The sequence below is a fragment of the Salmonella sp. 741265073_HBA genome (genome assembly GCF_046569105.1).
GTDB lineage: Bacteria > Pseudomonadota > Gammaproteobacteria > Enterobacterales > Enterobacteriaceae > Salmonella > Salmonella enterica.
In genome coordinates this window covers 112492-170162 of the sequence record NZ_JBKFRY010000006.1, presented here as the reverse complement: position 1 = coordinate 170162, position 57671 = coordinate 112492, and the positions used below count along the sequence as shown (strand labels likewise).

52 protein-coding genes, 1 tRNA gene and 4 pseudogenes (2 of these 57 only partly in view) are annotated in these 57671 nt (G+C 51.4%); 22 read left to right on the top strand and 35 right to left on the bottom strand.

Going from position 1 to position 57671, the window contains the following annotated elements; all coding sequences use genetic code 11:
* The 5 genes from eptA to melR all read right to left on the bottom strand — a co-directional run.
* Window positions 1-1261 carry the 5' portion of a phosphoethanolamine transferase EptA gene (eptA, locus tag ACLD3P_RS11070; protein ID WP_001630070.1) on the bottom strand. Its footprint begins 383 nt before the window's first position, so only the first 1261 of its 1644 coding nucleotides appear in the window; its start codon is at window positions 1259-1261; its stop codon lies off the left edge, out of view.
* Window positions 1262-1394: 133 nt separating this feature from the next.
* A complete protein-coding gene (gene adiC / locus ACLD3P_RS11065) occupies window positions 1395-2732 on the bottom strand; it encodes an arginine/agmatine antiporter (RefSeq protein WP_000093130.1) in 1338 nt (445 codons plus the stop codon).
* Between the two features lie 139 nt (window positions 2733-2871).
* The gene (locus tag ACLD3P_RS11060) at window positions 2872-3633 is read right to left on the bottom strand and encodes an AraC family transcriptional regulator (protein ID WP_001217074.1); all 762 of its coding nucleotides are present in this window, start codon (window positions 3631-3633) and stop codon (window positions 2872-2874) included.
* A 297-nt stretch (window positions 3634-3930) separates the two neighbouring features.
* Entirely contained in the window at window positions 3931-6198 is a 2268-nt protein-coding gene (gene adiA, locus ACLD3P_RS11055) for an arginine decarboxylase (RefSeq protein WP_001542850.1), read from the bottom strand.
* Window positions 6199-6430: 232 nt separating this feature from the next.
* Window positions 6431-7363, bottom strand: a complete 933-nt coding sequence (gene melR, locus ACLD3P_RS11050; RefSeq protein WP_000106992.1) for a transcriptional regulator MelR — start codon at window positions 7361-7363, stop codon at window positions 6431-6433.
* Between the two features lie 268 nt (window positions 7364-7631).
* Here melR and melA point away from each other — a divergent pair, with 268 nt between their 5' ends.
* The gene (gene melA, locus ACLD3P_RS11045) at window positions 7632-8987 is read left to right on the top strand and encodes an alpha-galactosidase (RefSeq protein ID WP_001728428.1); all 1356 of its coding nucleotides are present in this window, start codon (window positions 7632-7634) and stop codon (window positions 8985-8987) included.
* Window positions 8988-9070: 83 nt separating this feature from the next.
* Window positions 9071-10501 carry a melibiose:sodium transporter MelB gene (gene melB / locus ACLD3P_RS11040; RefSeq protein ID WP_000028070.1) on the top strand — a complete coding sequence of 477 codons (1431 nt, stop codon included), beginning with the start codon at window positions 9071-9073 and terminating at the stop codon, window positions 10499-10501.
* Window positions 10502-10598: 97 nt separating this feature from the next.
* Here the strand turns inward: melB and fumA are convergent, their stop codons facing one another.
* The 5 genes from fumA to ACLD3P_RS11015 all read right to left on the bottom strand — a co-directional run bounded on the left by fumA (window position 10599) and on the right by ACLD3P_RS11015 (window position 16758).
* A complete protein-coding gene (gene fumA / locus ACLD3P_RS11035) occupies window positions 10599-12245 on the bottom strand; it encodes a class I fumarate hydratase FumA (protein WP_023232996.1) in 1647 nt (548 codons plus the stop codon).
* 95 nt (window positions 12246-12340) lie between these two features.
* Window positions 12341-13681 (bottom strand): anaerobic C4-dicarboxylate transporter DcuB, encoded by a 1341-nt coding sequence (gene dcuB, locus ACLD3P_RS11030; RefSeq protein WP_000899149.1) that lies wholly within the window; start codon window positions 13679-13681, stop codon window positions 12341-12343.
* A 146-nt stretch (window positions 13682-13827) separates the two neighbouring features.
* The gene (locus ACLD3P_RS11025) at window positions 13828-14094 is read right to left on the bottom strand and encodes a hypothetical protein (RefSeq protein ID WP_024133463.1); all 267 of its coding nucleotides are present in this window, start codon (window positions 14092-14094) and stop codon (window positions 13828-13830) included.
* Between the two features lie 316 nt (window positions 14095-14410).
* Complete coding sequence (gene dcuR / locus ACLD3P_RS11020; protein ID WP_000611307.1) at window positions 14411-15130, bottom strand: two-component system response regulator DcuR; 720 nt, start codon at window positions 15128-15130, stop codon at window positions 14411-14413.
* Window positions 15127-16758: a sensor histidine kinase gene (locus ACLD3P_RS11015; RefSeq protein WP_000682894.1), complete on the bottom strand. Its 1632-nt coding sequence runs from the start codon at window positions 16756-16758 to the stop codon at window positions 15127-15129. Before ACLD3P_RS11015 ends, dcuR begins: the two co-directional genes overlap by 4 nt.
* A gap of 355 nt (window positions 16759-17113) precedes the next feature.
* On the opposite strand from ACLD3P_RS11015, the gene ACLD3P_RS11010 reads away from it, so the two are divergent.
* The 4 genes from ACLD3P_RS11010 to ACLD3P_RS10995 all read left to right on the top strand — a co-directional run bounded on the left by ACLD3P_RS11010 (window position 17114) and on the right by ACLD3P_RS10995 (window position 21618).
* The gene (locus ACLD3P_RS11010; RefSeq protein WP_411006659.1) at window positions 17114-19543 is read left to right on the top strand and encodes a DMSO/selenate family reductase complex A subunit; all 2430 of its coding nucleotides are present in this window, start codon (window positions 17114-17116) and stop codon (window positions 19541-19543) included.
* A 13-nt stretch (window positions 19544-19556) separates the two neighbouring features.
* Window positions 19557-20183, top strand: a complete 627-nt coding sequence (locus ACLD3P_RS11005) for a DMSO/selenate family reductase complex B subunit (RefSeq protein WP_000816143.1) — start codon at window positions 19557-19559, stop codon at window positions 20181-20183.
* A complete protein-coding gene (locus tag ACLD3P_RS11000) occupies window positions 20176-20949 on the top strand; it encodes a dimethyl sulfoxide reductase anchor subunit family protein (RefSeq protein WP_000544921.1) in 774 nt (257 codons plus the stop codon). The genes ACLD3P_RS11005 and ACLD3P_RS11000 overlap by 8 nt, the downstream gene beginning before the upstream one ends.
* A gap of 75 nt (window positions 20950-21024) precedes the next feature.
* Complete coding sequence (locus tag ACLD3P_RS10995) at window positions 21025-21618, top strand: molecular chaperone (RefSeq protein ID WP_001542855.1); 594 nt, start codon at window positions 21025-21027, stop codon at window positions 21616-21618.
* Between the two features lie 83 nt (window positions 21619-21701).
* On the opposite strand, the gene ACLD3P_RS10990 is transcribed toward ACLD3P_RS10995, so the two are convergent.
* On the bottom strand, window positions 21702-23102 hold the full coding sequence (locus ACLD3P_RS10990; RefSeq protein WP_183052385.1) for a DUF1996 domain-containing protein: 1401 nt from the start codon (window positions 23100-23102) through the stop codon (window positions 21702-21704).
* A gap of 303 nt (window positions 23103-23405) precedes the next feature.
* On the opposite strand from ACLD3P_RS10990, the gene ACLD3P_RS10985 reads away from it, so the two are divergent.
* Window positions 23406-24311 (top strand): SdiA-regulated domain-containing protein, encoded by a 906-nt coding sequence (locus ACLD3P_RS10985; protein WP_076727846.1) that lies wholly within the window; start codon window positions 23406-23408, stop codon window positions 24309-24311.
* Window positions 24312-24605: 294 nt separating this feature from the next.
* Here the strand turns inward: ACLD3P_RS10985 and ACLD3P_RS10980 are convergent.
* Window positions 24606-24740: pseudogene (locus tag ACLD3P_RS10980) on the bottom strand (hypothetical protein); the annotation flags it as partial.
* Window positions 24741-24850: 110 nt separating this feature from the next.
* Window positions 24851-24950 (bottom strand): annotated as a pseudogene (locus tag ACLD3P_RS10975) (hypothetical protein); the annotation flags it as partial.
* 19 nt (window positions 24951-24969) lie between these two features.
* Between ACLD3P_RS10975 and ACLD3P_RS10970 the strand changes: the two are divergent.
* The gene (locus ACLD3P_RS10970) at window positions 24970-25152 is read left to right on the top strand and encodes an ATP-binding cassette domain-containing protein (protein ID WP_001527266.1); all 183 of its coding nucleotides are present in this window, start codon (window positions 24970-24972) and stop codon (window positions 25150-25152) included.
* Here ACLD3P_RS10970 and rtsB read toward each other — a convergent pair.
* The 3 genes and pseudogenes from rtsB to ACLD3P_RS10955 form a co-directional block, all read right to left on the bottom strand.
* Window positions 25145-25432: a transcriptional regulator RtsB gene (rtsB, locus tag ACLD3P_RS10965; protein ID WP_001269916.1), complete on the bottom strand. Its 288-nt coding sequence runs from the start codon at window positions 25430-25432 to the stop codon at window positions 25145-25147. The two genes, ACLD3P_RS10970 and rtsB, sit on opposite strands and share 8 nt — an antisense overlap.
* The gene (locus ACLD3P_RS10960; RefSeq protein WP_131046687.1) at window positions 25429-26304 is read right to left on the bottom strand and encodes an AraC family transcriptional regulator; all 876 of its coding nucleotides are present in this window, start codon (window positions 26302-26304) and stop codon (window positions 25429-25431) included. Before ACLD3P_RS10960 ends, rtsB begins: the two co-directional genes overlap by 4 nt.
* Window positions 26305-26567: 263 nt before the next feature.
* Window positions 26568-26790: pseudogene (locus ACLD3P_RS10955) on the bottom strand (hypothetical protein).
* 317 nt (window positions 26791-27107) lie between these two features.
* Here ACLD3P_RS10955 and ACLD3P_RS10950 point away from each other — a divergent pair.
* Window positions 27108-27401 carry a DUF1778 domain-containing protein gene (locus tag ACLD3P_RS10950; protein ID WP_001110453.1) on the top strand — a complete coding sequence of 98 codons (294 nt, stop codon included), beginning with the start codon at window positions 27108-27110 and terminating at the stop codon, window positions 27399-27401.
* Window positions 27398-27889 (top strand): GNAT family N-acetyltransferase, encoded by a 492-nt coding sequence (locus tag ACLD3P_RS10945; protein WP_000625912.1) that lies wholly within the window; start codon window positions 27398-27400, stop codon window positions 27887-27889. The genes ACLD3P_RS10950 and ACLD3P_RS10945 overlap by 4 nt, the downstream gene beginning before the upstream one ends.
* Window positions 27890-28136: 247 nt before the next feature.
* Here the strand turns inward: ACLD3P_RS10945 and ACLD3P_RS10940 are convergent, their stop codons facing one another.
* The gene (locus ACLD3P_RS10940; RefSeq protein WP_131046686.1) at window positions 28137-28889 is read right to left on the bottom strand and encodes a non-specific acid phosphatase; all 753 of its coding nucleotides are present in this window, start codon (window positions 28887-28889) and stop codon (window positions 28137-28139) included.
* A 551-nt stretch (window positions 28890-29440) separates the two neighbouring features.
* Here ACLD3P_RS10940 and ACLD3P_RS10935 point away from each other — a divergent pair.
* Window positions 29441-29518, top strand: a pseudogene (locus tag ACLD3P_RS10935) (helix-turn-helix domain-containing protein); the annotation flags it as partial.
* 79 nt (window positions 29519-29597) lie between these two features.
* On the opposite strand, the gene ACLD3P_RS10930 reads toward ACLD3P_RS10935, so the two are convergent.
* The 6 genes from ACLD3P_RS10930 to aspA all read right to left on the bottom strand — a co-directional run bounded on the left by ACLD3P_RS10930 (window position 29598) and on the right by aspA (window position 35401).
* Window positions 29598-29673, bottom strand: a tRNA-Phe gene (locus ACLD3P_RS10930).
* 116 nt (window positions 29674-29789) lie between these two features.
* Window positions 29790-30365, bottom strand: a complete 576-nt coding sequence (locus ACLD3P_RS10925) for a transcriptional regulator (RefSeq protein WP_001188509.1) — start codon at window positions 30363-30365, stop codon at window positions 29790-29792.
* A 36-nt stretch (window positions 30366-30401) separates the two neighbouring features.
* Complete coding sequence (locus ACLD3P_RS10920; protein ID WP_411006523.1) at window positions 30402-32105, bottom strand: protein-disulfide reductase DsbD; 1704 nt, start codon at window positions 32103-32105, stop codon at window positions 30402-30404.
* Complete coding sequence (cutA, locus tag ACLD3P_RS10915) at window positions 32081-32428, bottom strand: divalent cation tolerance protein CutA (RefSeq protein WP_000887832.1); 348 nt, start codon at window positions 32426-32428, stop codon at window positions 32081-32083. The genes ACLD3P_RS10920 and cutA overlap by 25 nt, the downstream gene beginning before the upstream one ends.
* 120 nt (window positions 32429-32548) lie before the next feature.
* Entirely contained in the window at window positions 32549-33850 is a 1302-nt protein-coding gene (dcuA, locus tag ACLD3P_RS10910; protein WP_000637595.1) for an anaerobic C4-dicarboxylate transporter DcuA, read from the bottom strand.
* Between the two features lie 114 nt (window positions 33851-33964).
* Window positions 33965-35401, bottom strand: coding sequence for an aspartate ammonia-lyase (aspA, locus tag ACLD3P_RS10905; protein WP_000069440.1), 1437 nt, complete (start codon window positions 35399-35401; stop codon window positions 33965-33967).
* Window positions 35402-35740: 339 nt separating this feature from the next.
* On the opposite strand from aspA, the gene ACLD3P_RS10900 reads away from it, so the two are divergent.
* Window positions 35741-36217 (top strand): FxsA family protein, encoded by a 477-nt coding sequence (locus ACLD3P_RS10900; RefSeq protein ID WP_001267291.1) that lies wholly within the window; start codon window positions 35741-35743, stop codon window positions 36215-36217.
* Between the two features lie 58 nt (window positions 36218-36275).
* On the opposite strand, the gene yjeH is transcribed toward ACLD3P_RS10900, so the two are convergent.
* Entirely contained in the window at window positions 36276-37517 is a 1242-nt protein-coding gene (gene yjeH / locus ACLD3P_RS10895; protein ID WP_411006522.1) for an L-methionine/branched-chain amino acid transporter, read from the bottom strand.
* 275 nt (window positions 37518-37792) lie between these two features.
* Here yjeH and ACLD3P_RS10890 point away from each other — a divergent pair, with 275 nt between their 5' ends.
* The 3 genes from ACLD3P_RS10890 to ACLD3P_RS10880 all read left to right on the top strand — a co-directional run bounded on the left by ACLD3P_RS10890 (window position 37793) and on the right by ACLD3P_RS10880 (window position 40373).
* Window positions 37793-38086 carry a co-chaperone GroES gene (locus ACLD3P_RS10890; RefSeq protein ID WP_000027827.1) on the top strand — a complete coding sequence of 98 codons (294 nt, stop codon included), beginning with the start codon at window positions 37793-37795 and terminating at the stop codon, window positions 38084-38086.
* Between the two features lie 43 nt (window positions 38087-38129).
* Window positions 38130-39776: a chaperonin GroEL gene (gene groL / locus ACLD3P_RS10885; protein WP_000729126.1), complete on the top strand. Its 1647-nt coding sequence runs from the start codon at window positions 38130-38132 to the stop codon at window positions 39774-39776.
* 243 nt (window positions 39777-40019) lie between these two features.
* Complete coding sequence (locus tag ACLD3P_RS10880; protein ID WP_000558210.1) at window positions 40020-40373, top strand: DUF4156 domain-containing protein; 354 nt, start codon at window positions 40020-40022, stop codon at window positions 40371-40373.
* A gap of 47 nt (window positions 40374-40420) precedes the next feature.
* On the opposite strand, the gene ACLD3P_RS10875 is transcribed toward ACLD3P_RS10880, so the two are convergent.
* On the bottom strand, window positions 40421-41278 hold the full coding sequence (locus ACLD3P_RS10875) for a YjeJ family protein (RefSeq protein ID WP_001229227.1): 858 nt from the start codon (window positions 41276-41278) through the stop codon (window positions 40421-40423).
* Between the two features lie 281 nt (window positions 41279-41559).
* Complete coding sequence (gene epmB / locus ACLD3P_RS10870; RefSeq protein WP_024797371.1) at window positions 41560-42588, bottom strand: EF-P beta-lysylation protein EpmB; 1029 nt, start codon at window positions 42586-42588, stop codon at window positions 41560-41562.
* A 40-nt stretch (window positions 42589-42628) separates the two neighbouring features.
* Here epmB and efp point away from each other — a divergent pair, with 40 nt between their 5' ends.
* The 3 genes from efp to ecnB all read left to right on the top strand — a co-directional run bounded on the left by efp (window position 42629) and on the right by ecnB (window position 43644).
* Window positions 42629-43195, top strand: coding sequence for an elongation factor P (efp, locus tag ACLD3P_RS10865; protein ID WP_000257282.1), 567 nt, complete (start codon window positions 42629-42631; stop codon window positions 43193-43195).
* A gap of 60 nt (window positions 43196-43255) precedes the next feature.
* Window positions 43256-43390: an entericidin A/B family lipoprotein gene (locus tag ACLD3P_RS10860; protein ID WP_000977687.1), complete on the top strand. Its 135-nt coding sequence runs from the start codon at window positions 43256-43258 to the stop codon at window positions 43388-43390.
* Between the two features lie 107 nt (window positions 43391-43497).
* Complete coding sequence (gene ecnB / locus ACLD3P_RS10855) at window positions 43498-43644, top strand: lipoprotein toxin entericidin B (protein WP_000239598.1); 147 nt, start codon at window positions 43498-43500, stop codon at window positions 43642-43644.
* A 30-nt stretch (window positions 43645-43674) separates the two neighbouring features.
* Here the strand turns inward: ecnB and ACLD3P_RS10850 are convergent, their stop codons facing one another.
* Window positions 43675-44262, bottom strand: coding sequence for a helix-turn-helix transcriptional regulator (locus ACLD3P_RS10850; RefSeq protein ID WP_000912959.1), 588 nt, complete (start codon window positions 44260-44262; stop codon window positions 43675-43677).
* A gap of 256 nt (window positions 44263-44518) precedes the next feature.
* Here ACLD3P_RS10850 and sugE point away from each other — a divergent pair, with 256 nt between their 5' ends.
* Window positions 44519-44836 carry a quaternary ammonium compound efflux SMR transporter SugE gene (gene sugE / locus ACLD3P_RS10845; RefSeq protein ID WP_220545640.1) on the top strand — a complete coding sequence of 106 codons (318 nt, stop codon included), beginning with the start codon at window positions 44519-44521 and terminating at the stop codon, window positions 44834-44836.
* 16 nt (window positions 44837-44852) lie between these two features.
* Here the strand turns inward: sugE and ACLD3P_RS10840 are convergent, their stop codons facing one another.
* From ACLD3P_RS10840 to frdA, 5 genes are all read right to left on the bottom strand, one after another.
* Window positions 44853-45386, bottom strand: coding sequence for a lipocalin family protein (locus tag ACLD3P_RS10840; RefSeq protein ID WP_001221670.1), 534 nt, complete (start codon window positions 45384-45386; stop codon window positions 44853-44855).
* Window positions 45387-45496: 110 nt separating this feature from the next.
* Window positions 45497-45856 (bottom strand): fumarate reductase subunit FrdD, encoded by a 360-nt coding sequence (gene frdD, locus ACLD3P_RS10835; RefSeq protein ID WP_000609650.1) that lies wholly within the window; start codon window positions 45854-45856, stop codon window positions 45497-45499.
* A gap of 10 nt (window positions 45857-45866) precedes the next feature.
* Window positions 45867-46262 carry a fumarate reductase subunit FrdC gene (gene frdC, locus ACLD3P_RS10830; RefSeq protein WP_000208749.1) on the bottom strand — a complete coding sequence of 132 codons (396 nt, stop codon included), beginning with the start codon at window positions 46260-46262 and terminating at the stop codon, window positions 45867-45869.
* Window positions 46263-46272: 10 nt separating this feature from the next.
* On the bottom strand, window positions 46273-47007 hold the full coding sequence (gene frdB, locus ACLD3P_RS10825) for a fumarate reductase iron-sulfur protein (RefSeq protein WP_000829509.1): 735 nt from the start codon (window positions 47005-47007) through the stop codon (window positions 46273-46275).
* Window positions 47000-48790 (bottom strand): fumarate reductase (quinol) flavoprotein subunit, encoded by a 1791-nt coding sequence (gene frdA, locus ACLD3P_RS10820; protein ID WP_001192952.1) that lies wholly within the window; start codon window positions 48788-48790, stop codon window positions 47000-47002. The genes frdB and frdA overlap by 8 nt, the downstream gene beginning before the upstream one ends.
* A 322-nt stretch (window positions 48791-49112) precedes the next feature.
* Here frdA and epmA point away from each other — a divergent pair, with 322 nt between their 5' ends.
* The 3 genes from epmA (at window position 49113) to ACLD3P_RS10805 (ending at window position 52203) form a co-directional block, all read left to right on the top strand.
* Window positions 49113-50090 carry an elongation factor P--(R)-beta-lysine ligase gene (epmA, locus tag ACLD3P_RS10815; protein WP_000004794.1) on the top strand — a complete coding sequence of 326 codons (978 nt, stop codon included), beginning with the start codon at window positions 49113-49115 and terminating at the stop codon, window positions 50088-50090.
* 225 nt (window positions 50091-50315) lie between these two features.
* Entirely contained in the window at window positions 50316-51818 is a 1503-nt protein-coding gene (yjeM, locus tag ACLD3P_RS10810) for a glutamate/gamma-aminobutyrate family transporter YjeM (protein ID WP_000149872.1), read from the top strand.
* 64 nt (window positions 51819-51882) lie between these two features.
* A complete protein-coding gene (locus ACLD3P_RS10805; protein WP_024797372.1) occupies window positions 51883-52203 on the top strand; it encodes a hypothetical protein in 321 nt (106 codons plus the stop codon).
* A gap of 136 nt (window positions 52204-52339) precedes the next feature.
* Here the strand turns inward: ACLD3P_RS10805 and mscM are convergent, their stop codons facing one another.
* The 3 genes from mscM to rsgA form a co-directional block, all read right to left on the bottom strand.
* Window positions 52340-55666 carry a miniconductance mechanosensitive channel MscM gene (mscM, locus tag ACLD3P_RS10800; RefSeq protein WP_131046684.1) on the bottom strand — a complete coding sequence of 1109 codons (3327 nt, stop codon included), beginning with the start codon at window positions 55664-55666 and terminating at the stop codon, window positions 52340-52342.
* Window positions 55667-55684: 18 nt separating this feature from the next.
* Entirely contained in the window at window positions 55685-56653 is a 969-nt protein-coding gene (gene asd / locus ACLD3P_RS10795; protein ID WP_000934951.1) for an archaetidylserine decarboxylase, read from the bottom strand.
* 91 nt (window positions 56654-56744) lie between these two features.
* On the bottom strand, window positions 56745-57671 hold the 3' portion of the coding sequence (gene rsgA, locus ACLD3P_RS10790; protein WP_000041945.1) for a small ribosomal subunit biogenesis GTPase RsgA. The gene runs 126 nt beyond the window's last position; the window shows 927 of its 1053 coding nt (coding positions 127-1053); its start codon lies beyond the right edge, outside the window; it ends in the stop codon at window positions 56745-56747.

Here is a 57671-nt window from a genome sequence, read left to right as displayed (position 1 = left end):
AGGTGTTGATCAACTGCTGTTGGGAACAGTTCTGAATTTCGTTAGTGTCACAGGTTGGGGTAAATTTTTTAAACTGCGGTGGATAACGGTTGTAATAGGTTGGGCCGTGGCTGCCGATGGTATGTAATACAATAACGCCATCGCCTTTCAAATGGTCGATATAGTCTTCCAGACCGTGAAATAACACCTCATCGTAGCACTCGCCGTCGATACATTGTCCGGGCAGGTTTAGCTCGGTGACATTTTGATGCGGAACGCGATCGCATGCGCCTTTACAGCCGCCGTCATTATCATTCCACAGTACGTTAATCCCCGCGCGCTGGATAATATCCAGCAGCCCTTCCTGGTGATGCGCCAGCTCTTCGTCATAATGTTTGCGCGGCATATCAGAAAACATGCAGGGAACGGAGATCGCGGTCGCCGTACCGCAAGAGGTGGTATGCGGGAAGTAGATCACATCGTCTTTCGCCAGCCGCGGATTGGTGTCGCGCGGATAGCCGCCAAGAGAGAAATCATCGCCGCGCGAGGTTTCGCCAACGATAAGAATCGTCAGGTTTTTGCGATCGCCTTTCAGCATTAATGGATTGCGATGGGCATCCTCGCCAATGCGTACCAGCGGCAAATTCGCCAGCCGTTGATGCGAATACCATGACCAACTGGCGACAATACTGTTCGATGGGCTTAACGCTTTGATCAACTGTTTATTATTTCGAAATAGCGAGGCGTAATCTTTATAGAAAAAGGCGGCGACCAGAATAACTAATAAAATAGAGATCAGGACGCTGGCCAGGCGGTAAAGCCCGCTACGTAAGCGCGGCGTCGCCGGACGGATTTTGACCCAGAAGGCAATCACGGCTGCCAGAACGCCGCTTAATCCCAGCGTCAGCACCATTCTCGGCGTCATCAGCGCAAAGGTTTCTGCGGGCGTGGTATCCATCATATTGGCGATCATGGAGCGATCGATGATGATGCCGTAAGTCAAAATAAAATACTGCGCGGCAGCGCCGACCAGAATAAAAACGCAGGCCAGCAGTCGGTTTAGCCAAATAAATGAGGCCAGCGTCAGCACACTATTGACCACGCTAAACGCGACGACCGGCATGGAAATAAACACCAGCACATTGCGCAGCGAGTTTAACGGTAGGTCTTGTAGTACTTGCTTGTAGAACGCAATGTTCAGGCAGACGGCAATATAAAAGGAAAAAAGCAGAAGCCAGGCGATTTGCCCAAGAACAGGTCTTTTAAGAAAGCGCTTTAACATGTTGATGCGTCCATCGATTCGGTGACGCTAATCGTGACAAAGTAAAATTAAGTGAACCTTAAGAACTTAATGTTGGTGGTGGCCGGATAACCTGCGCTATCCGGCCTGTTGCGATAACATTAACTACACGTGGTCAATCCTGTTTAACCGGCGCATCCAGCGGATACGGGTTTTTGTGAATGCGGTTGTAGTTCAACGCATACAGCGCGGTGATCACCATCAACGTGACGAACGACCACATCACTTCTTTGGCGCCGGAACCAATGACCGCCCAGATGCAATACACAAACGCGACGAAGGTGATCAGCAGATACAGCGGGCGCGCTTTACCAAAGTGACCGTGGCCCAACAGCAACAGCGCGGCACAGGTGTAAAGATAAGGCACCAGGGTGAAGATAACCGACACGGAAGAGACCAGACCAAACTCTTTCGCGGCGTTCGGCGACATACTGCTGAACTGGAAGATAGTCATCAGCACGCCGACGATAAGCAACCCAGCCACTGGCGTACCGGCTTTATTAACCCGCGCGAAGATCGGCGGGAAGAGACCATCGTCCGCCGCCGCTTTTGCGGTTTGACCGGCAAGCAGCGTCCAGCCGCCGAGAGAGCCCAGGCAACCCGCTGCCGCACAGAAGGAAACAATAGCCCCTGCGGTATCGCCCAGCGCCATACGCGCCGCGTCACCGAAAGGCGATGCCGACACACGCAGCGCCGCGTTGGGGATCATCCCCATAATCGCCGTTGTGGAGAGTACATAGCAGACGGCGGCGATCAGTACCCCGCCGATGGTGGCGATAGGCACATTGCGTTTCGGGTTTTTGACCACCCCGGCCGCAACGGAGGCGCTTTCTACCCCGATGAATGACCACAGCGTAACGTTCAACGTGCTTTGAATTGCGCCGAAGGTATTCATGCCGCTCACGTTCCAGGCCGCCATATAGGTTTCGCCTTTAAACCAGAACCAGCCGAAGACCGCAATCCCTACGATAGGCACCAGCGCCAGTACGGTGGCGACGGCCTGTACGCGGGTAATCATTTTCGGCCCGACGATGTTCAGCAGAACAAAAATCCACAGCACCGCGACGCAGGTAAGCGTTAATACCAGCGGATCTTTCAGAATCGGGAAGAAATAGCTCAGATAGCCGACGCCGATAACGACCATCGCGATATTACCGATCCAGCATGCCAGCCAGTACAGCACGTTCGTTTGATAGCCCAAAAACGGCCCGAAGCAGCGACGTGCGTAGGCATAGGAACCGCCGGGACTGGGATCTAAGGACGACATTTTGGCATAAACCATCGACAGCGCCAGGGCGCCGATGATAGTGACCAGCCATCCGTAGATTGCAATCCCGCCAGTGGCCGCCAGGTTGGCAGGGAGTAAGAATACCCCTGAACCCATAATATTCCCCGATACCATTAAGGTGACGGGGATTAGGCCCACTTTGTGAGCATCAGCATCCGAAGACATAATTTGGACTCCTGAAAAGGTGACTTCGTTACGATAAATTACGTCGTATCATACCCCCTCAGAATGCCGCTGAATTATGTCGGAGACGGGTTATCGCCAATGCTGTTATTATCGTGTCTTATCGTTGAGTGTAGAAAAATTAGGCAGCCGATCGTTCCCGATGTTGGCTAACATAATGCAGGGGGGTCATACCATAAAACTCTTTAAACACGGAAATAAAGTACGATGTGCTGTTATACCCACACAGCTGTGAGACTTGAGAGATATTCTTCCCGTCCATTAATAATTGGTTTACGGCATAACGCATTCGGCAGGTCGTGATTATTTGGCTATAACTGGTATTCTCGTTTTTGAGCTTTTTCTTTAACAAGCTTGGACTCAGGCACAGGCAACTGGCAACGGCGCTCAGATTCCAGTCTTTATGAATATCGCTCTGAATGATGTGGTAAACGCTGTCACTGATGCGGCTGCGCAGCATGTGCATTAACAAAGAAATAAATTTTTTGTGGTCAAGAAAGCGGGATAAAACGGTGAAAAGGAGCGCACGGGTACGTTCACTCACAATTTCATCCGGTGCTTCCATCGCGCTGTAGCGGGCAGCGACCCTGAAGATATCCGGCGTCAGACAGTTGGCAGTCAATAAGGGATCGGCGTTGCGTTGCCAGACGGGAAGGTGTGAGAGATCTTTATTCAGGAATTGTAAATAGTCTTTAATATTATTGCGACTCACTTGTATTACTAGCACGCTATTTAATGATGAAATGTCAATAACGTTATTTTCACAAGCCAGAATGGCCATATGATTCGCTTTTAAACTGATTGGCTCCTTACCATTTACTCGTAACCATGTATCTTTTTCGGTTAATAACACTATGCAAGGTTCGTTGCTGCAAATCCTCATACCCGAACTCCTGGAATATGAACATAAAATACCGGATCTCGCCAAACGGGAGAGATAACGGGGACTGAGTCAATTGTGTGATGAATTGAAACTGCACTAAAATAACTTTCCTGAATAATATTACAATATTTGTACGATGAATTAGGGTGTACAAAAAGTTGTACGCGAGTGGCAACTTGTCATTTTTGTATAAAAAAAGCGCGGGATGGGGCCCGCGCAAAAAGGTATGACAGTATTATTGTTTTGCAGCAATACTCAGGGAATACATGCCATCCTCAAAAAAAAGACTCTTTGTGATTAGGCTTTCACGCACATAACGTGATATACGCCATCAATAATTTCCGTGCCTTCGGTTTCATGCTCAAAGCCAGGGAAGTGATGATCCCAGGATTGCAGTGAGCGTAAGTAACCCACCTGCGGACTATTTTCATCGCCAAAGTTTTCGCCGGAGAGCAGCATCGGGATTCCTGGCGGGTAAGGAATAACGGAGTTCGCCGCAATGCGACCCGGTAGATTTTCAATCGCCACCATTTCAATATTGTTGTTCACAATCGCGTTGTAGGCGTCGCGCGGGGTAATCTCCGCAACCGGCAGGGTGGAATAGGCGGCGTTGAGACGGGCGCCCGGGTTATTTTCACGTAGCCAGGCAAACATTTTATCGCCCAGGTCATGAATACCCATGTTCGCGTAAGTGTCAGGATAATCCTGCACCAGTTCCGGCATCACCTGCGCCAGCGGCGTATTCGCGTCGTAATGATGTTTGAAGGAGCACAGCGTGTTGATCAGCGTTCCCCATTTCCCGCGAGTTACCCCCATAGAGAACAGGAACATAATCTGGAAGTCGGTGGTGCGGGTCGGCACGATACCGTGGCGGCCAAGCCATGCTGTGACCAGCGCAGCAGGTACGCCGGATGCTTCCAGTTCGCCATCGTCGCCCATACCCGGCGCCAGGATACTGACTTTAATCGGGTCCAGCATACTCCAGTTATCCGGCAGGTCTTTAAAGCCGTGCCAGGTTTCTCCGGGGCGCATGACCCAGCAGTTCTGGTCGGTGGCCAGCAGTTTTGCCGGCGCGTCGGCGAAGTCATACGTTTTACCGGTTTGTGGATCGGTGACGACGTCTTTATTCCACGGTTTAAAGAACCAGTCGCCTTCATCGGTAAACTCTTTATAAAGACGCGCCATCGCCTGACGGAAATCAACCGCTTCGTCAATCACCTCTTGAGTCAGGGACAGGCCGCTGTTACCGTCCATCATCGATACCGCCACATCGTTGGATGCGCAGATGGCATATAACGGAGAGGTGGTGGCATGCATCATATATGCCTGGTTGAAGCGGGAGAAATTCACCGCGCCACGGCCTTCACGGACGTGAATGTAGGAAGCTTGTGAAAGCGCATTCAGTAGTTTGTGCGTGGAGTGGGTGGCAAACACGGTCGGACCGTTATGGTCGCCTGGCTCGCCGCGCATCGCGTAGTGATCGCAATAAATCGGGTTGAAGCGCGCATAGCCGTACCATGCTTCGTCGAAGTGAATGCGATCGCTGGTTTTTGCCAGCAGATCCTGCGCCTCTTTGGCGTTATAGCATACGCCGTCATAGGTACAGTTGGTCACCACGCTGTAAGACGGTTTCTGTCCGGCTTTGGTTTTGGTCAGCGGGCTGGCGCTGATTTTTTTCTGCAAGGTTTCAGGCTGCATTTCCTGCGGGTAGATTGGCCCGATAATGCCGTAACGGTTACGGCTTGGCACCATATATACCGGTTTGGCCCCAGTGAGGATCAGCCCCTGCTCGATGGATTTATGGCAGTTACGATCCAGTACAACGACATCATTATCCGTCATACAGGCCTGCATAATAGTACGGTTAGAACCGGAGGTCCCGACAACCACGGACCAGGAGCGGTCAGCACCGAATACGCGGGCGGCGTTTTTCTCGCTTTCGCCAAACGCGCCGGTATGGTCGAGGAGTGAACCGAGCGTGGTACGCTCAATCCCCATATCGCTGCGGAACAGGTTTTCGCCATAATAATCGTGATAAAAGCGACCGGCAGGCGTTTTAGTGAAACCGACGCCGCCCTGGTGTCCCGGCGCCGCCCATGAATATTCATGAATGTCGCTGTATTTCATCAACGCGTTAAACAGCGGCGGTAACAGTTGCTGGCGATACCGGGTCATGGCGGCAACAGCGCGTCCGGCGATAAAGTCAGCGGTGTCTTCCAGAATCCAGGCGAATTCATCGACAAGCTCCAGCAGGTCGCGGTCCAGCGATGCCGTCGCTTTTTCCCTGTCGCCTAACAGGAAAACGGGCACGTTTTGCTGACGCTCGTGAAGCTTACCGATCAATTGCCTGACGCTCAGGTGCTCATCCGGTTGTTCCATTTGGTAGCTAAACATCAGACAGTCAATGGCTTCGTTCGCGGACAAGATGGCATAGCCGTCATCGAAGGATGTCGATTTAATGACGGTAACATTTTGTTGGCTCAAGGCATCCGCCAGACGCTCAACCGCGTTGCCAACCCAGGTGTCCTGATGCAGAAACTCACTTTCAACAATTAATACTTTCATCATCTTTTACCCGGTTGTGGAGGCCGTGCAATTTACGCCTTGCCGACCCGCCGTATGAATGTGACGTGGGCAAGTATTACCCCGTCAAATAGGGGGTGTAAAGTGATGGAATAATGGTCAGTTATTGATATTATTGTTTAATAAACAATGGGTTAATTATTGATATCGAGCGATTTCACCTGCCGTTTATCGACAGGTGAATTATTTTTTTGGCTGATAGTGGTATCCGGCTTTAGCCGGGCATCGTCTGGCGTCGTTGCTGGCTTAGCTTGCGATATTGTTGCGGAGACATGCCGACAAATTTGCTAAAAGTACTGTAAAAACGGCTGCTGGATCGGAACCCGGCAGTCAGAGCGACATCGAGGATCGTTTTGTCAGTATCGCTCAATAAGGCACGTACGTGATTGATGCGCATCGCCGTGATGTACTGCTTCATCGTCAATTGCATAACCCGCTGGAATATCCCCATCGCGTAGTTAGCATTGAGTTTGACATGCTCCGCGACGTCGTTAATGGTGAGCGCCTGATCGTAGTTATCGGCAATAAATCCCAGCATCTGGCTTACGTAAAACTGCGCATGGCGTGAGACGCTATTCTTGTGGGTGCGTGATGTTTTATTGAGCAAAATGGGTTGCCAGCCGGAAAGGCTAAAGCGTTTAAGCATCAGGCCGATTTCATCGATCGCCAACTGGCGAATTTGCTCATTCGGGCTGCTTGTTTCCTGCTGCCAGCGCAACACTTCAAAGGTGCTAAGCTGCTGGGTCGCCAGTGATTTAACCACCATCCCGTGCGTGACGTGGTTGATAAGATCGCGATCCAGCGGCCAGGAGAGAAACAGGTGCATCGGCAAACTGAAAATCGCCATCTGGCGGCAGTTGCCGGGGCGGGTAAGCTGGTGTGGCGTACAGGCCCAAAACAGGGTGATATGTCCCTGCTTTATCTGCACGACTTCATTGTTGATTAAATACTCCACATCGCCGTCAAACGGAACATTCACTTCTACTTGCCCATGCCAGTGACTGCTGGCCATTCTGTGCGGTGGCCTCAGCTCAACGTCCAGTCGTTGATATTCGGAATAGAGCGACAGCGGGCTACGGGTTTGCTTTTCATCGCCGTTGCACATGTGCGGGTCGGGCGGGAGGAGGGATATTGCTTGCGTACTCATCGTCACTCCATTTCCTGAATTATCAGAATTATGCCCCTTTAGCCGGGAGGAAACCGGGAATCCGGACACAGAATCCGTCGATATTGTAGAGCGTAGCCTGACTTTCAGGCCGAATACTCTGCTTTTTACGCCATTTTGTCCCAAAAACTCAGATCTCCCGCGCGTCAGCATACGATCTGAGTTTTCGGGAATGCTCATCGGGGAAGACGGAGGTTTTCACCGGGAACGCGTGCCACCATGAAGGTGTTCACTACTGTTCTGGAGAGTCATGATGACGGCACCCAAAATTACCTTTATCGGCGCAGGTTCTACGATTTTCGTCAAAAATATCCTCGGCGATGTGTTTCACCGCGAGGCGCTAAAATCAGCGCATGTCGCCCTGATGGATATTGACGAAACCCGGCTGGAAGAGTCGCACATTGTGGTACGGAAACTGATGGACTCAGCGGGCGCTTCTGGCCGGATTACCTGCCATACCCACCAGAAAGCGGCGCTACAGGATGCGGATTTCGTGGTGGTCGCCTTTCAGATTGGCGGCTACGAACCCTGCACCGTGACCGATTTTGAGGTTTGTAAGCGTCATGGCCTGGAACAGACGATCGCCGATACGCTGGGGCCGGGCGGCATTATGCGCGCGCTGCGGACCATCCCGCATCTGTGGCGGATTTGCGAAGACATGACGGAAGTCTGTCCGAAGGCCACCATGCTCAATTATGTCAACCCGATGGCGATGAACACCTGGGCTATGTATGCCCGCTATCCGCATATCAAACAGGTCGGCCTGTGCCATTCGGTACAGGGAACGGCGGAAGAACTGGCGCGCGACCTGAATATCGATCCCGCCTCGCTGCGCTACCGCTGCGCCGGCATTAACCACATGGCGTTTTACCTCGAACTGGAGCGCAAAACGGCTGACGGGACTTATGTCGATCTCTATCCTGAATTGCTGGCGGCCTATGACGCCGGACAGGCGCCGAAGCCCAATATTCACGGCAATGAACGCTGCCAGAACATTGTGCGCTACGAGATGTTCAAAAAGTTGGGCTACTTCGTCACCGAGTCATCAGAGCATTTTGCCGAGTACACGCCGTGGTTTATTAAACCGGGACGCGAGGATCTGATTGCGCGCTACAAGGTGCCGCTGGATGAATATCCGAAACGCTGTGTAGAACAACTGGCGAACTGGCATAAAGAGCTGGAGGAGTATAAAACCGCCGAGCGTATTGACATCAAACCGTCCCGCGAGTACGCCAGCACCATTATGAACGCTCTGTGGACCGGCGAGCCGAGCGTGATTTACGGCAATGTGCGTAATGAGGGGCTGATTGATAACCTGCCGCAGGGAAGCTGCGTGGAAGTGGCTTGTCTGGTGGATGCCAACGGCATTCAACCGACGAAGGTGGGGACGATCCCTTCTCATCTGGCGGCGATGATGCAGACCAACATCAACGTGCAAACGCTGTTGACCGAAGCCATCCTCACGGAAAACCGCGATCGCGTGTATCACGCGGCGATGATGGACCCTCATACCGCGGCGGTGCTGGGTATCGAAGAAATCTATGCGTTGGTTGACGATCTGATCGCCGCGCATGGCGACTGGCTTCCGGCCTGGTTACGCCGTTAATCTCCAGCCGCGCTGGACGGCAGATCCGGCGTTTAACCTCTACTAACAGAAGGCGGGCGCTGGTAACAGCGACCCGGTACCCTATGAGCATCTCTCTGACAACAAAGCTGAGTTACGGGTTCGGTGCGTTTGGTAAGGATTTCGCCATCGGCATTGTGTATATGTACCTGATGTATTACTACACCGATGTGGTGGGACTCTCGGTCGGCCTCGTCGGCACCCTCTTTCTGGTCGCGCGAATCTGGGATGCGATAAACGATCCCATCATGGGCTGGATTGTCAACGCCACGCGTTCGCGGTGGGGGAAATTTAAGCCGTGGATATTGATCGGCACCTTAACCAATTCGCTGGTGCTTTTCCTGCTGTTCAGCGCCCATCTTTTTGAGGGAACCGCGCAGGTTGTATTTGTCTGCGTAACCTACATCCTGTGGGGCATGACGTATACCATTATGGATATCCCATTTTGGTCGCTGGTGCCGACCATTACGCTTGATAAGCGAGAACGCGAACAACTGGTGCCGTTTCCGCGTTTCTTCGCCAGTCTGGCTGGCTTCGTCACTGCCGGTATAACGCTGCCGTTTGTGAACTACGTTGGCGGAGCGGATCGTGGGTTCGGCTTTCAGATGTTTACGCTGGTACTGATTGCGTTTTTTATCGCCTCGACTATCGTGACATTACGCAACGTACATGAGGTGTACTCCTCCGACAACGGTGTAACGGCGGGCCGCCCACATCTGACGTTAAAAACGATCGTTGGATTGATATACAAAAACGATCAGCTCTCTTGCCTGTTGGGAATGGCGCTGGCGTATAACATTGCCTCCAATATTATCAATGGCTTTGCGATCTACTACTTCACCTATGTGATTGGCGATGCCGATCTTTTTCCCTATTACCTTTCTTACGCCGGCGCGGCGAATCTGCTGACGCTGATTGTCTTCCCCCGGCTGGTGAAAATGTTATCGCGGCGGATATTGTGGGCGGGCGCCTCCGTGATGCCCGTTCTGAGTTGCGCAGGGCTCTTCGCGATGGCGTTGGCGGATGTCCATAATGCCGCTTTAATCGTGGCGGCGGGTATTTTCCTGAATATCGGGACCGCGCTCTTTTGGGTGCTTCAGGTGATCATGGTGGCGGATACGGTCGATTATGGGGAATTTAAGCTCAATATTCGCTGCGAGAGTATCGCTTATTCCGTACAGACGATGGTCGTGAAGGGCGGCTCGGCGTTTGCGGCGTTCTTTATCGCTCTGGTGCTGGGGCTGATTGGCTACACGCCGAACGTGGCGCAGTCTGCGCAAACCCTGCAGGGGATGCAGTTTATTATGATTGTCCTGCCGGTACTGTTTTTCATGATGACGTTGGTTCTCTACTTCCGCTACTACCGTTTGAACGGCGATATGCTGCGCAAGATTCAGATCCACCTGCTGGATAAATACCGGAAAACGCCGCCATTCGTCGAACAGCCGGATAGCCCGGCGATTTCTGTGGTAGCGACCAGCGATGTAAAAGCGTGAGCATGGTCTCTCGTGCAGGCCGGATAAGCCGGATAAGCGTAGCGCCATCCGGCAATTAACCGATAACGCGGCCCGGTAGAACGCCGGGCCTGCCAGGTTATTTCGCGCAGTTAGCGCACTGTTTGCTGACAATCTGCTGGAAGAAATCGTTGCCTTTGTCATCCACCAGGATAAAGGCCGGGAAATCTTCTACTTCAATTTTCCAGATAGCTTCCATGCCGAGTTCCGGATACTCGACGCACTCCAGATGCTTAATGCTCTGTTGTGCCAGTACCGCCGCCGGGCCGCCGATACTGCCCAAATAAAAGCCGCCGTGTTTTTTACAGGCATCCGTGACCTGCTGACTACGGTTGCCTTTCGCCAGCATGATCATACTGCCGCCGTGGGATTGCAGTAGATCGACATAAGAGTCCATTCGGCCTGCGGTGGTGGGGCCTAATGAGCCAGATGGATAACCTGCCGGGGTTTTTGCCGGACCTGCGTAATAGATGGGATGGTCTTTAATATACTGCGGCAGGTCTTCGCCGGATTCAATACGCTCTTTTAGCTTCGCGTGGGCGATATCGCGACCTACGATAATGGTGCCCGTCAGCGACAGGCGAGTCGAGACCGGGTACTGCGATAGCTGGGCGAGGATCTCTTTCATCGGACGGTTGAGATCGACTTTCACCGCGTCGCCTTCGCCCGCCTGACGCAGCGCTGGCGGAATATACTGGCCCGGATTGTGTTCCAGTTTTTCGATCCAGATGCCTTCGCGGTTGATTTTCGCTTTGATGTTACGGTCTGCCGAGCAGGAGACGCCCATCCCCACCGGACAGGAAGCGCCGTGACGCGGCAGGCGAATTACGCGAATATCGTGGGCGAAATATTTCCCGCCGAACTGGGCGCCGAGGCCAAGTTTTTGCGCTTCTTCCAGCAGTTCCTGTTCCAGGTGGAGATCGCGGAATGCCTGGCCGTGCTCGTTACCTTCCGTCGGCAGCGCGTCGTAATAGTGGGTGCTGGCGAGTTTAACGGTTTTCAGCGTGCTTTCCGCCGAGGTGCCGCCAATGACAAAGGCGATATGGTATGGCGGACAGGCCGCGGTGCCCAGCGTGCGCATTTTCTCAACGAGGAAGTTTTTCAGCTTGCCTGGGGTGAGCAGCGCTTTGGTCTCCTGATAGAGATACGTTTTGTTTGCTGAACCGCCGCCTTTCGCCACGCAAAGGAACTTGTACTCGTCGCCATCGACGGCATAAAGATCGATTTGCGCTGGCAGGTTGCTGCCGGTATTGACCTCTTTGTACATATCCAGCGGTGCGTTCTGCGAGTAGCGCAGGTTATCTTCGATATAGGTATTAAACACGCCTTTGGAGAGCGCGGCTTCATCGCCGCCGCCCGTCCAGACGCGTTGGCCTTTTTTACCCACGATAATCGCCGTGCCGGTATCCTGGCAGGTCGGCAGAATGCCTTTGGCGGCGATTTCGGAGTTTCTCAGGAATTGCAACGCCACATATTTGTCGTTTTCGCTGGCTTCGGGGTCATGGAGAATGGCGGCGACTTGCTGCTGGTGTTCAGGACGGAGCATAAAAGACGCATCATGGAAGGCCTGCTGAGCCAGCAACGTTAACGCCTGCGGCTCAACGTTGAGGATAGATTCTCCGTTGAATTCACTGACGCTGACATAATCGGAGGTGAGCAGATAATACTCTGTTTTGTCCTCTCCCATCGGGAAAGGCGCCTGATAGATAAACTCTTTTTTCGACATGTGCTTCCAGCCTAATAGTAAGAAAATGTATTAAGAGCCTCATGGGCCAGACTCTAAGTCGCGCGCCGCGCATAACCGGGCGGCGCGCGCGGCCATTACAGGAATCCGTACATTGCGGCAAAGATCCAGCCAAAGACGCAGGAGACGCTCACGCCAATCAAACCCGGCAGAATGAAGCTGTGGTTAATGACGAAGCGGCCAATACGGGTTGTGCCGGAACGGTCAAACTGAATCGCCGCCAGATCGCTTGGGTAGGTCGGCAGAATATAGTAGCCATAACATGCCGGCGCAGAGGCCACGATATACGCCGGATCGACACCGATAGCCAGCGCGACGGGAACAATCGCCGCCAGCGCCGCTGCCTGGGAGTTAACAAACTTGGAGACCAGCAGCAGAACGATGGCGTAGGCCCACGGATACTCTTTGACCATTTCGCCCAGCACGCCCTGAATTTCCGACATATGCGCGCCGAACATGGTTTCCGCCATCCAGGCGATCCCGTATACCGCGACAATCGCAATCATACCGGAACGAAAAACTTCGTTTTTTGAGATAGACGCAGGATTGGTTTTGGTCAGGATGATAATGAGCGCCCCGGTCAGCAGCATGAACATCTGAATGACCAGCACCATCGACAACGGTTTGCCGCCGAAGGTTGGGCGTAAGTCGGAGTCCGCGCCCAGGAGAGCGACCACGGCAATCGCCGCCAGGAAGATCCACATCGCCAGCCAGTTGCTTTTCGGCAGTTTTTTATCCAGCAGCGTCGCGGTATCGCCGTACACGTACTGACGGTTTTCCGGTACGGAGATAAATTTCTGAAACGCTTCGTCTTTATCCAGATCTTTACCGCGGAACCAACTAAAAATACCGATTGCCAGGATACCGAGCAGGGTAGACGGGATGGTGATCGACAGCAGATCGAGGAACTCCAGATGTTTTCCGTCAAATGTCACGTTGCCCAGCATCGCTACCAGAGAAACAACGGCGACGGAAACCGGACTGGCGATGATGCCCATTTGCGCGCCGATAGAACTGGCCGCCATTGGACGTTCCGGACGGATATTATTCTTGATCGCCACGTCATAGATAATCGGCAAAATGGTGTAGACCACGTGGCCTGTCCCACACAGAATCGTCAGGGTACAGGTGACGAACGGCGCCACAATAGAGACGTATTTGGGGTTGCGGCGCAGCAGCTTTTCGGCAATCTGCAACATCACATCCAGCCCGCCTGACGCCTGTAACGTTGCCGACGCGGCGACTACCGCGATAATGACCAGCATTACGTCAACGGGCGGTTTACCTGGCTGGAGATGGAAAACAAACACCAGAATGACCAGACCAATACCGCCCAACAACCCGAGCGCGATCCCGCCCTTTCGGGCACCATAAAACAGACATATTAATATTATGAGAAGCTGTATACTAAATAACATTTTTATTTATCCTCGCGATAAACCCAGTCAATTTTGATAAATGGATCACAGCCATCTTCTGATTTGTGTGAATGAGCATCAGGAAATGGCGAATATTCAATGCGCCAGTGGCGACGATTAACGATTAAGCTTTTTACAGAGTTGCTTTAAGTAATTATTTTCTTGCGATGGTGATGTTCAGAGGGAAGCACCCTCTGGCGATGGGCAGGTGGAGTCAGCGAGAGCAGTAAATTATGATTTGTCTGTTTTAAAAACAGGCGTTTATTATTTAATTTTTGTGTCTCGCCATCAGGTAAATCACGAGATAAAGCGAACAGAATGTGACTTATGTGATCATTGTCACGCCATTTTTTTAAATTATTAGTATGGCGTGTGGAGGCGCGTATCTGCTCACCAATATACGTATTGTCCATAGGCGTAGCACAAGCTCCATTGCTACAAACATAATTTTATTTAAGTGTCAGGAAAATTCCGGACAAATCCCTTTTTTAATAAAAATACACACTCTCGGCATGGGATAATACTTAATTAACTTTTGTTAGCGTTTTGAAATTAAAAACAGCGCATAGCGCTGTAATAATAGAAAATAACGTTAACAGGCCTGGGTTGAGTATATTTGATCTGACACAATTTCCCAGGTTTGTTATTAATGTGATAGCGTTTTTATTGGCATTGTTATAATAAATGTTACCAGGATATAACGCTTCGCGTCGGCTTTATGCGGTATCCTTACTGACAATATTGTTTCAGTAAAGAGTAATGTTCCGGCTGAACGCGGTAGCGGTAAACCGGCCTGCCGGTCACGCCGTAATGAATACTGGTAAACAAGATATGGCAATTCACCAGCCAGATGAGATATTTACGGCAGGAGACGCGCGAGATATTCACTTCGTTGGCCAACTCGTCGGTAGAAAATTCCTGCTCCTGATGCGCATCAATCCACTGGCATAAGGTGCGTAGCGTTTGCTGCGTCAGCCCTTTTGGTAGCCGACGAGGCTCCTGCTCGCTGGATGAGTTACCGTGAATGAGCAGGTCAAGCTCAGACTGTTCGTAATACTGGCGTTTTTCCATCGCCGTTTTCTTACGTAGCCAGCCGGTCAGCGCTTCTTCAAAGCGCGTGGCCTGAAAAGGCTTGATCAGATAATCCACCACGCCGTAGTGAAGCGAATCTTTAATGGTAGCGGCGTCAGCGGCAGAAGAAATGACAATAACGTCGCTTTTGCAGCCTGCGCTGTGCAGGACAGGCAGCAGATCCAATCCGTTTTCCTGCTGCATGTAGATATCCAGTAGGATTAGGTCAATGTGATTTTCACTGTTGAAGATAAACTCTTTCGCTTTTTCCAGCGTCGAAGCGGTTCCACAACAATGAAAACCGGAGATTTGCGCGACATAGCGGCGATTTAACTCCGCGACCATCGCATCGTCATCGACAATTAATACATTGATCATAGGCTGGTCCTTTTTCCATCCCAGGGTAACTGTACAAAAAATTGTGTGAAGATCCCAGGCTCGGACTCCACGGAAATTACGCCGCCAAGCGCTTCAACCTGCTGTTTAACCAGCGCTAAACCGACGCCGCGTTCGGCGCCTTTCGACGAGACGCCTTTTTCAAAAATCGCCTCGATGCGCTCAGGTTCGATACCCGGACCGTCATCGCTCACTTCGCAATGCAGCCAGCCATGGCGGTAGTGTAACGAGACGCTGATTTCGCCGCCGGATTCCTGGCTCAATGCTTCCAGCGCGTTTTCAATCAAATTACCCAGCGCCGTAATCAGCACCGTAACCTGATCTTCATTGTTATTATCCGGTAACTGGCTGTCGCTGCTTATCACCAGGCTGTGCCCGAAATCAGAGGCGCGAGTAATTTTACTGAGCAAAAAGCCAGCGATAATCGGCGACTTTATTTTACCCAGCAGCAAACCGATCTCTTCCTGATAGTTATTGGCCGTCTTGATAATATACGCTTCAAGCTGCTTATAACTCTTCAGGTGCAATAATCCCAGAATCACATGTAATTTGTTCATGAATTCGTGGGATCGTTCACGGAGCGCATCCGCGTAGTTCACCATCCCGTCCAACCGCTGCATCAGTTGGCGAACTTCTGTTTTATCCCTGAAGGTGGATATCGCGCCGATAATTTCGCCGTTGCTGCGCACCGGAACGGTATTCACCAGCAGCAGGCGGCCTTTGACGATGATCTCTTCATCGCGGCGCGGCGTACCGTCACGCAACACTTCGCTAATGTCCACCACCTGCGACCAGGCATGACTCAGGGTGGATAATCTGGCGTCATCCTGCGTTTTTCGGTAATCGAGCAGCGCCTGCGCCGCATGGTTAATTAACGTGACTTCGCCGCTATCATCCACGGCGATAACGCCCTCTTTGATTGACTGCAGCATCGCCTGGCGTTGTTCAAACAGGGTTGAGATCTCATAGGGTTCGAGGCCAAACAGGATACGTTTTAGCACCTTGACCAGCGCATACGTGCCTAATAATCCCACCAGAGCGCCGAACAGAATGGACCAGATAATACTGCCGCGGCTATTGTTGATCTGCTGCGTAACGTGACTGAGTTCCAGGCCAATCGCTACCACGCCGATCTGCCGGTGGCGTTCATCATAAACCGGTGTGAAAACGCGCAGCGCTTTGGCAAGAAAGCCGCGATTAATGGCAACGTTTTCCTTTCCCTGCAGCGCGAGCAGAATATCATCGCCTTTGAACGGTTGACCGATTCGCTGCGTTTCTGGGTGCGAATAACGGATGCCCTGCATATTGGTCACCACAATAAACAAAAAGCCATTATGCTGGCTCACCGCTTCGGCGAGCGGCTGAATGCCGCTTTCCGCAGGCGGTTTTTTCAGCCCCTCGCGAATTGCCGGAGAGTCCGCCAGCGAGCGAGCCACCGCCAGCGCTTTATCTGCCAGCGCGTCGCGCGTCATGCTGCTGATTTGCGAAAAATAGATCAGATGGACCACAACGAGCACCGAAAACAGAACGGCGCTGACCATCAGAATGACGGTAGTGCCGAGTTTCATGGGGCGTTTGCGTAACGCCCGGCATGGCAGGGAGTGTTTCATAGTGGACCTGAGCGGACGAATCGTAAGGTTATTATCCCTGATGAGGCGTCTAATTCAAAGGCATAGGCGATGTTGCTCCAGTGTTGAAAAGCCCGTCTTACCTTGCAGGGGGCGCTACCTGCTCATGTCGTTAATTAATATCGCCGGATACCGTGATGGGTAATTTATTTTCATCAGAATTACATAAAATAATTTTTCATTAATTTTTATAATAACGTATGCGGTATCACATTTTATTTTTACTGACGTTCAGAATGCGTTTGATCACAATCAATCAGCGCTAATGTTTAATCTATTATGATTAGTTTTCATTACATATTATTAATAATTATGGAAGCAATGTGAGAAATAAAACATGGAAATAAAAAAATGGCTGAACACAACCATAACCCGACGTGATGCTATTGTCGCTACTGCAAAAGTAGGGGCGGCGGTGACGCTAAGCCAGGCGATTACGCTGCCTTTTGCTAACACTGCCCAGGCGCAGGATACCCCGATACCGAAGGATGCCAACGACGAAACCGTCAGGCACAGCGCCTGTCTGGTCAACTGTGGCAGCCGATGCCCGCTTAAGGTTATCGTGAAAAATGATCGCATCGTGCGCATTGAGCCGGAAGACGCGAAAGATGACGCGGTATTCGGCGAGCATCAGATTCGTCCCTGCCTGCGTGGGCGTTCCAGTCGCTGGCGCGTCTATAGCCCGGATCGCATTAAGTATCCGATGAAAAGAGTGGGAAAACGCGGTGAAGGAAAATTTAAACGTATTTCATGGGATGAGGCCACGGCCTTTATTGCAGCGGAATTAACGCGCGTTAGCGAACAATATGGCCGGGAAGCTATTTATTATAATTATCAATCCGGGGCATATTATCATACGCAGGGCAGGCCCGCCTGGATAAGATTATTAAATCTCACCGGCGGTTATTTAAATTATCACAACACCTATTCCACGGCGCAAATTGCCACCGCCACGCCTTATACCCACGGTGATTATGTCGGTAGCCATTTTACGCAGATCGCGCATTCCGATCTGGTGGTGCTATTTGGCCTGAATCTCTCAGAAACGCGGATGTCCGGCGGCGGTCAGGTTGAAGAGCTGCGCCGGGCGCTGGAAACCTCAAAAGCCCGAGTCATTATTATCGATCCACGCTATACCGATTCGGTGATTACCGAACACGCCGAATGGCTACCGATTCGCCCAACCACGGACGCTGCGTTAGTCGCCGGTATCGCGCATACGCTGATTACCGAACAGCTTCTCGACGAGGCGCTGGTAAACCGCTATTGCGTCGGCTATGACCGTAGCACTTTGCCGGACACGGCTGCGCCTAACGCCAGCTATAAAGATTATGTTCTTGGCACGGGCGATGACGGTATCGCGAAAACCCCGGAATGGGCGGCGGATATCACCGGTATTCCGGCAACGCGTATTCGCCAACTGGCGCGCGAAATCGCCTCGGCGCGCGCCTGCTATATTTGCCAGGGCTGGGGGCCGCAGCGTCATGCCAACGGCGAACAAACCGTGCGTGCTATTCAGACGCTGCCAGCGTTAACCGGCCACTTCGGGCGGCCCGGCACCAACAATGGCAACTGGCCTTATGGTACGCCGTATGGCGTGCCATTGTTGCCTGTCGGTAAGAATCCGATCACAACCTCTATTCCTTGCTATTTATGGACGGACGCCATTCAGCATCCGGAGAAAATGACCGCGACGACAATGGGCGTGAAAGGCGCGGACAGGCTAAAAACCGGGATTAAGCTGTTTTTCAACCAGGCCGGTAATACCTTGCTGAATCAGCACGGCGAAACGAACCGCACCCGTCAAATTCTCGCGGATGAATCGCTGTGTGAAACCATTATCGTGATTGAAAACCATATGACGCCCAGCGCGATGTATGCGGATCTGCTGTTGCCGGAGACCAGCTATCTTGAGGCGGAAGACCTGGTGGACAGCTCCTATGCGGCGGGATCGCATAACTATATGATTGCGATTCAGAAAACCGTTAAACCGATGTGGGAAGTGCGCAGCACGTATGACATCTGCGCGGATATCGCCGGGCATCTTGGACTGCGCGAGCAATATACCGAGGGCCGAACTCAGGCGCAGTGGGCGGAGATGCACTATCAGCAGATCCGTGAGAAACGTCCATACCTGCCGGAGTGGAGCGTGGCGAAAGAGATGGGCGTGATTGACCAGCGTATCGCGACCGAGCAGCAGAGCCTTGCGTTTGCCGATTTCCGCGCCGACGCCGAGGCTAACCCACTCTCCACGCCGTCGGGCAAAATTGAAATTTACTCCCAGGCGCTGGCGGATCTGGCGCAAACGTGGACGTTGCCAGAAGGCGAGCGAATTCCCGCATTGCCGGAATTTTGTCCGGCGAAAGAGTCGCATCTTAACAAAGCGCTGACGGCGAAGTATCCGTTGCAGTTAAGCGGCTTCCATACCAAAGGGCATACCCACTCGACCTACAGCAATGTGCTGATGCTGCATGAGGCGGTGCCGGATGAAGTCTGGATTAACCCGATTGACGCCAGCGCCCGCCAATTGAAGTCCGGCGATCGGGTGCATGTATTCAATGACCGCGGCGTGGTGGAGCTTCCCTGTAAAGTGACCCAGCGCATTTTACCCGGCGTGGCGGCGATGCCGCAGGGCGCGTGGACGCGGCTTGACGGCAACGGCGTTGATGTCGGCGGCTGTATCAATACGCTGACCAGCCACCACCCTTCGCCGCTGGCGAAAGGCAATCCGCAGCATACCAATCTGGTTGAAATTAAACGCGCTTAAGGAGTGATGTACGATGAAACAGTATGGCTTTTATGTTGACTCCTCGCGCTGTTCAGGCTGTAAAACCTGCCAGGTAAGCTGCAAGGATAATAAAGATCTGGATGTTGGTCCGAAACTGCGCCGCGTCTATGAATATGGCGGCGGAAGCTGGGTGAAAGAGGGGGAAAGCTGGCATCACGACACCTTTACCTACTACCTCTCTATTGCTTGTAACCATTGCGATGAGCCGGTATGTGTCTCCGGCTGTCCGACCGGGGCGATGCATAAACGTAAAGAGGATGGTCTGGTCGTGGTGGATGACAGCGTATGCGTCGGCTGTCGCTATTGTGAAATGCGCTGCCCCTACGGCGCGCCGCAGTTTGATACGCAGGCGAACGTGATGCGTAAATGCGACGGTTGTCTTGACCGACTGGAGAACAATCTGCGCCCTATTTGTGTGGATTCTTGCCCGCAGCGAGCGCTGGATTTCGGCCCTGTCGATGAATTACGGGCAAAATATGGCACGGAGAATCAAATCGCGCCGCTGCCTTCAGCGTCGTTCACCCATCCTAACCTCATTATTAAACCGCATCCGAAAGCGAGACCCACGGGCGATACGGAAGGCGCAATCATGAACATTCGGGAGGTGCGCCATGCATGAGTTACCGCTGGTCTTTTTTACGGTCTTTACCCAGAGCGCGGTCGGCGCGTTTATTCTGCTGCTGATTGGCGGCGCAATGGGGCTGGTCGCGCCGCGGCGCAAGGCTATTGGTCTGTTCTCGGTGATGTGCCTGTTTGGGCTGGGCGTCATTGTCGGCATCTTCCACGTCGGGCAACCGCTGCGCGCGTTGAATATGCTGCTGCGCGTCGGACATTCGCCGATGAGTAACGAGATTGTCTTGTCGGCGGCTTTTGCGGCGCTCGGCGGTCTGGGGGCGCTCGGTTTGTTGCTGAACCGGGCGACGCCGCTGTGTAACGCGTTGGTATGGTTGGCGGCGATAGTCGGGGTGGTCTTCTTATACGCCGTTCCGCAGATTTACCAACTGCCGACGGTGGCGACCTGGCGTTCATCTTACACCACGGCAATGATGATATTGACGCCGTTGATTGGCGGCGGCGCGTTGGCGGCATTGTTTGGCGTGCGCCGTCTGGGGCTACTGGTCAGCGTGTTGGCGATTTTGGTGAGCTTTTGTCTGCGCCCGGGCTATATGGCGACGCTGATGAGCGCCGATAGCGCTCTGACCGCCGCGCAGCATAGCTGGTTTACCGCCCAGGCGATATTGCTGGCGGCGGGCGTGGTCGGGGTGGTGGTCTGCGCGCGCCTGAAATCGAGCGCTGCGGTGCTGGCCATGACGGCAGTGGTGGTTATCGCGGCGGAGTTGGCGGGTAGGATTGCGTTTTACAATCTGTGGACGCTGCCAATGTAGTTTTTTGCCCGGTTTATGCCATGTAAGCCTGATAAGCGTAGCGTTATCAGGCGAAATATTTCAGGAGCTATTGCTATGCCTTCCCGTGCTGTTTTGCCGCGTATCCTCGGCGCACTGTTTTACTTCTCCCCTGAGAGGCCGGAGGTGAAAGCGTTGTTCGACTGTTTGCCAACGTTGCCTGAGCTTTACCCCTGGCGCGATCGCGGACATATTGAATCACTGTGTGCGTCATGGTCGCTACCGGATGATGATGCGCTTACATGGCAATTTTCCGTGTTGTTTGAAGGCCAGGGAAAGATGCCCGTCCCGCCCTGGGGATCGGTCTATCTGGAAAAAGATAATTTGCTGATGGGGGAAACCACCGCCGATTATCGAGCTTTTTTACAGGCGCAGGGCATGGTATTCACTGACCGTGAACGCGAGCCGGAAGATCAGTTTGGCCTGATGCTATTAGCCTGTAGCGATCTGCTGGCACGAGGCGACAACGTGGCGGCCAACCGGTTACTGGAGGCGCATCTGCTGCCCTGGGGATTCCGCTATCTGGAATTGCTGCAACGCAATACCGTTAGCGCCTTCTATGCCCGGCTTGCCATCGTAGCGACCTGTTATTTGCAGGATGTTCAGCAGCAACAGGGACTACAGCCTGAGAATAAACGGTTGTTTTTCTGAGGTATTGGTCAGGTTTTGATGGCGTGCCATAATGCTTGTGCCGCCATCGTGCCCGCTGTTGCGTCAGCGGGCACAGTTTACTATTACAGCTCCGGCGTCTTTTTGAAACCGGTCAGCATCAGCACCAGGCTCTGTTTTGAGTCCGCTGGCGTGAAATCGTAGTGATTTCCCTGACGGTCGCCGCCGATATACCAGGATATTTCCGTTTTCCCTTCCGCCAGCGCTTTGCGCACCGCTTTATCGACATCAACCATGCGATACTCATGTGAATGGTTTAGATATAACACGGCATCGGAACGGTAGTTGATCGCCGGTTTATTGTTCCAGGACACGGTACTGACGTGCCAGTCATTGCTGGTCGGGTAAAAGAAAATTTGATCGGCGCCGTTCGTTTCCGTTTTGCCGCCAAAAAGGCGAATACGGTATTTGAATAGCGAAGTGTCCATATTGGCAGGCAGGGGCGGGATCTTAAATTTCACCAGCGTGAGCGTTTCCGGGTGCCGCGTGCGTCCGCCATTGGTCCAGTCATCCTGTACGTACAAGGTATCGACGCTGGCATGAGGCTTGTCGTCTTCGCTGCTTACCCAGGTATTTTCTTCCGCTTTACTGTAGGCGTAAGGAACCGTAGTGCCGCAATCCAGTCCCTGATTCATACACAGATCTGTCATAAACTGCGCGCCATCTTCCGTCCAGCCATTCATAAAATCGGCATGGGCGGTATAAAGACTTCCCCAGCGCTCTGCCCGGGTTTCGCCATGCATTACCGGGTCCATCGACAATTCCACTTTAGACGTATCCAGCGAGGAGATCTGCGGGAGTACCCAGGCGATGTTCATATTCACCGTCGGGATTTTGACCGGATAGTCTGCGGAACATTTCCCGTGGTCGGCATAGATAGCGTTATTGTGAGTATGGGTCGGTTTCAGGTTGACGCCATCCCAACAGTTGGGGAAAGCGATCCCGATATTAAACTGGACGGCATCGCCCGCTTTACGCAGGCCGCATATTTCGCCTACCTTGTTGGTGTAACCTTTGCCGTTGGCACATAAAAAGGTGATTGCGGAACTGGGGCCAGTACCGTGATGATCGCCTGCCAGTAACTCCAGCCCGGCCGGGAATGGATGGAGCGGATATTGCGCTACATTTGTGGATTGATAATAGGTCTTTTGGTAGGCCGGATTTACGATTTCACCACCGGGTAATTTCATGGACGGCGCCCAGTAAGCGGAGCTGTCGGCTTTATTATCGCAGGTGGTATCTGGTTGCGCGCGCAACGTCTGGTAGGTAGAGACCGCGTCGGTGTGGGTGTTGCCAAAAAAGTCATGCCACATCGCCTGATTCGCTTTACCAAACATCATAATCGCGTCATCGCCCAGCGTGTGGTGATAGCCGCACACGACATGCGCCTGAGGACCGGCATGGGCCGGGAATGCGCCAGCGGCAACGAGCGTAGCCAGGCTGACGGTAATAAGGTTGAGTTTCATTTTTTTGCTGCCCGGTTGAATAGAAGTGGGAGCAGCAATAGCAGATCAGATTGCGGTGTTACATCTCATTAATTATCACTTTTTGTCATTTGCTCTGCATACAGGGGCAAATTTGCAGACGTACTATTTAAATAATTAGCCGAAACTACCCTCCTCTTGATTATGTCAATTTACAAAAAGGGTACGTTAGTGATTAAAATCGGGCTTTTTGTGATAACCCTCACTATTTCATTTTGCCTATGCTAATGGCGCTCGCCATAACCGAATAACGATTCTATCGGACATCGGCTTTATTTTTAAGAAATGCGTTACGACATCAGTCGTGACGCGATCTGCTATGGATTTTTTATGAGATTACTAAAACGCGTTATTGTGGTTGTACTCTTGGGCGTGATTTTATTTATGGTCAGGGACGATATACGCTATGTTTATCAACTGATCCTCAAATATGGTGATAAACCTTCGGCGCTAGCACTGAGTAGCTATAAAGCGGTTATTCAGCAAAAACCAGTCGCAGGAGTTAAGAGTAACCTTTCAGGTTTGACCTACTCCGCCGAAGACAGGATGCTTTTCGCCGTTATTAATAATCCCCCTGAACTGGTCTGGTTAACGACAGAAGGGCAGCTGATAGGGCGGATGCCGCTCCAGGGCATCCACGACCCGGAGTCTATTGCATGGAGTGGGGGTAACCAGTTCCAGATAGGCAGTGAGAAAGATGGCGCGGTCTATAAAACACAGGTGGATATTCAGCGCGGCACCATGCAGATAATCTCCATGGTGAAGCTTGAGGGTTATGACAAAGCAAAAAATAAAGGGCTGGAAGGTACGGCATGGGATGCGAAAAATGAGAGATTATATGCCGCAAAAGAAAGAAAACCCATTATGATCAAAGAAGTAGAGATGAGCAAAAATGGTATCACCAGAGCGTTGCCTTCTGCCATCACTGCGAGTGTGAGCGATGTCTCCGGACTTGAATACCATGCCCCAACGGATTCGCTGCTGGTGTTGTCGGACGAGTCAAAAATGATTCTGGAGGTCAGTTCCGAGTGGCGGGTGCGCGATCGATTGTTCCTGACGGCGGAGTGGTCAGGGCTCAGAGACGATATCCCCCAACCAGAAGGGATTGCCATGGATAATGAAAATAATTTGTATATTGTGAGTGAACCAAATCTGTTTTATAAATTTTCGTGTGATATACAGAATGACTAAAATCTATTTTTACTGTCACAGTATGCTAAAACAGAACAAGGTTATTAATACCATGATTTGACGATTGTTTGATTCGTTGATTCATTGTTGGGGATATTTATGTTTTACTTACCTCAGTAACGGATTACTTTGTGGTGTAGCGTAACGGTAATTGTCCTCCTCATATTTGCGGCAGCGTAGTCTGCCGCTTTTTTTTATAAATTAACTCTCTCTGTAATAATTAACAGACAATAAATATTATTCTGTTTTTTTCAGGAGGCCTCCGAAGAGACCTCGCATGGTGATGTTTAGTTATCAGGCATAATATTCTTCATCAACACTTACCGAATGCCATGTCGCCTCGCTAAGCGAAATCATTTCATCTACGCCGGAACTCTTGTTAACCGGGTTTTCCGTCGGCGATGTGCCTGTAAATGTTCCATTGGCGGTGGCGCTATTCCCGGCGGGATCGGTGGCCGTAATGATGTACTGATTCTCCCCCCCCGACAGAATAGCGGATTGCGGAACAGAAACATGCCAGTTACCGGTATCGTTATCAACACTGGCGGAGTAGAGTCGATCGTCAGCCAGCCGATAGACAGCGAAGAATTACCCCATAGCGTTTGCGGAACGAACACTGATTGAACAGCTTTCATTCACTGCTGTTCCCGGAGATTTTATGGGTATTATCGGTACATCAGGTTCAGGTAAATCTTCTTTAATCAAAGCACTATCAAATTCCAGTCATTGCTATACGGGAACAGTTAAATTAAACAACGTAGATATCACACCGATCTCTGAAGATGATATCCAGAATTGCCTTGCCTACCACTTTGGCAACATTTTAGAAAAAATTACGTAATATCGACTGATATGTAAAACTCATTCAGCATCAAATGGATTAATTCAACATCAGTAGTAATATCCATTTTTTTATAGGCTGATCTCTTTTGTGTTGAAATCGTTTTTATATTTCGATCTAATAAATTTGAGCAACTTTTAACAGATAATCCTGCTGCCACGTAATAAATGACTTTTTTCTCGCTCAATGTTAGGTCGAATTTTTTAGCGAGCAACAGAATCCCATCTCTTATATTAATATGTTTTGCTTTGTTCTTATACTGCATTGTCAGATATCTCAATTAACATATTGATGACGAGAGGAAGATAAAAACGCTAAAAATTCTGATGGTGTAGTTTTGAAGTGTTTTTTAAAAACGCATGTAAAATAAGAAGCACTATCATAACCACACATATAAGCCACTCGGGTAATATTATATTCACTATTGCGTAAAAGTTTTGTCGCTTTATTCATTCGCGCATTAAGGTAAACTTCGCTGAATGAGGTGTTCTCTTGTTTTAATTTCCTTTTTAATGTGGAACAACTCATATAGAGTGAGTCAGAAATATCCTTGAGCGCCCATTTTCGACTTATGTCGCTTATAATAATATTATAGATATTTTCGGCTAATGTATTTTGCGATAGTTCTCTAAAGAGAGCAAATGCTTCGGGTTCATAGATGAACTCTGAAAGTAGAAATCTTATTAAATATTCCTTTTTATCTTGGGATAATTTCTGGCTTTTATTTGAAGAGTGTAAGAGGTTGAATACTCTTGCTACGCCTGTTTCTATTGGCGCTAACAGATGTTTTGTCGTCGGTTTTGTTAATGGGGCCGAAAAGTCTGCATGTTCATACAGAAAAAAATTATAAGCATTTTTTATTGACGCTGAATCTAATTCAATTAAATTATAATTTAACTGTTCATGAGTCTCTTCCATAGTGATATGAATAGTTTGATCTTTAGCTAAAAATATTAACATTGGCCCTGATGCCGTAATATACTCCCCGGACGATGTCGTAATTGAAATTTTACCCGTGGTGAGCTTGATGAGTGCGGACTGCAGTAAATTTAATCCCTGAAGTGATAAGGATTTCCTCTGCCAGTTTTGCGCTGATTGTAAACATTCAATGCTCCCCACCTGGACAGGTGAGGGATTAAATACTTTTAGCATGATAATTTCCTTTTATTAAATGTGCGTGTAAATCAAAAATTATTCTGAAAAATATTTCAAAAAAACTAATATATAGCTATATAAGTATTGGCGAACTTAAGGTATCAGGTAGCGATCTTTTCATTTTCTATGGAAAATGCTATTTTATATTGCATTTCTACATATTATAGTATCGTTAAAAAACTATGTCGCGTATAAAAAAAAGATGGAAATTTACAAGAATTGGCTCATGTTATTATCAAATTATCTCTTTAAAATTTGAATTAAGTAATAATTGCCTTTAATCTTTTAGAGAATAGCTCTTTAATTTCATGGAGGTAGTTAGCATGAGGTATAAGATCTGATGTTAATTTGTGATAAGGTTTATCCTGGATGTAAATATTAACGCTCTCGGTTAGGAAAGGCATACAACGCGGTAAATATATACTGTGGCGGGTAGACGGTGTAGCGATATCCGGAAATTTGAGGGGGAGGGGAAGCATTCAATCGTATGGTTGGCTTTATAAAAAACGATGTAACACGTTATTGAGGTTCTTACTGTGCGTATCCGTTAGGTTTATGCTTTCTGGATTGTATAATGTTGCGTGTTTTGGCGCGGCAGTATTGAATCTTTTGCTGCGTCGGCCCCGAGGAGGAATCACTCACAGCGAATGCCAGCGCACAGCCTGGTCCTGAATCTCTAAATGAGTAGAAAACCTTTCGGTTCGATACTCCGGTTCTATTCCTTCTAAATTTATCGTAATGACATCTGCGTTACGCGTGTTGTATACTTAATATCCACAGAAGTACAAGAGGACAACACTATGCCAGCCGCAAACAGTATGGCGATGAAACGCGAAACCCTGAACCTGCGTATCAAACCCGCCGAGCGCGATCTTATCGATCGAGCGGCGAAAGCCAGAGGGAAAAACCGCACTGACTTTGTGCTGGAAGCTGCCCGTGCTGCTGCCGAGGAAGCGCTTATCGAACAACGCATCATTATGGCCGATCCACAGGCTTATCAGGAATTTCTCGCTCGTTTGGATCAAACACCTTCACCTAATGCCGCACTGCGTAAAACCATGCAGACCCCTGCGCCGTGGGAGCAGGAAAAATGATCTCCTCCCCTGAGCCGCTTCATGCCGGACATATTCTTACTCCGTTTTGCTGCGGTGTGGATTCTATGGATAACTGGCTGAAACAGCGGGCGATGAAAAATCAGACCACTGGTGCGTCCCGTACCTTTGTGTGTTGTGGCAGCGATTCGAGCGTACTGGCCTATTACTCGCTGGCGTCCAGCGCGGTCACGACGAATACCGCCCCCGGTCGCTTTCGTCGCAATATGCCTGACCCGATTCCGATTGTGGTATTGGGGCGTCTGGCGGTGGATAAATCGCTTCATGGGCAGGGCGTTGGTCGGGCGCTGGTACGCGACGCAGGGCTACGGGTTATTCAAGTGGCGGAGACTATCGGCATTCGCGGGATGCTGGTTCACGCCCTGTCGGATGAAGCGCGGGAATTTTACCAGCGGGTGGGGTTTGTACCGTCGCCGATGGATCCGATGATGTTGATGGTGACGTTGGGGGATTTGGTGGAGAGTGTTTAAACTCCAGAACGTATCCCTTAGCTTCTGATGGCCGGAATTCGCTGTGGACAGTCAGTGAGCCAGACCGGTTTTACCGCTTCAGCCGGACAACGACATCATGACGGTCTGGACGGACTGCAAACGGGGGAAGGGGGCGTTGAATTCATGCGAATCGGGGAAACCGAAGGCATTCTCCACGCCCGGTCGCCCCTACGCAGTTGCACTTCCTTTCATTTGCTGTGGCCAGTTTGCGGGAAGACTTTCACCTTCAGTAATTAAGTTTGGGGTAATCTTCTTTACTCAATAAATTATTTTTGTCGTTCAGCTCCTGGCGGACTTTTGCCAGTGACTTCTGAAAAGCCGGGATTGTTTGCAACCTTGCAAACTCTACTGCTCCCACATAACGGCCGGCATCAACATCGCTTTGCCAGTGAGCACCGCATATTACTCTGCTTTGCCCGAACTCCCATCCTCGTCTGGCGAGCTCCTGCGCGCGTTCCGGTCTGGCCTCGGATAATACTAATGCCAGAAGTGTACCATAAGCAGTATGCCCGGAAGGGTAAGAGCCATCTTTTCGCAAAGTATTCTCATCTTCAGGACGGCAGGTGGAATGATTAAATAAGACAAAGGGGCGGGTACGCATATAATATTTTTTTGCCGAAGCAGTAGCGTAGTAGCCGCCCATTTTCAGAAGATTCTGTAACATATTCCAGGTTTCTGGCGTATCTTTGGGATTAATTTTAGCACCCACTACTGGCGAGAATATTCTGGCTATATTTTCCACGCTTATATCTGCATCCTCAGCAGCTTGTTTCCATCGTGGGGAACCCTTTATCGCATAGCCCTTAAAATAAGCCTCCTTATCATAGCGGAAAGCCGGATCATCATTACCTGGCGGTGGTGGTAAGTAGAACTGACTGTTCACTGATTCTTCAGGAGAATGAAAGGGTTGCATTGTTGCTGCTGATGTATATTTAGCTACGATCAGTGGTAGAAAAAATAGTAAATAACGACTTTTCATAAAGACTCACTCCGGATCAGGCAATAATAAACACATGTGATTCTATAATGATTTATTGAAATGGTTATTCAACATACAGGTAAAAAAGCAGGACGCTGCACTGGCATTATCGTCTACCCATACCGGACTGACTGTAGCGGACAACAGAACAATACTGATACTTCCGGCTAACAGCATTTTGTTTAACTTTTGTCCCCGGTTATTTTTTATCTGCATGCCTGACTGACACGCATTAGGTTAAAATATTTCCGTAATAACACAGTATGAATAAGTATTTAAACTATGTGCTCTGTTACCCCGATAACTACCATCAGTCATGATGTGCTGAGTATTAATTTATGATTATGGACAAGAGTCGGAAACAGTATTTAAGAATAAAGAAACCGAAAAAGAAAAAATACTAAAATTGGCGAAGGGATTATTGTTGTCAGTGATAAAAAGTTCATAGCGGAAATATTGGATTCAATTGTCGGGGCTAGCGAGCCGTCAGATGGAGTGATACGCGTTATTACTGGTAATAATCTCCCTGTAGCTAAGTAAGCTTTTGACCCTGGCCCAAAGATGAGCGGCTGATCGCCGAAGCGCTGGGCGTTGCGCCAGAGAAAATCTGGCCTTCTCGTTATAGCTAGTCAGGCCGGAGATGGGGGCTACGGATTTCCATTCCCAGAAAAGCAAAAACCCAGCCATAGGCTGGGTTTTCTGAATAAGTGGTGCCCGGACTCGGAATCGAACCAAGGACACGGGGATTTTCAATCCCCTGCTCTACCGACTGAGCTATCCGGGCAACGGGGCGCATTAAACCGTAAAGGGGCGCGGTCGTCAACGGCTTTACACGAAAAAAGTGATAAAAGCGCGCTGACTGCCTGCTTTTCAGGCAAAATGCATAAAATCAGTACCCCGTCAGGTGAGCGCCCCACCCTGGCGGCACTGTGCAAAACGCAGAATATCTTCTGCCAACCGCTGAGCGGTATCTACATCAGCCTGACTGCGGTTGACCAGCATTCGGCTGAGACAACCTTCCAGCACCAGCTCCATCTGCCTTGCAACCATCGCCGGATCGTCAATTTCCAGCGTGGTCAGTAGCTCATGGGTAAAATCATGTGCCGCGCGTTTTTGTTGATTAGCCAGTTGGTGAATAGGATGGGTTGGGTCGGGATAAAACGTACAGGCGGCAATGAACAAGCAACCAGGATAACGGTTATTACTGACACATTCCGAGAGCGCGCTGTAGCGTGCCAGTAGCTTTTGTTCAGCAGAAAGCGTCTCATCAAGAAGAAGCTGGCGTCGCCAGATATCTACCTGCTGACTCAGATAACGTAGCGCGTCATATAAAATGGCTTCTTTATCTGGCCAGAAACGCTGTAATGTGTCGAGTGGGCGATTTACGCGCTCCGCCACCATTTCCAGCGTAGTATCGGCTATCCCTTGCGTCTCCAGTAATTTCAGGGCTTCTCCCAGAATATCTTCACGTTGCACGGTATTCTCCTCCGTCTTTGCTTTTGCAAGTGTCGCTCACGGTTGGCGATCGTGCAAATGCGCGCTAAAGGTGGCGGCGTCCATAAAGCCGGTGACTCGCGCTTGCGGCTGTTCCTGGCCTTGGGCATCAAAGAACAGAATGGTGGGCAGCCCGAGGACTTGCAGATGCTTTAACAGCGCGACATCCTGCGCATTGTTAGCGGTGACGTTAGCCTGCAAGAGCACCGTGTCGCCGAGCGCCTGCTGGACCCGCGGATCGCTGAAGGTATACTTTTCAAACTCTTTACAGGCCACGCACCAGTCGGCGTAGAAATCCAGCATAACGGGTTTGCCTTTGGCCTGCGCCAGCGCCTGATTGAGTTCGTCCACGGTAGAAATAGCCGTGAAATTGAGGTGCGCTGGAGCTTGCGCGGATGGCGATCCGAACGCCCAATCCTGTAGAGGCCGTACGCTAATGAGCGCAGCCGCCAGCAGGATAATCTGTACGATACGCATCCACGCTCGTCTGGCCTGAAGGCTGGTGATAAAGGCCCAACCAAAGAAAGCGACGCCCAGCAGCGACCACAGACGTAAACCCCAAGCCTCGCCAATAATCCGCTCCAGTAAAAAGACCGGTAACGCGAGGATCACGAAACCAAAAGCGGTTTTGACATGCGCCATCCACGGGCCGCTTTTCGGTAGCAGGCGGTTGCCAAACACGGTGACCAGCATTAGCGGCAGACCCATACCTAATGCATACAAATACAGCGTACCGCCGCCCAGCCACATGTTTCCGCTCTGAGCGATATAAAGCAGGATCGCGCTTAACGGCGCTGTAGTGCAGGGCGAGCAAATTAATCCGGCAATCGCCCCCATAACAAAAACACCGCCGGGCGAGCCGCCTTGCTGACGATTACTCATTAATGTCAGCCGGGTTTGCAGTGAGGAGGGGAGCTGTAGTGTGAACAGGCCAAACATCGACAACGCAAGCAGGGTGAACACGATGGCAAGGCCGATTAACACATAAGGGTGCTGCAGCGCCGCCTGAAACTGTAATCCCGCCGCGGCGACGACCAGACCCAGTGCGGTATAGGTCAGCGCCATCCCTTGAACATAGATAAAGGCCAGCAGCAGTGCGCGCCCCGTCGACAAACGTTGACTTCCCCCCAGGACAATACCGGAAATCAGCGGATACATGGGTAAAACGCAGGGCGTAAAGGCGATGCCGATGCCGATCAGCAGCGCCCAGATCGCGGAAAAAGGTAGCTGGGCGGCGGGTTTTGACGTCTCACCCGTCTGGGTGACAGCAGGCGTCGGCGTGGCGTCTATTGCCGCGGCGACTTCACTTAGCGGCACCGTTTTCGTTTCCGGCGGATAACAGAATCCCGCATCGGCGCACCCCTGGTACGTTACCGTTAATGTCGCGCCAGCCGCCGCCTGGTTAACCGTTACCGGAACGTTTAGCCGCTTACGGTAGATTTCGCTTTTTCCGTAGAATTCATCTTCATGCCAGACGCCTGCCGGGAGTTGGACTGCGGCGATATCCGCTTTCGTTGGCGTGATGCTGATTTGTTTACGGTAAAGGTAGTAACCCTCTTTTACCTGCCAGGAGAGGGTAAGATCGTGTTGATTTTGCTGAAAATCAAAAACAAACGCCCGGTCGGCAGGGACGAACTGCGAGCGACCCGGCGCGTCGAATAATCCGGCGAAGGCGGATGTGCTGCACAGCAGCAGGATCAGCGTAAAGATGCGTTGAGCCATGAGAGGTAATCAGTATCTCCGTGAGTAACAGGTAAAACCAGAAGTTCAGGCGTTTGATACGGGTGATGAGACTTCAGGCAGTCGATAAGCGCTTGCTGATGTGAAACGGTGGTCTTTAAGATCATTTGAACTTCATACTCCTGCTCCAGTTTGCCTTCCCAGTAGTACAGCGATGTCGCGCCGGGGAGGAGGGTGGCGCAGGCGGCCAGTTTTTCCGCCAGCACTTTGGCGGCCAGATCCTGGGCGGTAGCTTCATCCGGGGCGGTACAAAGCACCACAACGGCCTCGGGGATGGAAATATCCTGACTCTTAACATCAAGCATAAACACCTCGAAAGAACAAAAAGACCCGCAAGTGAACGGTCACTATACAACGGACGAGGGCAGGATGTTAGTCAAAGGGCGGGAGAATGCGGGGCGTGATACGCCCCGCGGGTGAAACACTTACAGCATAAAGCTGCCCAGCAGGAAGCCGAAGCAGACAGCCAGAACGACGCCCAGGGTGCCTGGGATGAAGAACGGGTGGTTAAAGACGAATTTACCGATACGGGTTGTACCGGTGTCATCCATCTGTACCGCCGCAACCAGAGTCGGGTAGGTCGGCAGAATGAACAGGCCGGAAACGGCGGCGAAGGAAGCGACTGCCGTCAGCGGAGAGACGTTCAGCGCCAGCGCCATCGGCATCAGCGCTTTCGCCGTTGCCGCCTGAGAGTAGAGCAGCGCGGAAGCAAAGAAGAAGATGACGGCCAGCAGCCACGGATGACCCTGGATGACGCTACCCGCAGTGTCTTTGATCCAGTCGATGTTAGCGGATACGAAGGTATCGCCCAGCCACGCCACGCCCAGAATACAGATACAGGCGCTCATCCCTGCTTTAAAGGTGCTGGAGTTGAGGATGGCGTCAGTTTCCACTTTACACAGGATGGTGGTCAGCGTTGCGACGCTCAACATGATGATCAAAATAGCGTTGGTGGTGTTCATCAGCGGTTTTTCAACCAGGCCGAGGCTCGGACTGTTGACAATCGCATAAACAACCACGCAGATAACGCCCAGCAGGAACAGCCAGACGGAATTTTTTGCCATCGGTTTGATTTCAATCTGCTTTTCACCACGCAGTTCAATCAGCCCTTCTTCCAGACGCTTGCGGTAAATCGGGTCGTCCGACAATTTGGAGTTGAACAGCATCGTGACCAGGAAGGACATCACCAGCACCGCCAGCAGCGTAGAGGGGATAACCACGGACAGCAGGTGAATGTAGCTAATGCCATGACCTTCCATAACAGAAGACATATACACCACGGCCGCAGAAATCGGCGAGGCGGTAATCGCAATCTGCGCGGATACCACGGCGGTCGAGAGCGGACGGCAAGGTTTGATTCCCTGCTCCTTCGCGACTTCAGCAATAACCGGCAGCGTTGCCAGGGAAATGTTCCCGGTACCAGCAAAAATAGTCAGGAAATAGGTCACAATCGGTGCGAGGATAGTGATGTATTTCGGGTTCTTACGCAGCAGTTTTTCCGTCTGGTTTACCAAATAATCCAGACCGCCCGCGACCTGCATAGCAGAGATCGCGGCGATAACCGCCATGATGATGGAAATGACATCGAATGGAATTGTCCCTGGCTTCACGCCGATGGCGGCAAGTACCAGAACACCCAGCCCACCTGCGAATCCAATACCGATGCCCCCAAGTCTGGCGCCCAAAAAGATTGCCAGCAAAACAATGATAAGTTCGACAACTATCATATTAGCCTTCCTTGTTGTTTAACAAGTTGATATTAAATTGTTGTTATTTGGTAACTTCTTGTAAGAAAAAAGGCACGTCATCGTGACGTGCCTCTTTGGTACTACCCTGTACGATTACTGTTCGCTTTCATCAGTATAACGTTTAGCTTTATAAGCCGGGTGCATCAAGTTCTGTACGGAGAAAATATCGTCCAGCTCGGCTTCCGTTAACAGGCCGCGCTCCAGCACAACTTCACGTACGCTCTTACCGGTTTCAGCACAGATTTTACCGACGATGTCGCCGTTGTGGTGGCCGATGAACGGGTTGAGGTAAGTGACGATACCGATGGAGTTATAAACGTACCCTTCGCACACTTCTTTATTCGCGGTAATGCCGTTAACGCATTTTTCCAGCAGGTTGTAGCACGCGTTGCTCAGAATGTGGATGGATTCGAACATCGCCTGACCGATAACCGGCTCCATAACGTTCAACTGCAACTGACCGGCTTCCGCCGCCATCGTAACGGTGGTGTCGTTACCGATGACTTTAAAGCATACCTGGTTTACGACTTCTGGTACAACCGGGTTCACTTTGGCTGGCATGATGGAAGAGCCCGCCTGCAGTTCCGGCAGGTTGATCTCGTTCAGGCCGGCACGAGGACCAGAAGAGAGCAAGCGCAGGTCGTTACAGATTTTGGACATCTTCACTGCCAGACGTTTCAGCGCGCTGTGAACCATAACATACGCGCCACAGTCAGATGTCGCCTCAATCAGATCCTCAGCCGGAACACAGGCAAAACCAGTGACTTCAGCCAGTTTTTTCACCGCCAGCGGAGAGTATTCTTTCGGCGTGTTCAGACCGGTACCGATTGCCGTTGCGCCAAGGTTGACTTCCAGCAGCAGCTCAGCAGTACGCTCGATGCTTTTCACTTCTTCTTTCAGCAGGATGCTGAACGCACGGAATTCTTGACCAAGCGTCATCGGTACGGCGTCCTGCAACTGGGTACGACCCATTTTCAGGATGTCCTGGAATTCAACCGCTTTACGTTCGAAACCTTCACGCAACTGGTTGATGGCATCGATCAGTTTGACGATAGAGGCGTAAACCGCTACACGGAAGCCTGTCGGATAGGCGTCGTTAGTGGATTGACATTTATTCACGTGGTCGTTCGGGTTCAGGTACTGATATTCACCTTTCTGATGACCCATCAGTTCCAGCCCGATGTTGGCCAGCACTTCGTTGGTATTCATGTTGACGGAAGTGCCCGCGCCGCCCTGGTAGACATCTACCGGGAACTGGTCCATGCACTTACCGTTGTTAAGGACTTCATCACATGCGGCAATGATGGCGTTCGCCACACTCTTAGGAATGGTTTGCAGCTCTTTGTTGGCCAGCGCCGCCGCTTTTTTTACCATAACCATGCCACGCACAAATTCAGGGATGTCGCTGATTTTGTTATTGCTAATGTAGAAGTTTTCAATCGCTCTCAGAGTGTGAACACCATAGTAGGCTTCAGCTGGAACTTCCCTGGTACCCAACAGATCTTCTTCGATACGAATGTTGTTTGACATGTGAACCTTCTTTTTCAAGCTGCCAATGATTTTACTTTAAAACACACAGGATATATGTGATTTCGAATGTTTTCTGACCGACGATTATCCCCTCCATCGGCCTGATAAACGAGATCATATGCTGGTTCAGAATTCCTACCGTAATCTGGATCACTTAAAGTGTGGGAATTTACCCCTTATTTATTATTTTGTGAAATAGGTCACCGCTTTAGTATTACTACCTAAAATATGTGTACAAACCACTTGAAATTTTGCTACGCACCACCATATCGAATCGATGCGAATCGCAACCCCATTCAAATGGTCGTCGCAGACGGCCATGACTTACAGGAGAGTCCTTTGCGCTGGATACCCTTTTTAGCTGTCTTTCTCTATGTTTACATTGAGATTTCTATCTTTATCCAGGTCGCCCATGTGCTTGGTGTCCTGATGACGCTAATCCTGGTGATTTTTACGTCTGTTATCGGTATGTCGCTGGTACGTAACCAGGGTTTTAAAAACTTTTTGCTGATGCAACAAAAAATGGCGGCCGGTGAGAGCCCGGCGGCAGAAATGATTAAGAGTGTATCGCTGATCATCGCTGGCTTACTGCTCCTGTTGCCGGGATTTTTCACCGATTTTCTCGGCCTTCTCCTTTTGTTACCGCCAGTGCAAAAACATTTGACGCTGAAGTTGCTGCCGCATTTACGTTTTTCCCGGATGCCGGGCGGCGGGTTTAGCGCAGGTACTGGCGGTGGCGAAACATTTGACGGCGAGTATCAGCGTAAAGATGACGATCGCGATCGTATTGAACATAAAGACGATCGTCGGGATTAAAGGTAGAGACGTTGGTCGGATAAGTCGCGTGAGGCGCTATCCGGCCAGCGGATGCGTCTTACGCCATGCGTTTTCGCTTCGGTAAAAACAGCCATAATGCAGCCAGCATGATAATGGCATATAAGCTTTTCCACCCCAGCATTGCCAGCAATAACAGGCACAGTAGACAACCCGTCACCGCCAGTGCATAACAACGCCCTTTCAACAGTCGACAGCCCGCCAGCATACAAAGCAGATAGAGCATAATAAAAATACCGTTAGCATAGACGATCAGCGCATTGAGGTTAATCTTCAGGGCGTAGACGACCAGGGAACTCACGCAACAACAGACCAGAATAACGTTTAACGCGTGCAAGGGAAGGCGCCCGGGAGAGAGTTGAGCCAGATAGTGATCGGGCTGATATTGCATTTGCGTCCATATCAGACGCGCAAAACTCTGAGCATACACATTCAGGCTGGCAAAGCAGGTGAGATAACCAATAATGCAGGCTACCCACAACGCCTGGATACCGAAGAGATGAACAATAATAAGCGGTAGCGAGGCTGTTGCCGCTATCTTGTCGCTATAGACGCCAAAATGCAGCACCACGGCGGTACAGGTCCAATAAATGGCGCCGGCCAGCATCAGGCCAATGATCAATGCGCGCGGAAAATCACGTTCAGGATTTTTAAATTCAGACGACAAATGCGTAAAAGCCTCAATTCCCACAAATCCCCAGAACATGATCGCCAGGGCGGTACACAGTTGGGAAAAGGTGATTTCGTTTGCGGCTGGGAAGGTGATATCTGCAGGTTTAATCGCGCCTTTCCACAGAATGGCGGCAATAAGCGCGATAATTAATCCAGCGATAATGGCTTGCAGGTTGGCGCTGGAGCTGGCGCCGCGCGATCCCATAAACCATAGTAAACCTAGAGTACCCAGCTCCCCAAATAAGAGCTGTTCGCTTTGCCAGCCAAACAGCGCCTGGCCGAAACCCACCGCAATATGCAAGGCTGCGGGAAAACTAACAGGAATGACTGATAAAAACAGCCAACTGATCACTCGTTGCAGACGCGGGCCAAATGCCATCCCGACAAAATGCGCTACGCCGCCAGCGTGTGGAAAATGACGCCCCAGCACAGCAAAGACAATCGCAATAGGGAAAATCAAAATAATGAGCAGCGGCCATGCCCAAAGGCTGATGTCGCCTGCCGCCAGCGCAGCCAGCTCCGGAAGCGCAAAAACGCCAGTCCCTAATAATGATGTGGTTAACAAGATAACGCCCTGAACCAACCCAAGCTCTTTTTTTAGTTCATTCATCAGCTCATTATCCGGCGGCATTGTAACGTCAGGTGACGACAGGCATTTTTAAGCGTATCACACACGCCTTTTCTTATAGCAGGATGTTCTAAACCTTGGGTAAACGTGAGATAAGTAGCGTTTTTACCGCTTTTTTCGCTCAGAAGAATTTTTTTTCATCTCCCCCCTTGAAGGGGCAAAACCCCATCCCCATCTCTCTGGTCACCAGCCGGGAAACCGTTTACGGGCCGGCGTCACCCATAACTGATAATGACTTTCTCAAAGGAGAGCTATCAATGAGTATTCGTCCGTTACATGATCGTGTGATCGTCAAACGTAAAGAAGTTGAGTCCAAATCTGCTGGCGGCATCGTACTGACCGGTTCCGCAGCGGGTAAATCAACTCGTGGCGAAATCATCGCTGTCGGTAAGGGTCGCATCCTGGACAACGGTACTGTACAGCCGCTGGACGTGAAAGTTGGCGACATCGTTATTTTTAACGATGGCTACGGTGTGAAATCTGAAAAGATCGACAATGAAGAAGTGTTGATCATGTCTGAAAGCGACATTCTGGCAATTGTTGAAGCGTAATCCGCGAACGACACTGAACATACGAATTTAAGGGAAAGAGAAAATGGCAGCTAAAGACGTAAAATTCGGTAACGACGCTCGTGTGAAAATGCTGCGCGGCGTAAACGTACTGGCAGATGCAGTGAAAGTAACCCTCGGTCCGAAAGGCCGTAACGTGGTTCTGGATAAATCTTTCGGTGCGCCGACTATCACTAAAGATGGTGTTTCCGTAGCGCGTGAAATCGAACTGGAAGACAAGTTTGAAAACATGGGCGCGCAGATGGTGAAAGAAGTTGCCTCTAAAGCGAACGACGCTGCAGGCGACGGCACCACCACCGCGACCGTACTGGCGCAGTCCATCATTACCGAAGGCCTGAAAGCCGTTGCAGCGGGCATGAACCCGATGGACCTGAAACGTGGTATCGACAAAGCGGTTGCTGCTGCGGTTGAAGAGCTGAAAGCCCTGTCCGTACCGTGCTCCGACTCTAAAGCGATTGCTCAGGTAGGTACTATCTCCGCTAACTCCGACGAAACCGTAGGTAAACTGATCGCGGAAGCGATGGATAAAGTCGGTAAAGAAGGCGTTATCACCGTTGAAGACGGTACTGGTCTGCAGGACGAACTGGACGTGGTTGAAGGTATGCAGTTTGACCGCGGCTACCTGTCTCCTTACTTCATCAACAAGCCGGAAACTGGCGCAGTAGAACTGGAAAGCCCGTTCATCCTGCTGGCTGATAAGAAAATCTCCAACATCCGCGAAATGCTGCCGGTTCTGGAAGCCGTTGCAAAAGCAGGCAAACCGCTGCTGATCATCGCTGAAGATGTTGAAGGCGAAGCGCTGGCAACTCTGGTTGTTAACACCATGCGTGGCATCGTGAAAGTGGCTGCGGTTAAGGCACCTGGCTTCGGCGATCGTCGTAAGGCGATGCTGCAGGATATCGCTACCCTGACCGGCGGTACCGTAATCTCTGAAGAGATCGGTATGGAGCTGGAAAAAGCAACCCTGGAAGACCTGGGTCAGGCGAAACGCGTTGTGATCAACAAAGACACCACCACCATCATCGATGGCGTGGGTGAAGAAGCTGCAATCCAGGGCCGTGTTGCTCAGATCCGTCAGCAGATTGAAGAAGCGACCTCCGACTACGATCGTGAAAAACTGCAGGAGCGCGTAGCGAAACTGGCAGGCGGCGTTGCGGTAATCAAAGTTGGCGCTGCGACCGAAGTTGAAATGAAAGAGAAGAAAGCCCGCGTTGAAGATGCCCTGCACGCGACCCGTGCTGCGGTAGAAGAAGGCGTGGTTGCCGGTGGTGGCGTTGCGCTGATCCGCGTTGCTTCTAAAATTGCTGACCTGAAAGGCCAGAACGAAGACCAGAACGTGGGTATCAAAGTTGCGCTGCGCGCAATGGAAGCTCCGCTGCGTCAGATCGTGCTGAACTGCGGCGAAGAGCCGTCTGTTGTCGCTAACACCGTTAAAGGCGGCGACGGTAACTACGGTTACAACGCAGCAACTGAAGAATACGGCAACATGATCGATATGGGTATCCTGGACCCAACCAAAGTTACCCGTTCTGCGCTGCAGTACGCGGCTTCTGTGGCTGGTCTGATGATCACTACCGAGTGCATGGTGACCGACCTGCCGAAAAGCGATGCTCCTGATTTAGGCGCTGCTGGCGGCATGGGTGGTATGGGTGGTATGGGCGGCATGATGTAATTGCCCACACCCTGCATCCTTCAGGCTGCAGATGCGTTGGCTAACCCCAGTCACTTACTTGAGTAAGTGACTGGGGATTAACAAACTGGCCGCCTTCCTGCAACCAGAATGATTTGGGTGCTTATCTCCCAGAATTGAGAAACCCTCGGGCAGAAATGACCGGGGGTTTTTCTTTTGGTCATCTTTTTAGTATAAGATTCAGATACGGACAAAACGTCCAGCTCATTGATTATGGGGAATAACATGCACGTGAAATATTTAGCAGGGATCGTTGGCGCCGCGCTGCTGATGGCGGGTTGTAGCTCCAGCAACGAACTCACCGCTGCCGGCCAAAATGTACGCTTTGTCGAAGATAAGCCAGGCGCGGAATGCCAGCTTATTGGTACGGCAACCGGTAAACAGAGTAACTGGTTTTCAGGCCAGCACGGCGAAGAGGGTGGCTCAATGCGTGGCGCAGCGAACGATCTGCGTAATCAGGCGGCCGCGATGGGTGGAAACGTGCTGTATGGCGTAAGTAGTCCGTCGCAGGGCATGTTGTCCAGTTTTGTCCCGACGGCCAGCGAGATGAACGGCCAGGTTTATAAATGTCCGAACTGATATGTCTGAATCGTAACGCCCTCTGAAAGATTCAGAGGGCAATATGGTTAGCGTTTTTCCTGCGATGATGCCATGCGTAGATTATGCAACGCGCGCATGCATTGATCTTGCGTCAGACGCGCTGCTTTACCGGTTCCAAGCGTTCTGACAAAAACCTTACACGGTTTTCCTTCCAGCTTTTTAAGACGCGGGCTGAAATTCAGCAAGCGGCGTGATATCGCTTCAGCTTCTTTAGAGCCTGACTGACTACGGGTCTTAATGATGGTGCCGCAATCATGCGATTGTCCTGCCTCATCCGTATAACGATAAACGAGCGCTAAATAATGGTTATACAGATTATGTTTCCAGTCAGGCTGGTTATAGGTATCGAATTCGATATTACCGTTTTCCAGGCAGTCAGCATCGTATAATGGTAAAAAGTCCAGCATTGAAGAAATACGCAATGCGAGCTCACGCATTTCGGCATTATTAATGGCGTGAATAATAGCCATCACCAGAACTTCAACCTGCCACTCACCGACCTGTAAATCAAGATGGCTACCATTGTGCAGCTTTAACGTAAAAGTTAATACTTTTTCTGTATTATCGCTCAACGCTAAAGATTCAACACGCTGATTAACATCGGCGTTTTCCAGCTCTTCACGGAGTATTGCCGGAATATTCTCATGCATTTTAAGCACATGACTGCTTTTGGCTTTCTGGCGTTTTTCCTGCTCTTGTTCCGGAAGCGAGTGTTGTAAATAAAGCCGGTGTTCAAGGCCGATCAACAAGTCTCGCAGCGCGAGCACAGGAAAGAAAAGCAGTGTTTCTTTATTTCTCAGTGACTTCACCTTAAGCGCCAGCGCGATAAACTTATCATTGTGACGAATAACGCCGGTATTTAGTCCCTTAATCGTTAAGGCCATGTCAATTCTCCACAAATATAAAATAATTAAATGTTTTACTGAAATGTATTTGATATATAAATTGTTTATGCCGCCCTATAAAAAGGAGAACCAGTATAATTCGAAAATGCAGTACACGCTAAGCGAGTCCTAAAACGGACTTTATTGAAAAGAGAGGACCGGAAAGGTGTATTTAACGAAGGTTAGTTTATCCTCGCCAAAGGGTGAGGAGAATCGCGGGGGAATCTCCTCGTGATATTGCGCGGTAATATTTTTCGTCGTCCCTGACGCGCCCGCGAGGATTAGCACTGCCGAAGCTGTAAATCCAGCGGTGTTTTGCTCGGTTCGCCGCCGATTTCACGCGCCAGTCTTGGCACCATATAGCCGGATACCAGCGTGAGCAGTTCGCGCATGATTTGCCGGGCTTCGTCATCGGTGACCATAAAATGCGCGGCGCCCTGCACTTTATCCAGCACATGCAGGTAATAGGGCATCACGCCGGCGTCAAATAGCGCGTTGCTCAGATTCGCCAGCGTTCGCGCGTTATCATTCACGCCACGCAGCAGGACGCTCTGGTTGAGAAGCGTGACGCCCACGTGGCGCAGTTTCTTCATCGCCAGGCAGAACGCCTCGTCCACTTCATTGGCGTGGTTGATATGGTTCACCAACAAAATTTGCAGACGTGACTGGTCAAAGCGGGCGACCAGTTCGTCAGTAATGCGTGCCGGGATGACGATAGGCAACCGGCTGTGGATGCGTAGCCGCTTGACGTGCTTAATGGCTTCCAGTTGCGTGAGCAGCCAGTCCAGCTCATGATCTTTCGCCATCAGCGGATCGCCGCCGGAAAAGATGATTTCATCCAGTTCCGGGTGTGCGGCGATATACTCCAGCGCGACTGTCCAGTTGCGCTTATTGCCTTGATTCTCCGCATACGGGAAGTGACGACGGAAACAGTAGCGGCAATTTACCGCACATCCGCCTTTTACCAGCAATAGCGCCCGGTTTTGGTATTTATGCAATAATCCTGGCACCACGCTGTGTTGCTCTTCCAGCGGGTCGGTGGAGAAACCGGGGGCGACAATAAATTCATCCCGGGACGTCAGCACTTGACGTAAAAGAGGATCGTCAGGGTTGCCCTTCTCCATGCGCGTAATAAAAGCGCGCGGCACGCGGAGGGCAAACAAGCGCCTGGCGTCCTGTCCTGCCCGGAGGTTTTCATCAGCTTCAATCTGTAAAAGATGCAGCAGTTCGTCGGGATTGGTCACAACATCGGCAAGTTGCGCTAACCAATCTTCTCGCAATGGGGTATTTAGGGTTACAATATGCGCCATTTTGTGGCTTAGCTACCAGTTAACAATTTCAGAGGGCCTTATGGCGACTTACTATAGCAACGATTTTCGTTCCGGTCTTAAAATCATGTTGGATGGCGAACCTTATGCGGTTGAATCCAGTGAATTCGTGAAACCGGGTAAAGGCCAGGCGTTTGCCCGCGTTAAGCTGCGCCGTCTGCTGACCGGCACGCGCGTTGAGAAAACCTTCAAATCGACCGATTCCGCAGAAGGCGCGGATGTAGTCGATATGAACCTGACTTACCTGTACAACGACGGTGAGTTCTGGCATTTCATGAACAACGAAACCTTCGAACAGCTGTCTGCAGATGCCAAGGCTATCGGCGACAACGCAAAATGGCTGTTGGATCAGGCGGAATGCATCGTAACCCTGTGGAACGGTCAGCCTATCTCTGTCACTCCGCCGAACTTTGTTGAACTGGAAATTGTTGATACCGACCCAGGTCTGAAGGGCGATACCGCAGGTACTGGCGGCAAACCAGCCACGCTGTCTACTGGCGCAGTGGTTAAAGTTCCGCTGTTCGTGCAGATTGGCGAAGTGATCAAAGTCGATACCCGTTCCGGCGAATACGTATCCCGCGTAAAATAATTTACGTTATCGGGAAAAATGGTGCAGCGTATGCTGCGCCATCCTATTTTTCGTGCCTCAATGATGAAACGCTTTATCGGCCTTGTCGCGCTGGTTCTTCTTACCAGCACATTATTAACGGCATGTAATACCGCCCGCGGCTTCGGCGAAGATATTCAGCATCTTGGCCACGCCATCTCCCGTGCAGCCAGCTAATCGCTTCTCGTCTTCCTAAAATTAGTCGATCGCCCGTCATTTTCTGGGATGTTGTCTATTATTAAGTTGCTATACACAAACAACATTGGCTAGAAAAGGAAGACATTATGGTTAAAAAGACAATTGCAGCGATCTTTTCTGTTTTGGTACTTTCCACTGTATTAACTGCTTGTAATACCACGCGCGGCGTGGGCGAGGACATCTCGGACGGTGGTAGTGCGATCTCTGGCGCTGCAACCAGAGCTCAGCAGTAATCATCAACGGTACGGCATGGCGTCGTACCGTTAATCGATTTTCTCCGGAAGCATAAGAAAGGGAGAATACCGGTTATCCATATGAAGTTTCATACGGATATTACGCTTATAGGTGTAAACCGTTTTCCCGTGAATGCCAAGCGCATACGCAATCTCTTTATTGCTGGTGCCTTCCGTCCACATCGCGAGTACCTTTTCCTCCTGCGGAGAGAGCAATGGCGTGGCGCTTTCCGGCGCTTCCTGCAGTGGATGAGTATATAGCGCTCCTTTAATTCGTTGTGCAAGCTCATGTAAAGGCGTGTGTTTAGATAACACCGCATGACTGGCATATTGCGGTCTGTACGGCATATTCCCTGACTGTAATAATACCAACGGCGTCATCCTGCAGGCGGCAAAAAATGCATTGATAGGCTGCTCAGGTAAGGCATCGTTGAGAAAACCATATAAATCAGCGATAACCAGATGGGGCTTCCATTGCAGAATATGTTCTTTCGCCAGTATAAGGTTATTCATCCCGGATACCAGCAGTGAAGAACTGAGCACATCAGTGTGATTAAGCCAGGCCTCCATGCCCGTACGGGTAAAGTGGCATCGGTCTATCACTAAAATTTTCAACATAGTTTTTTGTACCCGGAAGTAGATAAAGCACTTTCTTTCCCAGAAGGCGTTCCATCATAGAGAACTCCTGTGGGCGCTAAATGCGAAAACTACGCGGCTTAAAAGGGCCAATTCCCGCCTTTAGACGGAAAAAAATAAAAAGGTTGAAATTCATTTTCTCTCAGGCAAAAATGACTTTTCATCCGTATACGTTACAGGACGACCTGTAAACGCTATTCTCACCGGGGACGGCCCCATTAATTATCTGGAGCCTGCTATGTCCTGGATCATTCTATTAATCGCTGGTTTACTTGAAGTGGTATGGGCTGTCGGCCTGAAGTATACCCACGGTTTTTCTCGTCTGACCCCCAGTATTATCACCATTACGGCCATGGTTATTAGTATGGCGTTACTTTCCTGGGCAATGAAAACGCTGCCCGTTGGAACGGCGTACGCCATCTGGACCGGCATCGGCGCCGTCGGGGCGGCAATCATCGGTATCCTTCTGCTGGGCGAGTCTGCTTCACCGGCGCGTTTGCTCAGTCTTGGCTTGATCGTCGCGGGTATCATTGGGCTAAAACTCAGTGCGCATTAATTCGTCGCTGATATTGCTACGAACCTGATTGTTTTACCCAAATTAATTTATTGACGTCAAACCCCTCCCGGGTCGCGACGGCCAGCATTTGCTGTTTTATTTCCTCAGAAAGCGTTGGCGTGCGAGAGAGTATCCACAGATAGTCGCGATCCGGGCCGCACACCAACGCATGACGGTATTCCCGGTCAAGCGCAATCACGTTATAGCCGCCGTAGAACGGGCCGAAAAAAGAGACCTTGAGCGCGGCGCGGTTTGGACTACCGGTAAAATACGCTTTGCCTTCTGTTTTTTGCCACATTCCCCGATCCGGGTTATAGCCTTTATTGATGACATTAATCCCGCCATCGTCACGCAGACTATAGGTGGCCGTGACTTGTTCCAGCCCACGTTCAAATCGATGATCGAGGCGTGCGATCTCATACCAGGTGCCGAGGTAACGTTTGGCATCAAAGTTATTTACCACGGTAACGCCTTTAGGCGGAGTAGGCGAACTACAGGCGACAACCAGAAATGCAGCCGTAACTGCAGCAACGACGGGCAGAATGCGCATAAGATTTTCCTTCCAGTGTTTTTTCTAAGTGTAGAACCTGGCGGGAAAATGAGAGGCAGGAAAAGAAAAAACGCCCTCTTATCGGGTAGATAAGAGGGCGTCGTGGCAACTTAGAGAGTGATAACGCCAATCGCCGTCACAACGGTCAGGATTGCCGCCAGACCGTAAAAGACCCATTTGCCCGCAGGCACGTGGATTTTCAGGTCATGCATCGCGTGGTGCATACGGTGTAGGCCACACCATAGCGGCAGCACGATCATCAGGAACAGAAAAACGCGACCAATAAAGCTTTGGGCGAACGTCAGTACGCGCTCAAAACTCAGGGCATCGCCCGGAAATAGCCCCAGCGGCAACATGATGCCAACCAGTAGCACGATCACCGGCGCGATGATCGCGCCCCACATACCGCCTGCGCCAAACAGTCCCCAGAATACGGGTTCATCAGAACGTTTTGGGTTTGGATTAATCATCCGGGACTCCTTACCAGAACAGGGCAACATACAGAATGACTACGGTGACTACCGCAGTGACCACCCAAAGCCCTTTGATGATTGGCTCTGGCCCCATTTTTTCGTCTTTTACAATGATATTGGCCGCCTTCGGCGCCAGTTCAAACCAGGTTTTGGTGTGCAGCAGCGCGGCCGCCAGGGTGATCAGGTTTAAGATCACTACCACCGGGTTTTGTAAAAAGCCGACGAATCCCATCCAGGATTCCGCGCCGTGTTTGAGCGCAAACAGACCGAAAATCAGTTCAATACTGAACCAGACTGCCGGCACCGCTGTGCCTTCGCGCAGCATATAAAAGCGATAAAACGGCAGTTTTTTCCACCAGGTGGACGTCATCGGCCGCACATAGGGTTTGCGTTTAGTCGTCATGTTGCACTCCTTAGCGTGGTTTCAGGGTGGCGATAAGAAAGTCTTTCGAGCTTTCCACTTTACCCTGCTGAATGGCCGCAGCCGGATCGACATGTTTTGGACAGACTTCGGAGCAGTAGCCCACGAAAGTACAGGTCCATACGCCGTTCGGACTGTTCAACTGCGCCATACGCTCCTTCTTACCGTGATCGCGGCTATCTTCGTTATAGCGATGCGCCAGCGTAATCGCAGCCGGTCCGATAAATTCAGGATTCAGACCGAACTGCGGGCACGCGGCGTAGCACAGACCACAGTTGATGCAACCGGAGAACTGGTGATACTTCGCCATTTGCGCCGGGGTCTGGACATTCGGCCCCTGATCTGGCGTGCGAGAGTTGCCAATAATGTACGGTTTGATCGCTTCCAGGCTTTCGATAAAGTGCGTCATATCGACAACCAGATCGCGCTCAATCGGGAAGTTCGCCAGCGCTTCCACCTTCATACCGTTGGTGTAATCGCGCAGGAAGGTTTTACACGCCAGTTTAGGGACGTTGTTGACCATCATGCCGCAGGAGCCGCAGATCGCCATACGGCAGGACCAGCGGTAGCTCAGGTCTGGCGACAGGTTATCTTTGATGTAGCCCAACGCGTCCAGTAGCGATGTTGTTTCATCATAAGGAACTTCATAGAAAGCACTGTGCGGCGCGGTATCGGTTTCCGGGTTATAGCGCACCACCTCAACTTTCAGGTTTTTCATCTCAGCCATTCGCCTTCTCCTTCTTATCGGCTGCTTCCGCTTCACCGCCGTAAACACGTTTGGCTGGCGGCAGGGTGGTGATTTTCACGTCGCTGTATTCCAGACGGGTCGTGCCATCAGCATCGCGGAAGGCGAGGGTGTGCTTGAGGAAGTTCACATCGTCGCGCTCGGTACAGCCTTCATCCAGACGCTGATGCGCGCCGCGGGACTCTTTACGCGCCAGCGCAGAGTGCGCCATACATTCCGCCACGTTCAGACCATGACCCAGTTCGATGGTATACAGCAGGTCAGTGTTGAACACGCTGGAGGTATCGGAGATACGTACGCGCTTGAAACGTTCCTGAAGCTCGGCCAGTTTATCAATGGTTTTCTGCATCAGTTCCGGGGTACGGTAAATACCGCAACCTTCTTCCATAGACAGACCCATCTCATCGCGGATCTTCGACCAGTTTTCGTTGCCTTCCTGGTTCACCAGATTTTTCAGACGTTGTTCAATATCGGCAACCTGGGCGTCGAGCGCGGCGCTATTTGCGGCGCCTGCCGTCGCAGCGCGTTCCATTGCTTGTTCGCCAGCCAGACGACCAAATACCACCAGTTCCGCCAGTGAGTTGGAACCGAGGCGGTTCGCGCCATGCAGGCCAACAGAGGAGCATTCGCCAACGGCAAACAGCCCTTTGACACGGCTTTCACAGTTCTGGTCGGTTTCAATGCCGCCCATGGTGTAGTGCGCGGTCGGACGTACTGGAATCGGTTCTTTAACCGGATCGACGCCGACATAGGCTTTCGCCAGTTCGCAAATGAACGGCAGACGTTCATGCAGTTTCTTCTCGCCGAGATGACGCAGGTCGAGGTGAACCACATCGCCGCGCGGCGTGGAGATGGTGTTGCCTTTACGCCATTCGTGCCAGAAAGCCTGGGATACTTTGTCGCGCGGCCCCAGTTCCATATATTTGTTTTTCGGCTCGCCCAGCGGCGTTTCGGGGCCCATGCCGTAGTCTTGCAGGTAACGGTAGCCATTTTTATTGACCAGAATACCGCCTTCACCGCGGCAACCTTCGGTCATCAGGATACCGGAACCTGGCAGGCCGGTCGGGTGATACTGAACGAATTCCATATCACGCAGCGGAACGCCGTGGCTCAGCGCCATGCCCATCCCGTCGCCGGTGACGATGCCGCCGTTGGTGTTATAGCGGTATACGCGGCCTGCGCCGCCTGTCGCCATTACCACGGCGTTGGCGCGGATTTGCACCAGCGTGCCTTCCATCATATTCATTGCCACCAGGCCGCGCGCATGGTTGTCATCAACCAGAATATCCAGCACAAAATGTTCGTCAAAGCGCTGGATTTGCGGGAACTGCAGGGAAGTCTGGAACAGGGTATGCAGCATATGGAAGCCGGTTTTATCCGCGGCGAACCAGGTACGCTCGATTTTCATACCACCGAAGCGACGCACGTTAACGCTACCGTCCGGACGGCGGCTCCACGGGCAGCCCCATTGCTCCAGCTGCGTCATCTCAGTGGGACAATGGTGGACAAAGTAATCCACGACATCCTGCTCACACAGCCAGTCTCCGCCTGCTACCGTATCGTGAAAATGGTAGTCAAAGCTGTCATGATCCTGGGCGACAGCGGCTGAACCCCCTTCGGCAGCGACGGTGTGGCTGCGCATCGGGTACACTTTTGAGATCAGTGCGATTTTAGCATTGGGATTCGCCTGTGCGGCAGCAATTGCAGCACGTAATCCCGCGCCACCGGCGCCTATAATGGCAAGATCGGCTTGAAAGGTTTGCACGACATTCCTCCAGATTATTGTAATTTCACCCTCGCGCAGCCAGATAAAGCCTCTGGGTTCTGCGAAGTATGAATGCGTTTCCACTGCTCCTTTATGGGTACAACAGTATAGTCTCAGGGATGTGAGGGAAATTTGACGTGTTCGATTTTTTTAGCGTATCAGAGGGATGAATTATCATTGATTTTGATTAATTTAATTACTAAACCATCTGAAATCACTTTTTTTACCCTCCAGAAGGTTCCCGATACGCCTGCGCAAAATTTGTTTCGCCCGCGCGTTGCGAGTAGACTTCGTGACCTTGTCTTAAACTGGAGAAAGAATCATGAGCGAAACGGCAACCTGGCAGCCGAGCGCGTCCATCCCCAATTTATTAAAACGTGCGGCGATTATGGCGGAAATCCGTCGTTTCTTTGCCGATCGTGGAGTGCTTGAGGTTGAGACGCCCTGCATGAGTCAGGCGACGGTCACAGACATTCATCTGTTCCCGTTCGAAACGCGTTTCGTCGGACCTGGCCATTCCCAGGGGATCAACCTCTATTTAATGACCAGTCCGGAATACCATATGAAACGCCTGCTGGCGGCAGGGTGCGGTCCGGTTTTCCAGCTATGCCGCAGTTTCCGTAATGAAGAGATGGGACGACATCATAATCCGGAATTCACCATGCTGGAGTGGTATCGCCCGCATTACGATATGTATCGCCTGATGAATGAAGTGGATGATTTGCTTCAGCAAGTGCTGGATTGTCAACCTGCGGAAAGTCTCTCCTATCAACAGGCGTTTCAGCGCCATCTGGAGATTGACCCGTTATCAGCAGATAAAACGCAACTGCGTGAGGCGGCGGCAAAGCTTGATTTAAGCAATATCGCCGATACGGAAGAAGACCGTGATACGTTGCTGCAACTGCTGTTCACGATGGGGGTTGAGCCGCATATAGGTAAAGAAAAGCCGACCTTTATTTATCACTTTCCGGCCAGTCAGGCATCGCTGGCACAAATCAGTACCGAGGATCATCGCGTCGCCGAGCGCTTTGAGGTGTACTACAAAGGTATTGAGCTGGCGAATGGTTTCCACGAACTGACGGACGCACGTGAGCAACAACAGCGCTTTGAACAGGACAATCGTAAGCGCGCCGCGCGCGGTCTGCCGCAGCAGCCGATTGACCAAAATCTACTGGATGCGCTGGCCGCCGGTCTACCGGATTGTTCCGGCGTGGCGCTGGGTGTTGATCGTCTGGTGATGCTGGCGCTGGGAGCAGAAAGCCTGGCGGACGTGATTGCTTTTACGGTCGATCGGGCGTAAATCTGAAATTCACTCTTTCGCGAGATAAAATGGCGCAATAAGCGCCATTTTGTAGCATATTTTTTCAATTATCCTCTGTTTGCCACAACATAAGGCTGGAACTTTGATGCTATTTAGGTATCAATCCTGTGTTGATTTTTTTATCGCTGACCTTTGTAAAAAAGAAGGCGGCGTCAATCGGTGAGCGGCGTCTGGCAAACGCGCTCGAGCGTAAGGGATGGTTGAATGACCCACACGATAAAAAAGATGAGCCTTATTGGGCTTATCCTGATGATTTTTACTTCTGTTTTTGGTTTTGCGAATAGCCCGTCGGCGTTTTATTTAATGGGGTATAGCGCAATCCCGTGGTATATATTTTCTGCCTTGCTGTTTTTTATTCCATTCGCCTTAATGATGGCTGAAATGGGTTCCGCTTATCGCAAAGAAGAGGGCGGGATCTATTCGTGGATGAATAATAGCGTGGGGCCACGTTACGCGTTTATCGGCACGTTTATGTGGTTTTCATCGTATGTCATATGGATGGTAAGTACGGCGGCAAAAATTTGGGTACCGTTTTCTACTTTTGTTTTTGGCGCCGATATGACGCAGCACTGGCGTATTGCGGGGCTTGAGCCTACGCAGGTTGTCGGGCTGCTCGCCGTCGGCTGGATGATTCTGGTGACGTGTGTCGCCGCCAGAGGGATCAATAAAATTGCGCGAATTACGGCGGTCGGAGGTATTGCCGTAATGTGTCTTAATTTGGTTTTATTGTTAGTGAGTGTCGCTATTTTGTTATTAAATGGTGGGCATTTTGCACAAGAAATTAATTTTACCTCGTCACCGAATCCGGGTTATCACTCCGGCCTGGCAATGTTGTCATTTGTGGTATTTGCTATTTTTGCTTACGGCGGTATTGAGGCTGTCGGCGGACTGGTGGATAAAACCGAGAAACCGGAAAAGAATTTTGCGAAAGGTATTGTTTTCGCGGCTATTGTGATTTCAATTGGTTATTCTTTGGCGATCTTTTTATGGGGCGTCAGCACTAACTGGCAACAGATATTAAGTAATAGCGCCGTTAACTTAGGGAATATCACCTACATTCTGATGTCGAGTTTAGGCACGACATTAGGTAACGCGTTAAACCTTTCTCCGGACGCAGCGATGACGGTGGGCGTCTGGTTTGCGCGTATCACCGGCCTTTCTATGTTTCTGGCTTATACCGGCGCGTTTTTTACGTTGAGCTATTCACCGCTGAAAGCCATTATTCAGGGGACGCCAAAAGCGTTGTGGCCCGCGCCGATGACGACACTGAACGCTAACGGTATGCCGGCGACCGCTATGTGGCTACAGTGCGTGCTGGTGAGTCTGTTTATTTTGCTGGTCTCTTTTGGCGGTGACACCGCATCGGCGTTTTATAACAAACTCACGCTGATGGCGAACGTCTCAATGACCTTGCCATACCTGTTCCTTGCGCTGGCATTTCCCTTCTTTAAAGCGCGTCAGGATCTGGAGCGGCCATTTGTTCTCTTTAAAACCAAAGCCTCTACCCTGGTCGCGACGGGTGTTGTGGTGCTGGTGGTGACGTTTGCCAACGTCTTTACCATCATCCAGCCGGTGATTGAAGCTGGGGACTGGGACAGCGCCTTGTGGATGATCGGCGGCCCGATCTTCTTCTCGCTGCTGGCGATGGCGATTTATCAGAATTACAGCAGCCGCATGAGCGCCGATCCGGAGTGGGCGGCGGAGTAAAGGCCGTATGCCGGATAAGACCCCACGGGTCGCATCCGGCGTTTATTGCCCGATGGAGAACGTTATGAATGATAGTTCGAGAGACCCGATTATCACGGAAGATGAGGTTAGGGCACTCAATTTTACTCCGGAAGATATCCTTGAAATAGAAAAGGTTATTCTTTCTTCCGTTCATGTTGCACGTCGAAAGGTTGCGATGGTAGTAGGAATGACTATTAGCACGTTAAGGGATCGCGATGAGGATAAGTGGAAACATGTGACGGATATTTATTGCGCGTATGTTATAAGATGCCTCGTATTTCGCGGAGAACTGGTGGGTTACGGCGATTTATTCCGAATGCGCTATAGCGAAATTAACCTGCCTGTTGCCGATCTGGACGCATAATAAGTCCGAAAATGTCTGTGAGCTGCGATGAAATGCCCGATGGCGCAAGCTTATCGGGCCTACAGGTTAATTGCCGGCCCGTAGGCCGGATAAGACCCGACGGGTCGCATCCGGCATTTCTTGCCTGGATCATGCGCTACAAACTGCCCGCCGGGCGGCTGGTTTTACCCGCTGACGTTAACGTTCTCCCCGTTTGTTTACCGCCGAGGCTCTCCAGACGCATCTGGAACGGCGGGAACGGCATATCAATACCGTGCTCGCGGAAGCCCACCAGAATCAATTGGTGGATCTCATGGCGTAATGGCATACGGTGTCCCATTTCCGCGGCATAGATACGCAGTTCGAAAATCTGAATACCCTGCTGAAGATCCACCAGAAAGATTTCAGGCGGTGGGTTGTCCAGCACCAAAGAACAGCGCTGCGCCGCCGTCAGCAGAATTTGCGTCACCTCTTCGCTATTGGCATCCGCCGGTGCCGGGATGGTTAACACCACGCGCGTAACGGAGTCAGACAGCGACCAGTTGATAAACTGTTCGGTGATAAAGGCTTTATTCGGCACGATAATCTCTTTACGATCCCAGTCGCTGATGGTGGTGGCGCGGGTATTGATTTTGGTCACGCTGCCGGTGAGATCGCGAATGGTCACCGTATCGCCGATACGAATCGGCTTTTCAAACAAAATAATCAGGCCGGAGATAAAGTTAGCGAAAATTTCTTGCAGGCCAAAACCAAGCCCAACGCCGAGCGCGGCCACCAGCCATTGTAGCTTCGACCACTCAATGCCGATCATTGAGAAACCGACCAGCCCGCCAATCAGCATTAACAGATATTTGGTGATGGTCGTGATGGCGTAACCGGTACCAGGCGTTAAATCGAGATGCTGTAATAACGCCAGTTCCAGCAGCGCGGGCAGATTACGCACCAACTGCGTGGTGATGATAAAGACCAGAATCGCAATGAGCACCGCCCCGAGGGTAATCGGCTCCAGGCTTTCCACGCCTTGCACCGTAGAGGTGACATCCCACAGCGAAATATTCTCCAGGAAGCCGAATGCCGAGTGGATTTCCGACCACAGTACAATTACCGATAGCAGGGCGATAAGCATCAGAATTGAGCGGACCAGACGCAGCGACTGAGCGCTAATAGCGTCAAGATCGATTTCACTTTCATCGATGTCGACCGCGCCTTCCAGGCTGGAGGAGTGCGCCGGTTCTTCTTCGCCGCGCGCGCGCTGCGCCAGCATTTCCGCCCGACGATGTTTGGCGCGGTCAAAAGCCAGTCGGCGTCGTTGGATCAGCATCCAGCGGCGAATGACGTGATAGATGACCAGCAACAGGAACCAGATGGCGACCGAGGTTTCCAGTCTCGCCAGTAGCGCCTGCGCCGTGGCCAGATAACCCACCGCCGCCGCCAGAATCGCGATAAGCGGCGCGCCCATCAACATATTCCACAGCAGGCTGTTGACCATGTTGTCGCCGTTGCCTTCTTTATCAAGATAGAGCGGGATGCCCGCTTTTTTCAGACTCAGCGTGACCAGCGCCAGCGCGCCGCATATCAGGATGAAGCAAAGGCGGCCCAACGAGCCGGAAAACTCCCGATCGTTAAGATTATCAAACATGATCACTGCCATGATGAGCGGCACGATCAGCCCAATGCTCATCAGGTAGTAGCGCATCGCTTTCGCTACCCGGTTTCGCGGCCAGCCAAAATGCGCCACAAACAGGCCATTAGGGCGGGCAAACGCGGCGCAAATCATGACTACCCACAACAGCGGTACTGTCGCCGTCACGCCATCGCCGATGGCGACGGCCAGCGGATACGGCCAGGCTTCCTGTAGACCATAGCCGAGCGTCGCCCACAAGACCGGCAGCGGCGAGGCGACCAGAATCGACCAGAACACCGTTCGCAGCGTCAGCGAGAAGTGATCCTGGGTGACTTTCCCGACGCGCGAGGCCGAGCGCTCAAGGAACCGGTTGAAGTGTTGGCGTGAATAGAGGCTAAACCCGACCAGCGCCAGCGCGCCGAATAACGGCAGTAGCGTCTCTTTGCTGGTCAGCATCATGATGCTGGCTTTACCTAACTGATTAAACGTATCTAATGAGATAAGCCGGCGTAAATCCTGAACCAAATCAACAGGCCAGGAGAGCGATAGCGGGCTAACGTCAGCGGTCCAGAACAGATAACGGTGGGTCGCTTCATTAACCTCTTTAAGCGCATCCTCCAGTTGGCTGTTGGAGACTTTCAGTTTGGTCAGCTCCAGGATCAGCGTATCGCCGCCCTGTAACAACGAGTTGAGCAGCTCGCGCTGAGTGCGAAGCTGGGCGTCAAGAATCTGGTTTTGCTCGGCGGTCAGCGGCTGTCCATTGGCCTGACGTATTTGCCGTAGCTGCGGCTGCTTATTGAGTAACTCTTCATAGCGCATACGGTGAACGCGTAGCTGCGCCATTTCCGTATCAAGCTGCTGCGGCTTAGGCATCTCTGGCAGACGGGCGACCTGCGCACGCAGCGCTTCGCCAAGCATGTTGGACACGCCAAGCCATTGCGACTGCTCCCGCAGCGTATTGAGCGCCTGGCGCACCTGTAACGTTTGGCTGGTGGCCTGTCGCTGCTGCGAGGCGACCAGATCCATCCGCTGCGCTTGTTGATTGAGCGCCTGTGACAGCTCGCGGTTGACTTTAAATTGTTCGACGATGCCTTCCGGCAAACCGGCGCTGTTTTCCGCCAGCAGCTCAGTGCTTTCCAGCGCGCGTTCCGCTTCACGTTGGCGCAGGCTATTGAGCTGATTGCGCAGCGCCTGAAGATATGCATCCAATTGCTGACTCTGTTTTTCCGCCAGCTCGGAACGCAGACGAGCCAGTTCCTGCCGGTTGTTGGCGGACAGTTGCGCCAACTCCAGTTCGTCGACTAACGCTTTTAGTTTGGCGGACTCCGCCTGCATACTGAGACTTTGCGCCTGGCTAAGCGCGGCACTTCCGCCTGCGGCGCCGAGCCGTCGCTCAATCTCATTAAGCTGGCGGCGGGCGTCGTTTTGCTGTTGGGGAAGCTGGCTGAGCGAGTCGGCGATCTCCCTGACGCGCTCCTGCTCCTGTTGCGCCTCGCGGGTTTTATCCAGTAGCTGGCTGCTAACCTGCAAGATCTCCTGATTTAACGCTTCGGTGGACATCTCTGGCGGTACGCTGCGAGGTTCATCGCGCAGATTATTCAACTGGGCGCGCAAGGTGGCGGATAGCTTAGGGAAATTATCAATAACGTGTTGATATTGTTTCGCGCGCTCAAGCGAGCCTTTTCGCTCTTCAAGCGCGTTTAACGCAGTCTGGAGCGCCTCAACGGCTTCCGGCTGAGCGGGCTTCGCCGCTTTTGCCTGCTCCAGTTCCTGCGTGATTTGTTTGGCGTCGGGGGCCGTTGCGGCGAACGCCCCCGTGCTGAGGCACCAGGCCATCAGAAAAGCGATAATCAGGCGCACGTCAGCATTCTCTCTTGATTAGGTGTCGTCTTTTTTATTGTCAACCAGCGGGCTGGCGTCGTGTTCGGCTTTAATTTCTTCTGCCGGCAGCGGAGCAGGTTCTACCTCCGGCGCGACGAATGTTTCGGTCGACGTCGCCAGCGGTTGGCCAATTTTGGTAACGGACAGGCTTGCCAGCGACTCGATCAGATTCACTTTCCCCGGCGCAAATAAGTTGATGACCGTGGAACCCAGTTTAAAGCGTCCCATCTCCTGGCCTTTCAACAAGGCGACAGACCCTTCATGTTCGCCTTCTGGCCAGGTCCAGCGCTTGATGATGCCTTCGCGCGGCGGGGTAATGGTCCCCGCCCAGACGGTTTCGATACTGCCGACAATAGTTGCGCCGACCAGAATCTGCGCCATAGGGCCGAACTCGGTATCAAACAGACAGATAACGCGCTCGTTGCGGGCAAACAGGTTGGGGACGTTTTGCGCGGTCAGATGGTTAACGGAGAACAGATCGCCCGGTACGTAGATCATTTCACGCAGGATGCCGTTGCATGGCATATGCACGCGATGGTAGTCGCGAGGGGAGAGGTAAGTGGTCACAAACGTGCCGTTGCGGAACTTATCTGCCATCAGGTAGTTACCCGCCAGCAATGCCTCAAGGCTGTAATTATGGCCTTTGGCCTGCAAAATTTTATCTTCTTCGATACGACCCAACTGGCTTATCACGCCGTCAGCAGGCATCACCAGGATGTTAGGATCGGTATTGAGCGGACGCACGTCATCACGCAGCGGACGAACAAAGAAATCATTGAACGTACGATAGCTGGCGGTATCCGGTTTTTGCGCCTCGGTCATATCGACTTTGTAATACTTTACGAAGAGATCGATAACCAGTTTTGTCAGCCATCCTGCTCGTTTGCTTGCGCCCCAGCCCGCCAGGCGAGTGAGCCATAGTTTCGGCAGAATGTATTGTAGCGAAAGTTTAAATGAGTTTAACAAGGTAGCCTCCAGGCCATTGTTGTTCCTGAACCGGCAGTTATACCGGTATCCTGAAAAAAGGGGACGATTCTAACGACGCCTAGCGTATCTGTCAGTCGTCCGTATCAGAAAAGTTTTTACGCGTTTTTACCTGCGCCATACTTTCAAGAATTCGGTGATAATTTTCGAAACGGGTTTCCGCAATAGCGCCGTTCTCTACCGCTTCGCGAATGGCGCAGCCTGGATCGGCGTCATGCTTGCAGTCCCGGTATTTGCAATGTCCCAAATAGTCATGAAATTCGACAAAGCCCTGGGTGATTTGTTCCGGCTCCAGATGCCATAAGCCGAACTCGCGCACGCCGGGGGAATCAATGACATCGCCGCCATGCGGGAAATGATACAGACGAGCAGCGGTAGTGGTATGTTGACCCAGACCGGAGACATTCGATACATCGTTCGTCAGAATCTCGTTCTGTAAGCCGAGCAGAGCGTTTAGCAGACTGGATTTTCCGACGCCGGACTGCCCGGCAAAAATACTGATGCGACCGGTTAACGCCTCTTCCAGCGGTTTCAGACCATCCTGCGTATGGCTGGAGACCATCAGCACGCGATAGCCGATATTGCGGTAGATATCCATCTGCTCATTAACGAAGTCCATACCTTCGTCGTCCAGCAGATCAATTTTATTGAGTACGATAAGCGGCTCAACCTGTAGGGTTTCACAGCCGACCAGATAGCGATCGATGATATTCAGCGACAGCTCCGGTAAAATTGCGGAAACAATAACGATTTGGTCAATGTTGGCGGCAATAGGCTTCACGCCGTCGTAGAAGTCCGGGCGCGTCAATACCGAGGTGCGCTCATGCACCGCTTCAACGATGCCTTTTACGTTGACGCCCTCTGCGGCGGCTTTGCCCGGACGCCAGACGACGCGATCGCCCGTCACCAGCGAACGGATAGTGCGGCGGATATTGCAACGGTGAACCTCGCCGTCAGCAGACTCCACATCGGCATGCATACCAAAACGGCTAATGACGAT

Bases quoted from the DNA above. Each gene is read 5' to 3' on its own strand.
- ACLD3P_RS10880 (WP_000558210.1), top strand. From the start codon at position 40,020: ATGCACGTGAAATATTTAGCAGGGATCGTTGGCGCCGCGCTGCTGATG.
- dcuR (WP_000611307.1), bottom strand. From the start codon at position 15,130: ATGATCAATGTATTAATTGTCGATGACGATGCGATGGTCGCGGAGTTA.
- efp (WP_000257282.1), top strand. From the start codon at position 42,629: ATGGCGACTTACTATAGCAACGATTTTCGTTCCGGTCTTAAAATCATG.
- ACLD3P_RS10990 (WP_183052385.1), bottom strand. From the start codon at position 23,102: ATGAAACTCAACCTTATTACCGTCAGCCTGGCTACGCTCGTTGCCGCT.
- cutA (WP_000887832.1), bottom strand. From the start codon at position 32,428: ATGCTTGATGTTAAGAGTCAGGATATTTCCATCCCCGAGGCCGTTGTG.
- yjeH (WP_411006522.1), bottom strand. From the start codon at position 37,517: ATGAATGAACTAAAAAAAGAGCTTGGGTTGGTTCAGGGCGTTATCTTG.
- ACLD3P_RS10850 (WP_000912959.1), bottom strand. From the start codon at position 44,262: ATGTTGAAAATTTTAGTGATAGACCGATGCCACTTTACCCGTACGGGC.
- fumA (WP_023232996.1), bottom strand. From the start codon at position 12,245: ATGTCGAAAAAAGAGTTTATCTATCAGGCGCCTTTCCCGATGGGAGAG.
- melR (WP_000106992.1), bottom strand. From the start codon at position 7,363: ATGAGTACGCAAGCAATATCCCTCCTCCCGCCCGACCCGCACATGTGC.
- ACLD3P_RS10995 (WP_001542855.1), top strand. From the start codon at position 21,025: ATGCCTTCCCGTGCTGTTTTGCCGCGTATCCTCGGCGCACTGTTTTAC.
- ACLD3P_RS11005 (WP_000816143.1), top strand. From the start codon at position 19,557: ATGAAACAGTATGGCTTTTATGTTGACTCCTCGCGCTGTTCAGGCTGT.
- adiA (WP_001542850.1), bottom strand. From the start codon at position 6,198: ATGAAAGTATTAATTGTTGAAAGTGAGTTTCTGCATCAGGACACCTGG.
- epmB (WP_024797371.1), bottom strand. From the start codon at position 42,588: ATGGCGCATATTGTAACCCTAAATACCCCATTGCGAGAAGATTGGTTA.
- ACLD3P_RS11010 (WP_411006659.1), top strand. From the start codon at position 17,114: ATGGAAATAAAAAAATGGCTGAACACAACCATAACCCGACGTGATGCT.
- ACLD3P_RS10805 (WP_024797372.1), top strand. From the start codon at position 51,883: ATGAATGATAGTTCGAGAGACCCGATTATCACGGAAGATGAGGTTAGG.
- epmA (WP_000004794.1), top strand. From the start codon at position 49,113: ATGAGCGAAACGGCAACCTGGCAGCCGAGCGCGTCCATCCCCAATTTA.
- aspA (WP_000069440.1), bottom strand. From the start codon at position 35,401: ATGTCAAACAACATTCGTATCGAAGAAGATCTGTTGGGTACCAGGGAA.
- ACLD3P_RS10875 (WP_001229227.1), bottom strand. From the start codon at position 41,278: ATGGCCTTAACGATTAAGGGACTAAATACCGGCGTTATTCGTCACAAT.
- ACLD3P_RS10970 (WP_001527266.1), top strand. From the start codon at position 24,970: ATGGGTATTATCGGTACATCAGGTTCAGGTAAATCTTCTTTAATCAAA.
- adiC (WP_000093130.1), bottom strand. From the start codon at position 2,732: ATGTCTTCGGATGCTGATGCTCACAAAGTGGGCCTAATCCCCGTCACC.
- ACLD3P_RS10960 (WP_131046687.1), bottom strand. From the start codon at position 26,304: ATGCTAAAAGTATTTAATCCCTCACCTGTCCAGGTGGGGAGCATTGAA.
- frdD (WP_000609650.1), bottom strand. From the start codon at position 45,856: ATGATTAATCCAAACCCAAAACGTTCTGATGAACCCGTATTCTGGGGA.
- ACLD3P_RS10840 (WP_001221670.1), bottom strand. From the start codon at position 45,386: ATGCGCATTCTGCCCGTCGTTGCTGCAGTTACGGCTGCATTTCTGGTT.
- ACLD3P_RS10860 (WP_000977687.1), top strand. From the start codon at position 43,256: ATGATGAAACGCTTTATCGGCCTTGTCGCGCTGGTTCTTCTTACCAGC.
- ACLD3P_RS10945 (WP_000625912.1), top strand. From the start codon at position 27,398: ATGATCTCCTCCCCTGAGCCGCTTCATGCCGGACATATTCTTACTCCG.
- ACLD3P_RS11015 (WP_000682894.1), bottom strand. From the start codon at position 16,758: ATGAAACACTCCCTGCCATGCCGGGCGTTACGCAAACGCCCCATGAAA.
- sugE (WP_220545640.1), top strand. From the start codon at position 44,519: ATGTCCTGGATCATTCTATTAATCGCTGGTTTACTTGAAGTGGTATGG.
- ACLD3P_RS11025 (WP_024133463.1), bottom strand. From the start codon at position 14,094: ATGGACAATACGTATATTGGTGAGCAGATACGCGCCTCCACACGCCAT.
- dcuA (WP_000637595.1), bottom strand. From the start codon at position 33,850: ATGATAGTTGTCGAACTTATCATTGTTTTGCTGGCAATCTTTTTGGGC.
- ACLD3P_RS10890 (WP_000027827.1), top strand. From the start codon at position 37,793: ATGAGTATTCGTCCGTTACATGATCGTGTGATCGTCAAACGTAAAGAA.
- ACLD3P_RS10920 (WP_411006523.1), bottom strand. From the start codon at position 32,105: ATGGCTCAACGCATCTTTACGCTGATCCTGCTGCTGTGCAGCACATCC.
- ecnB (WP_000239598.1), top strand. From the start codon at position 43,498: ATGGTTAAAAAGACAATTGCAGCGATCTTTTCTGTTTTGGTACTTTCC.
- ACLD3P_RS10940 (WP_131046686.1), bottom strand. From the start codon at position 28,889: ATGAAAAGTCGTTATTTACTATTTTTTCTACCACTGATCGTAGCTAAA.
- frdC (WP_000208749.1), bottom strand. From the start codon at position 46,262: ATGACGACTAAACGCAAACCCTATGTGCGGCCGATGACGTCCACCTGG.
- groL (WP_000729126.1), top strand. From the start codon at position 38,130: ATGGCAGCTAAAGACGTAAAATTCGGTAACGACGCTCGTGTGAAAATG.
- melB (WP_000028070.1), top strand. From the start codon at position 9,071: ATGAGCATCTCTCTGACAACAAAGCTGAGTTACGGGTTCGGTGCGTTT.
- yjeM (WP_000149872.1), top strand. From the start codon at position 50,316: ATGACCCACACGATAAAAAAGATGAGCCTTATTGGGCTTATCCTGATG.
- ACLD3P_RS10950 (WP_001110453.1), top strand. From the start codon at position 27,108: ATGCCAGCCGCAAACAGTATGGCGATGAAACGCGAAACCCTGAACCTG.
- frdB (WP_000829509.1), bottom strand. From the start codon at position 47,007: ATGGCTGAGATGAAAAACCTGAAAGTTGAGGTGGTGCGCTATAACCCG.
- ACLD3P_RS11060 (WP_001217074.1), bottom strand. From the start codon at position 3,633: ATGAGGATTTGCAGCAACGAACCTTGCATAGTGTTATTAACCGAAAAA.
- ACLD3P_RS10985 (WP_076727846.1), top strand. From the start codon at position 23,406: ATGCGTTACGACATCAGTCGTGACGCGATCTGCTATGGATTTTTTATG.
- ACLD3P_RS11000 (WP_000544921.1), top strand. From the start codon at position 20,176: ATGCATGAGTTACCGCTGGTCTTTTTTACGGTCTTTACCCAGAGCGCG.
- melA (WP_001728428.1), top strand. From the start codon at position 7,632: ATGATGACGGCACCCAAAATTACCTTTATCGGCGCAGGTTCTACGATT.
- dcuB (WP_000899149.1), bottom strand. From the start codon at position 13,681: ATGTTATTTAGTATACAGCTTCTCATAATATTAATATGTCTGTTTTAT.